Genomic DNA, 57,671 nt, shown 5'->3' with positions numbered 1-57,671 from the left:
TCCCGTTTGTAATACATAATTAAACAGGGCTTTTAGCTGTCTGTCATTAGTGTTCCCTGTAACTAGCAGCGAAACAATTTGGTCGACTAATCCCAACAGATCGCGCTGACGAATATGTTTCTGAATTAACTCCAACAGCGCCATTTTGCGATGTTGCATAATCTCGTCATCCGGCACCACGGTAATATCCACCAACGGAAAAGCCGATGAATATATTTTACGGGCAATCGCAGGCTCGGCAAATTCATCAAGCCAACAGAGTGAATAAGGATAAGGACTTCTGCAACCATGATAAAACAGCATCGGGATCACCAATGGAAGCTCTTTATAGCCCGCATCAAGATGGTTTTGCATTGCCGCAATGGAATAACGCATCATGCGAAAAGCCATTAATTCTTCCGGCTTACTTTGGTGCTCTATCACTACATAAATATAACCCACTCCCTCCTGCGTTTTCACAGACCACAAGAGGTCGGAATAATATTGCCGCAGGTCTTCATCAATAAAACTGTTTGGTTCTAGTTTAAGCGTCGTTAAATCACACAGTTTGCGCAGCGGCGCGGGAAGATGAATATCAATAAAATCCCGCGCGGTGTCTGGATGGCGTAAAAAAGATTTAAATACCGCATCATGCGGCGTGGAAGTTGTCGATATTGTCATGGCGTTCCGTCACCCCTCAAATTTAAGATGACGCGACAATAACCACGATTAACACCCAATGCAGCAGGCAGTTTTTATCTTTGGACAGCGAATTCAGAAGTATTTTTAGCGGACTGCAACTTTTACATTTCAGCGGAAGCTGACTCGCAAATTCCCCATGAAAATACTCCGGCAGCGTTAGCCACCGGAGAGGAAATTATTTCAGCGATCCCTTAAGGAACTGTTGCAGACGAGGGCTTTGCGGGTTGCCAAATAACTGCTCCGGCGCGCCTTCTTCTTCTATTTTCCCCTGATGGAGGAAAATGACGTGAGTAGAAACATGGCGAGCAAAGCCCATTTCGTGAGTCACTACCACCATGGTTTTCCCCTCTTCTGCCAGTTGCTGCATAATACGCAACACTTCGCCTACCAGTTCAGGATCGAGCGCCGAGGTAGGTTCATCAAACAGTAAAACTTCCGGTTCCATCGCCAGCGCCCGCGCGATAGAAACACGCTGTTGCTGACCGCCGGAAAGATGCACCGGATATTTCCCCTGTGCACGTTCGTCTATCCCGACTTTTGCCAGATACTTCACCGCCCGCTCGCGCGCTTCCTGCTTGCTCAGGCCCAACACCTGAATCGGCGCTTCCATGACGTTTTCCAGCACCGTCATATGGCTCCAGAGATTGAAGTGCTGGAATACCATCGTCAGGCGTGTGCGCAGTAAGCGCAGCTGATTTTTATCGGCGACTTTGAGTTGACCGTCTTTGTCGCGCACCAGATTGATCGTCTGGCCATTGACCACGATCGATCCTTCACTCGGTTTTTCGAGGAAGTTAATGCAGCGCAGAAAGGTACTTTTCCCCGATCCCGACGATCCGATGATGCTTATTACATCTCCGGCATTCGCTTGTAGTGAGACCCCTTTCAGCACTTCGTGTTCGCCGTAGCGTTTGTGCAAATCGATAACGTTTAATTTATTTTCGGACATCGTATTCTCAGTGCGTTGAAGAAGGTTTCACATGCTGCAACCAGCGTTTTTCCGCTCTGCGAAAGAGGCTGATCAGGACATAAGAGATGATTAAATAGAGCACCGCGGCAATGCCGAAGGCGGTAAAAGGTTGATACGTGGCGGCGTTAATATCGCGGGCTATTTTCAACAGATCCGGCACCGTGGCAGTAAACGCCAACGCAGTAGAGTGCAGCATCAGGATCACTTCGTTGCTGTATGCCGGTAGAGCAATACGCAGGGCAGAAGGCAAAATAATGCAGCGATACATTTTAAAGGTCGAGAAGCCATAGGCTCTGGCGGCTTCAATTTCCCCATGCGGCACTGAACGGATTGCCCCAGCAAAAATCTCGGTAGTGTAAGCGCAGGTGTTAAGCGTCAGCGCCAGCACGGTACAGTTCAGGCCACTGCGGAAGAAAGCGTTAAGGAATTCGGTTCCCTTAACAATCTCAAGCGTGTACATGCCGGAATAGAACACCAGCAACTGAACATACAGCGGCGTACCGCGAAAAATATAGGTAAATAACCAGATTGGAAACTGGATGTATTTATTACTGGAGACACGACCAATCGCCAGAAACAGCGCCAGGACTCCGCCTATCACTACCGACAAAATAAGCAGCCACAGAGTGATCGCCACACCAGTAAAGCGATAACCGTCGGTCCACAGCAGCGGTTTCCAGTATTCATGTAAGATTTCGATCACAGGTCAGCCCTCTTCACACCCACGGAGTAGCGGCGCTCAAGGAACAGCAGCACACCATTGGAAACAGTGGTGAAAACCAGGTAAATCACGCCACAGACGATGGCGAAATAGAACGGTTCCCAGGTACTTTTGCCTGCCAGTTGGGTGGCTTTGACCACATCTTCCAGGCCGAGTAACGAAACCAGTGCGGTAGATTTGAGGATCACCTGCCAGTTGTTGCCAATGCCTGGCAGGGCGTAACGCATCATCGCCGGAAACATGATCCGCCGAAACACTTGCCCACGAGTAAAACCGAACGCCGTCGCCGCCTCTATATGTCCTTTCGGCACTGCCATAAAAGCACCACGGAACGTTTCGGTAAAATAAGCACCGTAGATAAAACCGAGAGTGATAATACCAGCGACCATCGGATCGATATCAATCTGCCCGACGCCCATCGCCTCCGTCACCGTGTTTAGCGCAATCTGCAAACCGTAGAAAATCAGCAGCATCAACACTAAGTCCGGCACGCCACGAATCAGCGTGGTGTACCCTTCGAAAATCAGCCCCGAAAGCCGATTTTGCGAGAGCTTACCGCCAGCGCCAATTAAACCGATGATTACAGCGAGCACTACAGAGCTGATAGCCAGCTCCAGCGTGACGAGCGCACCCTGTAAAATAACACCTGAAAACCCATACAACATGCTGCCTGTCCTGTCGTGTGTGGTGAATTACCGCCTCTTGTCTCCCTCCGGTTACCCGAAGGGAGCGGGCTTTCTTTCACCGATGGCGATTAACCGCCATAAACATCAAAATCGAAGTACTTTTTCGCTAATTTCTCGTAAGTACCGTCAGCGCGCATTTCGGCAAAGGCTTTGTTCAGTGCCTCGCGCAGTTCGTTATCTTCTTTACGCAGGCCCATGCCGGTCCCTACGCCAAACAGTTTTTCATCTTTAACAGACGGGCCACCGAATTTGTAATCTTTACCGACGGGTTGTTTGAGGAAACCTTCACTGGCAGCGACCTCATCCTGGAACGCGGCATCAATACGTCCGGCAGTCAGGTCAGAATAAATGTTGTCCTGCCCCTGATACGAGACGATTTCAATGCCTTTTGGTGCCCAGTGTTCGTTACCGAACGTCTCCTGAGTGGTGCCCTGCAATACGCCTACCCGTTTGCCTTTCAGCGACTCGACTGTCGGCTGAATGTCAGAATTTTTCGCCACCACCAAACGAGAATCGGCAGCGTACAGTTTGTCGGTGAAGGCTATTTCTTGCTGACGTTTTTCCGTAATGGAAAGCGATGACATGATGGCGTCAATCTTCTTCGCTTTTAAGGACGGGATTAACGCATCCAGCGGATTTTCGACAAACGTACATTGCGTATTGATGCGTTTGCATAATTCCTTTGCCAGATCGATATCGAAGCCAACCAGTTCGCCTTGTGAATTTTTTGATTCAAATGGCGCATAGGTCGGGTCGGTACCGATGCGGATGTTTTGCGGAATCGCAGCAAATGCCGCAGTTGCGCTGGAGAAGGCCAGAACCAGAGAGAGCGATAGCACCAGTTTTTTCATAATGTCCTCAACTGACAGTCTTTTTATAGGGAATATTTACAGGTTTGTTACACTTATCGTGCCATAAAATTGACCATCAAGGCAAAATATCCCGCCCCGTTAGACGTATTATTTTTCATTAAAAATGCTTAAGTATGCATTTCAATGCACCACGATAGTGCAACAAACCTGGCGTGCACCATGATGATCATTCCATCAGGTACAGCTTCCCAGCGACGTATCAGTCACCGTAGACATTAAAGTCGAAATACTTTTTCGCCATCTTGTCGTAGGTGCCGTCCTGACGCAGCTCGCCAAGCGCCTTATTGAAAGCAGCCGTCAGTTCAGCATCATCTTTACGTAGCCCTACACCGGTGCCATCACCGAAGTATTTTTTGTCTTTTACTGATGAGCCAGCAAAGGCGAAGTCTTTACCAGCAGGTTGCTTGAGGAATCCTTCGCTGGCAGCAACTTCATCCTGCAGTGCAGCATCCAGACGTCCTGCAGCCAGATCGGAATAGACCAAATCCTGGTTGGCATAGGCCACCACATCCACACCTTTGCTACGCCAGGTCTCGTTAGCGTAAGCTTCCTGGGTTGATCCCTGCAGCACACCAACATGTTTACCTTTCAGTGAATCCAGCGTTGGCTGAATCGGCGAACCTTTGGCGGCAATCAAACGAGAATCTGCGGCGTACAACTTGTCGGAGAAAGCAATCTCCTGCTGACGTTTATCGGTAATGGAGAGCGACGAAATAATGGCGTCGATTTTTTTCGCTTTCAGTGAGGGGATCAGCGCGTCAAAGTCACTGGCAACCCAGGTACATTTCACCTGCATCCGTTTGCACATCTCGTTACCGAGATCGATATCAAAGCCAACAAAATCACCTTTAGCATCTTTCGACGAGAACGGCGCATAGGTGGTATCAGTTCCGATACGTACCGTCTCCGGTAGCGCCGCATAGCTGGAAGCCGCTGCGGAGAGACCGACTAACAAAGACAGAGCGAGAATCGACTTCTTCATACATAACCCTCAAGTGAAAATGGCTTTTTATGTTGTGTATTGTGTTGTGTGTTTGCAGGCTCTTTCATGCAGGTCTTATGCCATCTTGACGACAACAGTAACATTCAACGTTAAATATGTTAATAAGACGTTGCATTATTGTCCTAAAGTTGAAGATAGCAGGTATAGCGGTTGAATCGCAGCGTTTCGATTGAATGGCAGAAACAAAATGTCGAGGATTTGATCGCGGTTGCAAAATTGCCCTGAAACAGGGCAACAGCGGAGTTATGCGCCCTGCCAGCGGGCAAAGAGATCTTCAGGAAGGGTTATCGCAAACTGGTCAAGAACACGATTAACCGTCTGATTTATCACATCATCAAGGGATTGCGGGCGATGATAAAACGCCGGAACGGGAGGCATAATCACCGCACCGATTTCTGCTGCCTGAGTCATTAAACGCAGATGACCTAAGTGCAATGGTGTTTCACGCACGCAGAGCACCAACGGGCGACGCTCTTTCAGCACCACATCTGCCGCACGGGTCAGTAAGCCATCAGTATAGCTATGGACAATGCCGGAAAGGGTTTTGATTGAACAGGGTAAAATCACCATCCCCAGCGTCTGGAAAGAACCGGAAGAGATGCTGGCGGCAATATCGCGCGCATCGTGCGTGACATCGGCTAACGCCTGCACTTCGCGCAGGGAAAAATCCGTTTCGAGGGATAAGGTCTGGCGCGCCGCCTGGCTCATCACCAGATGCGTTTCGATATCTGTGACATCGCGCAGAACCTGTAATAAGCGCACGCCATAAATCGCACCGCTGGCACCGCTGATGCCCACAATAAGTCGTTTCATAAATAGTTGCCCTGTCAGACTTGCAGGCAGACTTTGCAGGATTTCGGCGGGAGTTGCAAGTCAGGGTGCCAGACCGGCACCCTGAGCGAAGGCATCATCCTTCGTTATGCATTTCGAGATTTTCCACTTCGTTCTGGCGCTGCACCGCTTTGGCGTCGTCATTACGTAAAGTATCGAGGAAATCGAGGTAGCCCTGATCAACGTCTTTGGTGACGTATACGCCGTTGAACACCGAGCATTCAAACTGCTGAATGTCCGGGTTCTCAGCGCGAACGGCTTCGATTAGATCGTTCAGATCCTGGAAAATCAAACCGTCAGCACCAATGATCTGGCGAATTTCATCCACTTCACGACCGTGAGCGATCAGCTCCGTGGCGCTTGGCATATCAATCCCGTAAACGTTCGGGAAGCGAATTTCCGGTGCCGCCGAGGCGAGGTACACTTTCTTCGCGCCAGCTTCGCGTGCCATCTCGATAATCTGCTCAGAAGTGGTGCCACGGACGATGGAGTCGTCGACCAGCAGGACGTTTTTATCGCGGAACTCGGCGCGGTTGGCATTCAGTTTACGGCGCACGGACTTACGACGCAGCTGCTGGCCCGGCATGATGAAGGTGCGGCCAACATAGCGGTTTTTAACGAAGCCCTGGCGGTACGGTTTGCCCAGAATACGCGCAATTTCCAGCGCGATATCACACGAGGTTTCCGGGATCGGGATCACCACGTCGATATCCAGATCTTCCCACTCGCGGGCAATTTTCTCGCCCAGTTTCGTGCCCATATTCACACGCGCGCTGTAAACGGAAATTTTGTCGATGAACGAGTCCGGACGGGCAAAGTATACATACTCAAACAGGCACGGATTGCTGACCGGATTGTCAGCACACTGACGGGTAAACAACTGCCCTTCTTCAGTGATGTAAATCGCTTCGCCCGGCGCGACGTCACGCAGGAAATCAAAGCCCAGCGTATCGAGCGCTACGCTTTCGGAAGCGACCATATATTCTGTACGGTTCTCGTCAATATCACGTTTTCCCAGTACCAGCGGACGAATCCCGTTTGGATCGCGGAAAGCAACCATACCGTGGCCGATAATCATCGCCACACAGGCATATGCGCCGCGGATTAAGCGGTTTGTGGCAGCAATGGCAGCGAAAATATTGTCGGCTTCCAGCGGGTAGTGGCGGAAGTTGTCCAGCTCGCTGGCGAAGATATTAAGCAGAATTTCCGAGTCGGAAGTGGTGTTGATGTGGCGGCGTTTTTCTTCAAACAGTTTTTTACGCAACTCGTGAGCGTTGGTCAGATTGCCGTTGTGGGCAAGCGTAATGCCATACGGGGAGTTAACGTAAAACGGCTGCGCTTCAGAGGCGCTGGAGCTGCCAGCCGTAGGGTAACGCACATGACCAATGCCCATATTGCCCTGCAAACGCTGCATATGGCGAGCTTCAAATACATCGCTCACCAGCCCGTTCGCTTTACGCAAACGGAAGCAGTTATTGGCATCTATGGTGATGATGCCGGCGGCATCCTGACCGCGATGCTGAAGCACCGTTAAGGCATCATAAATCGACTGGTTAACCGGCATAACACCGGCGATACCGACAATACCGCACATACGTCTTTTTCCTCGTTAAGCCACATCTCAGAGCACTTACGCTCTGGGCAAGAAACTTGACGAGCTTTGCAGATAATCAAAAAACCATCTGATGATAAAACTGAACTGCGGGATCAGCTGTGATTTGCTCCAGTCTTCGCTTTTCGACACCCCGGTAAAGGAGTCGAGAAAGAAGAGAATGGCAGCAACAATCAACACACCGCGCAACGCACCGAAACAGACGCCCAGCACCCGATCGGTGCCTGACAACCCCGTTTTCTCCACCAGCTGGCCTATCACGAAGTTCACGATAGCACCAACGATCAGGGTAGCGATAAACAGTACCGCGATGGCAATCCCATTTCGAACCAGTTCGTCTTCAAAGCCCGTAAACCAGACTGACAGGTAAGTGTAGTAATGACTGGCAACAAAGAAAGCACAACCCCATGTCACCAGCGATAACGCTTCACGAACAAAGCCGCGGATCAGGCTAACCAGAGAGGAAAAAGCAATCACCGCGATTATGGCGTAATCAATCCAGACCATATGTGTCCCACGATTTTACGCCCTGTCATCCTGTTCGGGGCGCATTCTAACAGAAAAAGAAAACGTTTGCGTAGGGATTTCCTTCCCGCGCATCAATAAAAATGGCGCTGAAAAAATATTCAACGCCATCGACTTTTTATGCCTTTGCGGCATCGTGCAATGCGTGTCGGATGCGGCGTAAACGCCTTATCCGACCTACGGTTCTACCCCTGCGTAGGCCTGATAAGACGCACCAGCGTCGCATCAGGCAACGGCTGTCGGATGCGGCGTGAACGCCTTATCCGACCTACGGTTCTACCCCTGCGTAGGCCTGATAAGACGCACCAGCGTCGCATCAGGCAACGGCTGTCGGATGCGGCGTGAATGCCTTATCCGACCTACGGTTCTACCCCTGCGTAGGCCTGATAAGACGCACCAGCGTCGCATCAGGCAACGGCTGTCGAATGCGGCGTGAACGCCTTATCCGACCTACGGTTCTACCCCTGCGTAGGCCTGATAAGACGCGCCAGCGTCGCATCAGGCAAGACCGTATTAATTCGGCGTATAGCCCATTACCACGCCACTTAAGCCAGAAAGTTGCTTCAACTCACCCAGCGAACCTTTCAGCTTATCTTTCGAGGCATCCGGCCCAACCAGAATACGGGTAATTTTACCCTGCACTGGCGTGGATGGCGACGTATAAACCCGATAACCGGCACCGCGCAGCTTACCGACAATTTCATTCACTTTATCGGCATTTTTCAGCGCACCCAGTTGCACAACATAGGCTTTACCCGTCGGTGCAGCTTTTTCTTCCACGACCGGCTTCGGTTCTGGCTTCGGCGCAGGTGGTGCTTCAACCTTTGGTTTAGGCGGCTCCACCGGTTTCGGCTTCGGTGGGGCGACCGGTGCAGGTTCCGGTTCAAACTCGGTGTTATTGGCTGCAATAGTGGCCGGATCGAGCGACGGTGCTGCGGCATCACCTGCCCGCACCTCTTCCGCTGCGCCTTCCGGCGGCTGCGTCGGCAACGCCTGGGTGGCGGCTGGCATCATATCAGGCTCATCACGATCGCCCGCTTTCGGCACCAGCGGGATAGCCGCGAACTCATCCTGATAATGTTTTTTCTGCCCGTCCAGCAGCCCTGGAAGTACAATCACCCCCAGCGCCACCAGCACGATCGTGCCCACTAACCGATTCTGAAACTTACTTGCCACCGCTTCTCCTCGCGTCAATCACTTCCATGACATGTGCGACCGTGTGGAAAGAACCACACACCAGCACGGTGTCTTCCGCTTTAGCGTCCGCCATTGCGGCATCCCATGCCTGCGCAACGCTATCAAATGATTTGCCGTTACCCAAATGCTCAAGCAGTTGTTCTGCCGTGGCACCGCGCGGCCCTTCCAGTGGCGCACAATACCAGTCATCAACCACGCTTTTCAACCAGGCCAGAGTTCCGGCAATATCTTTATCATGTAGCATACCGATAACCGCCAGCACGCGCCCGTTTTTCGGTAGCGCTTTCATACGCCCGGTGAGATATTCCGCCGCATGTGGATTATGCGCGACATCAAAAATAACGCGTGGCGACTCGCTCACAATCTGGAAACGTCCCGGCAAAATTGCGCTGGCAATCCCGTCGCGAATGGCATTTTCACTGACCTCCAGCCCGCTGGCACGCAGTGCCGCCAGCGCCGTTGCGGCATTCGGTTGCGGGACAAGCGGCAACGGCAGGTTTTCCAGCGTGCCGTGAGCATCGCTAAACGCCCAGTCATGATCGGTGACGGAATAGTTCCACTCAACGCCCCGACGTTGTAACAGTGCACCTTTTTCCTGCGCCACATCAGCAATGGTAGAAGGCATTTCAGGCTCACCGACAATTGCCGGTTTTTCGCTGCGGAAGATGCCTGCTTTCTCGCGACCAATACTTTCGCGATCTGGACCCAGCCAGTCGGTATGATCCAGCGCAATACTGGTTACTACCGCGACATCGGCATCGACAATATTGGTTGCGTCCAGACGACCGCCCAGCCCTACTTCCAGAATCACCACGTCAAGTTGTGCCTGCTTGAACAGCCACAACGCCGACAGCGTACCGTACTCGAAATAGGTCAGGGAAATATCACCGCGTGCCGATTCAATCTCCGCAAAAGAGGCGGTGTGGGCCGATTCCGGCAATTCCTGGCCCTGCACACGTACGCGCTCGGTATAACGCACCAGATGAGGCGAACTGTAGACGCCCACTTTGTACCCTGCCGCCATCAGAATCGACTCCAGCGTACGGCAGGTGGTGCCTTTGCCATTCGTACCCGCAACGGTAAACACAAATGGCGCTGGTTTCAGAACGTCAAGACGCGCCGCGACCTGGCTCACGCGCTCAAGGCCGAGATCGATAGTTTTACTGTGCAGGTTTTCCAGATAAGAAAGCCACGAAGCCAGAGGCGACGCGGCTTGAGGAGTGCGTTTGATAATCATGGTATCCGCTGATTCGTTACGGTGAGAATAGCAAAAGGGCAGAGCCAGTGGCCCTGCCCTTATCAGTTATCAGGCCTCAGGTTCCTGATCCGGTACCGGGGGTACCACTACGCCTTCACGCGGCGCTTCAGGATTCGGCGCTGGCAGATTCATCAACTTCGCCAGAATGCTCGCCAGTTTCAGGCGCATTTCCGGACGACGGACGATCATGTCGATGGCGCCTTTCTCGATCAGGAATTCACTGCGCTGGAATCCTGGCGGCAGTTTTTCGCGAACGGTCTGTTCGATAACACGCGGACCGGCAAAGCCAATTAACGCTTTCGGTTCAGCGATGTTGAGATCGCCCAGCATGGCGAAACTTGCAGAAACACCGCCCATCGTCGGGTCGGTCAGCACGGAGATGTACGGCAAGCCGCGCTCCTGCATTTTTGCCAGTGCCGCAGAGGTTTTCGCCATCTGCATCAGCGACATCAGTGCTTCCTGCATACGTGCGCCACCAGAGGCGGAGAAGCAGATCAGCGGGCAGTTATCTTCCAGCGCCTGCTCAACGGCACGCACGAAACGTGCACCCACAACAGACCCCATTGAACCGCCCATAAAGGCGAACTCGAATGCCGCAGCGACAACCGGCATTCCATACAGAGTGCCTTTCATCACCACCAGCGCATCTTTTTCGCCGGTTTCTTTCTGCGCAGAAGCCAGACGGTCTTTATACTTCTTGGAGTCACGAAACTTCAGCACATCTTTCGGCTCAAGCTCGCTACCCAGCTCCACAAGGCTTCCTTCATCTAACAGGCTATGCAGGCGATTACGCGCTGTCATACGCATGTGATGGTCACACTTCGGACAGACCTCAAGATTACGTTCCAGCTCAGCGCGGTATAAAACCTGACCGCAGCTATCACACTTAGTCCACACCCCTTCAGGAATGCTCGCCTTGCGGGTGGGAGTAATGTTGCTTTTAATTCGTTCAATCCAGCTCATTAGGGACCTTTCTGTCTGAACCTGGTTCGATGCCAGTTTTATCTTTGGGGACGCATAATGCCATTTTTGCCCCCAACAGACCATGAATGTTGCACATTAAAACATAACAGCCCGAAACTTTGGATAAAAAAGTGGTCGAACCGCGGAGTTACTTTTTATTTTGCGGCGCGTGCCGCAGCGCGTTTGTGACGAATAAATTCGAAAACCCCAGGCAATATTGAAACAAAAATAATGCCAACAATCATCAGCTTAAGGTTGCTCTGAATGAAGGGGAGCGTGCCGAAGAAATAACCCGCGTAGGTAAAAATCAGTACCCACAACAGTGCGCCGATCACGTTATAAGCGGCGAAATGACGGTACGACATGTGGCCCATTCCCGCAACAAACGGCGCGAACGTTCTGACGATCGGTACAAAACGGGCGAGAATAATCGTTTTGCCGCCATGTCTCTCGTAAAACTGATGAGTCTTATCAAGATAACTGCGACGAAAGATTTTCGAATCCGGGTTACTGAACAGTTTGTCACCAAATAACCGTCCAATGGTATAGTTCACTGCATCACCGACAATAGCGGCAATCAACATAAGCACCACCATCATATGGACATTGAGATCGTTAGTTTCCAGCGACGCCAATGCACCAGCAACAAACAGCAGCGAATCACCAGGCAGGAATGGCGTTACCACCAGCCCCGTTTCGCAGAACAGAATCAAAAACAGAATGGCATAAACCCAGACGCCGTACTCCGCGACCAGCTCTGCCAGATGCACGTCAATGTGCAGGATAAAATCGATGAGGAAATAAATCAGGTCCATATTTGCCTATGCCTTGTACTCGTCATCTTTCAGGCTGTAACTACGTTGGCTACAGCCTGAAATGTTACGAGCGTTATTCTCGTTAGTCCGCCAGAAATAGCGGGCCCATTGGCGGTTTTGGAAGATCATACCGGTCAGGGTAATCCACCGCGACCAGATACAGCCCTTCCGCTTTTGCCGTTGCTGCCGCCAGCGTTCTGTCCTTTGCCGCCAGCAACTCTGCTATCCAGCTCTCCGGCTGGTTGTGGGCACCGACTTCCATCAGGCTGCCGACAATATTCCTGACCATATGATGTACAAAGGCATTCGCTTTGATATCTACCACCACATAAGGACCGTGACGCGTGACATTAATATGCATAACGTTGCGCCACGGGGTTCGGGACTGGCACTGCACCGCACGGAACGAGGTGAAATCATTCTCGCCCAGCAAGCATTGCGCAGCCCGATGCATCCGTTCAGCGTCCAGCGGTTCGTAAAAATGGGTTACCCCTTTACTCAGTACCGCCGGGCGCAGCCGATGATTGTAGATGATGTAGCGATAACGGCGAGCCGTGGCGCTAAATCGGGCATGAAAATCATCAGGTACAGCTTTAACCCAACGCACGGCGATGTCACCAGGTAAATTCGCATTTACGCCCAACGTCCACGCAGCGTCTTTGCGCTGCGCGGTAGTTTCGAAATGCACCACCTGCCCGGTACCGTGTACACCGGCGTCAGTACGCCCGGCGCAGAAGACGGTGATGGGTTCGTTCGCCACCTGAGAGAGCGCCTTTTCCAGCTTCTCCTGCACACTGCGGACTTCATTCTGCCGTTGCCAGCCGTAATACCTACTGCCGTCGTACTCAATGCCCAGCGCAATTTTATAAACTGGCGGTTGTTGCTGGTCGGACATTAGTACAGATACTCCTGCACCAGTTTCTCGGCGATTTTTACTGCCATCAGCGCGCCGCCAAAGCGAACGTTATCGGCCACCGACCAGAACTGGACTTGCTCCGGCATACCGTAGTCATTACGCACGCAGCCAACAGAAAGATGCGGCGTACCAGAAGCATCACCTACCTGAGTTGGGAATTCGTTCTCTTCAGAGAGCACAATATCTTCGCCTTGAGCAAACGCATCACGCGCTTCTTCTGCCGCCAGCGGACGCAGTGCTTCAAAGTTGACCATCTGGGCATGACCGTAGAATACCGGTGCCTGGACGACGCTTGCCGAAATCATCAGTCCTTCGTCCTGCAGGATTTTGCGTACTTCGTCAACGATACGACGTTCTTCACGCACGCTACCTTCGCTATCCGGCAGTAACGGCAGCATGTTGAACGCCAGCTGACGCCCGAAGAAATCTTCTTCGTCAATCGGAATGCCGTTGAGCAATTTAGCACTCTGCCCCGCTAACGCATCGACCGCTTTTTTGCCCTGGGCGGAGGCTGAAATCAGGCTGGTAACGCTGATACGTGATAAACCGCCCTGATCGATTAACGGTTTCAGTGCCGCCAGCAGCTGGCTGGTCAGACTGTCCGGTACGGCGATGACATTCCGGTTGCGGTAATCGGTCAGTACAAACGGGTTTACTTCCGGCACCACCAGCGGTACGTCGGGTTCGAGAGCAAACAATCCGCTGCTGTCGATCACCAGGCAACCTGAGTTGGTCGCTTCTTCAACCCAGGCTGCGGTAGCTTCTTTGCCTGCGACAAAAAATGCCAGCTGCGCCTGCGTCCAGTCGAATTCAGCAGCATCCTGCACGGTGATTGTCTTACCACCAAAGCGCAGTTGTTCGCCTGCGCTTTCGTTACGTGCCAGTGCATAAATTTCCCCAACCGGGAACTGACGTTCAGCCAGCGTTTCAAGCAGGGCTTCGCCCACAGCGCCAGTTGCGCCCAGGACGGCAATGTTCCAGCCTTCAGACATGGTGGTTTACTCCAGAAATAGCAAAGCTCCCTGCCAATGTTACAGCAGAGAGCATGAAGAAGAGATTAACGTGCCGGATGATGAACGGCGTTAAAACCCAGTTTACACAGCAATGATGCCGCACTGGCGTCATCACAAATTACATACAGAGATGACCATTCACGGCGCTCAAGATAGTTTTTGCGCAGTTTATCGAACTCACCCGGTATCCCGGCGACTTTACGCAGCGGTGCGTCATCGCGGCGCACATCATACACCAAATGCACCAGCCTTTTCAGCGTCGGTTGATCGAGCGGGCCATGCAGCGTAATGCGACCAAACTCTGGCGCGGGCAGTAATGTATCCAGCGCAACGTGCTGTTCATGCCCAATAAACTTGCTATAGGCTTCAAACACTTGCGTAGTACCGCGTGCTTTACCTTCCAGGGTATAGCCTGCAATATGCGGCGTGCCGATATCCACTTTTGTCAGCAATTCCACATTTAGTTCCGGCTCGCCTTCCCAGACATCCAGCACCACGCTTAACTTCTGGCCTTCATTCAGGCAGGTCAGCAGCGCGGTATTATCGACGACTGCGCCACGGCAGGCGTTAATCAGAATCGCTCCGGGCTTCAGGTTACGGATCAGTTTTTCATCCGCCAGATGCAGCGTTTTGTACGGCCCGTCTTTGAAGAGTGGCGTATGGAAAGTCAGAATATCCGCATGCTGAACTAATTCATCCAGCGAGCGGAAATCACCCTCATCCCCACGGTCGGCGCGAGGCGGATCGCAAAGTAAGGTTTTAATCCCTAACGCTTCCAGTCGTGCCTGTAAACGTCGACCAACGTTACCAACGCCTACGATCCCCACGGTACGCTCGTGCAGTGAAAATCCATCGCGTTCGGCAAGCATCAGCAGGGAGGAGAAAACATATTCCACCACCGCAATCGCATTACAGCCAGGTGCAGCGGAAAAACCAATTCCCGCCTGCTTCAACCATGCTTCATCGACATGGTCGGTCCCCGCAGTGGCAGTGCCAACAAATTTAATGGGTTTTCCTGCCAGCAAAGATTCATTCACTTTCGTGACCGAACGCACCATCAGCGCATCCGCGTCTGCCAGTTGAGCGACGGGGATTGGACGCCCGGGAACCGCGGTCACCTCACCCAAACGGCTAAATAAGTCGCGGGCATAAGGCATATTTTCATCAACAAGGATTTTCACGTTTGTGTTACCTGTATGAGACGAGAGTTAACCGGACAAGTGTGCCATAATCTCGCGGCCAGGCATACTTGCGAAGATTTCAGGTATAAGGATACGTAATGATACAACCTATTTCCGGCCCTCCTCCTGGGCAACCACCAGGTCAGGGAGATAACCTGCCGTCTGGCGCGGGCAATCAGCCTTTATCCAGTCAGCAACGTACTTCGCTGGAAAGCTTAATGACGAAAGTGACCTCACTGACGCAACAGCAAAGAGCAGAACTGTGGGCGGGTATCAGGCACGATATTGGTCTGTCGGGAGATTCACCGCTGCTTTCGCGTCACTTCCCTGCCGCTGAGCATAATCTGGCGCAACGTCTGCTGGCCGCGCAAAAAAGCCATTCTGCCCGCCAGCTTTTAGCTCAATTAGGGGAGTATTTACGTCTGGGGAATAATCGTCAGGCGGTCACGGATTATATCCGTCATAACTTTGGTCAGACGCCGCTGAATCAGCTCTCACCGGAGCAATTAAAAACCATTCTCACCCTGTTGCAGGAAGGGAAGATGGTTATTCCGCAACCGCAGCAGCGCGAGGCGACCGATCGTCCTCTATTACCGGCGGAGCACAATGCGCTCAAACAGCTGGTGACCAAACTTGCGGCGGCAACGGGGGAACCCAGCAAACAGATCTGGCAATCGATGCTGGAACTTTCCGGGGTGAAAGATGGTGAGTTAATTCCAGCGAAACTGTTTAACCATCTGGTGACCTGGCTGCAGGCGCGTCAGACGCTAAGCCAGCAAAATACGCCGACGCTGGAATCACTACAGATGACGCTAAAACAACCTTTAGATGCCAGTGAACTGGCGGCGTTATCGGCATATATCCAGCAAAAATATGGCCTTTCTGCGCAATCATCGCTTTCTTCTGCCCAGGCCGAGGATATTCTTAATCAGCTTTATCAACGGCGGGTTAAAGGGATTGATCCGCGTGATATGCAACCGCTGCTTAATCCTTTTCCACCGATGATGGACACGTTGCAAAATATGGCAACGCGTCCCGCGCTGTGGATACTGTTAATCGCGATTATCCTGATGCTGGTCTGGCTGGTTCGTTAACCCCGACGAAATGACAGTATCGTGACAATAATTCCCAGCACCGCAGAGATCGCCCCGGCAAGAAATACCGAAGAGTAACCAAACGTGGTCGCCAGCATTCCCGCCAGCGGCCCGGAGACGCCGAGGGCGATATCCTGAAACGCGGCGTAACCGCCCAGTGCGGTGCCGCGAACTTGTGAGGGGACACGTTTAACCACCTCCACGCCCAGCGCAGGAAAGATAAGCGAACATCCGGCTCCGGTTAACGCCGCGCCCGCTAATGCGACCCATGCACCAGGGGCTTGCCAGAGCAGCAACAAGCCCACCGTTTCTACAAGCAGAGAGACGATCGCCACTTTCACGCCGCCAAAACGGTCCGGCATCCAGCCAAACATGACGCGCATCACGACAAATGCGCCGCCAAACGCGGTAAGAGTAAAGCCCGCCATCGCCCATCCTTTGCTGGCAAAGTAGAGCGAAACGAAAGTCCCGATAACCGCAAAACCAACGCCTTGTAGTGCCAGACCTAACCCTGGTTTCCAGATAAGCCCAACAACGCTCCACAGCGATGGACGTTCTCCCGCCAGGGCCGGTACTTTGCGCACTGTGCCGTTACAGGCCCACGCCAGTAAGGGTAATACCATTGTGGTGATCGCCAGTGCGGCAAAACCGTAATGGCTATGAATCAACAGGCCAAGCGGAGCACCAACAGCGAGGGCACCGTAAATCGCCATTCCATTCCATGACATCACTTTGCCAGAGTGTTTTGGCCCTACGATGCCTAACCCCCAGGTCAGAGCGCCTGTCAGTAACTGGCTTTCACCAAAGCCAAGAATCAAACGCCCGATGACCAACAGGGCAAATTTGAACGGTGCGGAGACAGGCAAAATCGCCGCCAGCAGCAACGCGCCGCCCGCCAGACCACAAGCTAACATCCCCTGAAGCGCCGAACGTTTTGCGCCATATTGATCGGCCAGTCGCCCGGCATAGCCACGCGTCAGCACCGTAGCCAGAAACTGAATCCCGACGGCAATGCCGACCATGGTATTGCCATAGCCCAGTTCATGATGAACAAACAGCGGGATAACCGGCAACGGCAACCCTACGGTCATGTAGGTGAGAAAAACCGCAAAAGCGATGCGGAAGAGCGAAAAATTGGCAGAAGATCGTGTTTCGGTTTGGCTTACAGCAGTCATGCATTACTCCAGAATGCAGCGCAAGGCGAGGAGTATCCCCGTCTCATCTCTCTGGTTTCAGGGTTACGGTGCGTTGGCAGGAATTAACGCGTACGTCTTTTCAGAAGGAAATCGACAAAGCGGGAAGTTTGCCTGGTACAGGCGGCGATTGTCAATGATGTGAAAAAGGGAACCATCAGGTTCCCTTTGGCGTTAGTGCCGGAGGCCGCATTGGCGCGTAACGTCGGATGCGACGCTGGCGCGTAATGTCGGATGCGACGCTGGCGCGTCTTATCCGACCTACTCCGACTACTCCGACCTACTGCGAATTAATCTTTCAGCTTGCGCATTACCAGCGTGGCGTTGGTGCCGCCGAAGCCGAAACTGTTAGACATAACAGTGGTCAGTTCGCGATCGGTCGTTTCGGTCACGATGTTCAGACCCGCAGCCTGCTCGTCCAGCTCTTCAATGTTGATGCTCGGGGCGATAAAGCCGTGTTCCAGCATCAGCAGAGAGTAGATAGCTTCCTGTACGCCAGCAGCGCCCAGAGAGTGACCGGTCATGGCTTTGGTTGCAGAAATCGCCGGGCTCTTATCGCCGAACACTTCACGGATAGCTGCCAGCTCTTTCACGTCGCCAACCGGAGTCGAAGTACCGTGGGAGTTCAGGTAATCGATTGGGGTATCAACGCCATGCATCGCCATCTTCATGCAGCGTACTGCGCCTTCGCCAGACGGAGCAACCATGTCTGCGCCATCAGACGTTGCGCCGTAGCCAACGATTTCAGCATAGATATGAGCACCACGCGCCAGCGCGTGTTCCAGCTCTTCAACCACCACCATACCGCCGCCGCCAGCGATAACGAAACCGTCACGGTGAGCATCGTAAGTACGGGAGGCTTTTTCCGGGGTGTCGTTGTATTTAGTAGACAGCGCACCCATTGCGTCGAATTCGCAAGCCATTTCCCAGCACAGCTCTTCGCCGCCGCCAGCAAACACGATGTCCTGTTTGCCCAGTTGGATCTGCTCTACTGCGTTACCGATACAGTGTGCGGAAGTCGCACACGCGGAGCTGATGGAGTAGTTAACGCCATGAATTTTAAACGGCGTGGCGAGACAGGCAGAAACGCCGGATGCCATCGCTTTGGTGACCACATATGGGCCAACCGCTTTCAGGCCGCGCGGACCGCGCATTGCGTCAGCGCCGAACACCTGGAAACGCGGGGAGCCGCCGCCGGAACCTGCAATCAGGCCAACGCGCGGGTTATTCTGGTAAGCTTCCGGAGAAAGGCCCGCATCTGCGATTGCCTGCTCCATAGAAAGGAATGCATAAATGGATGCGTCGCTCATAAAGCGCACAACTTTGCGGTCAATGAGGCCAGTGGTATCCAGTTTTACGTTGCCCCAGACGTGGCTACGCATGCCGGAATCCTTCAGCTCCTGAGAGAAAGTGATCCCTGAACGTCCTTCACGCAGAGATGCCAGGACTTCCTGCTGGTTATTACCGATGCTGGAAACAATGCCCAGGCCAGTAATCACTGCACGTTTCATTCAATACCTCTGTAAGTCGCACATAGAGTAAGTTTCGAATGCACAATAGCGTACACTTGTACGCCGAACAAGTCCGATCAGCCAATTAATAGAGAAATTTGCGCAGCCTTACACACATCGCTAAGATCGAGCCACCGCCTGTAAGACGAGTAACTTACGTGAAACACTACTCCATACAACCTGCCAACCTCGAATTTAATGCTGAGGGTACACCTGTTTCCCGAGATTTTGACGATGTCTATTTTTCCAACGATAACGGGCTGGAAGAGACGCGTTATGTTTTTCTGGGAGGTAACCAATTAGAGGCACGCTTTCCTGAACATCCACATCCTCTGTTTGTGGTAGCAGAGAGCGGCTTCGGCACCGGATTAAACTTCCTGACGCTATGGCAGGCATTTGATCAGTTTCGCGAAGCGCATCCGCAAGCGCAATTACAACGCTTACATTTCATTAGTTTTGAGAAATTTCCCCTCACCCGTGCGGATTTAGCCTTAGCGCATCAACACTGGCCGGAACTGGCTCCGTGGGCAGAACAACTTCAGGCGCAGTGGCCAATGCCCTTGCCCGGTTGCCATCGTTTATTACTCGATGAAGGCCGCGTGACGCTGGATTTATGGTTTGGCGATATTAATGAACTGACCAGCCAACTGGACGATTCGCTAAATCAAAAAGTAGATGCCTGGTTTCTGGACGGCTTTGCGCCAGCGAAAAACCCGGATATGTGGACGCAAAATCTGTTTAACGCCATGGCAAGGTTGGCGCGTCCAGGCGGCACGCTGGCGACATTTACGTCTGCCGGTTTTGTCCGCCGCGGTTTGCAGGACGCCGGATTCACGATGCAAAAACGTAAGGGCTTTGGGCGCAAACGGGAAATGCTTTGTGGGGTGATGGAACAGACATTACCACTCCCCTGCTCCACGCCGTGGTTTAATCGTACGGGCAGCAGCAAACGGGAAGTAGCGATTATCGGCGGTGGTATTGCCAGCGCGTTGTTGTCGCTGGCGTTATTACGGCGCGGCTGGCAAGTAACGCTTTATTGCGCGGATGAAGCCCCCGCGCTGGGTGCTTCCGGCAATCGCCAGGGGGCGTTGTATCCGTTATTAAGCAAACACGATGAGGCGCTAAACCGCTTTTTCTCTAATGCGTTTACTTTTACTCGTCGGTTTTACGACCAATTACCCGTTAAATTTGATCATGACTGGTGCGGCGTCACGCAGTTAGGCTGGGATGAGAAAAGCCAGCATAAAATCGCACAGATGCTGTCAATGGATTTACCCGAAGAACTGGCTGTAGCCGTTGAGGCAAATGCGGTTGAACAAATTACGGGCGTTGCGACAAATTGCAGCGGCATTACTTATCCGCAAGGTGGTTGGCTGTGCCCAGCAGAACTGACCCGTAATGTGCTGGAACTGGCGCAACAGCAGGGTTTGCAGATTTATTATCAATATCAGTTACAGGATTTATCCCGTAAGGATGACTGTTGGTTGTTGAATTTTGCAGGAGATCAGCAAGCAACACACAGCGTAGTGGTACTGGCGAACGGGCATCAAATCAGCCGTTTCAGCCAAACATCATCTCTGCCAGTATATTCGGTTGCCGGTCAGGTCAGCCATATTCCGACGACACCGGAACTGGCAAAACTGAAGCAGGTGCTGTGCTATGACGGTTATCTCACGCCACAAAATCCGGCGAATCAGCACCATTGTATTGGTGCCAGTTATCATCGCGGCAGCGAAGATACGGCGTACAGTGAGGACGATCAGCAGCAGAATCGCCAGCGGTTGATTGATTGTTTCCCGCAGGCACAGTGGGCAAAAGAGGTTGATATCAGTGAGAAAGAGGCGCGCTGCGGTGTGCGTTGTGCCACCCGCGATCATCTGCCAATGGTAGGTAATGTTCCCGATTATGAGGCAACACTCGTGGAATATGCGTCGCTGGCGGAGCAGAAAGATAAGGCGGTAAGCGCGCCGGTTTATGACGATCTCTTTATGCTTGCTGCTTTAGGTTCGCGTGGTTTGTGTTCTGCCCCACTGTGCTCCGAGATTCTGGCGGCACAGATGAGTGAAGAACCGATTCCGATGGATGCCAGTACGCTGGCGGCGTTAAATCCGAATCGGTTATGGGTGCGGAAATTGTTGAAGGGTAAAGCAGTTAAGGCTGGGTAACCAGCTTTGGCATTGTTTGTCGGATGCGGCGTGAACGCCTTATCCGACCTACGTGTGACGTGTAGGCCTGATAAGACGCGATAAGCGTCGCATCAGGCATGGTGCTCCAGACGCCGCAACTTACTGCTGTGACGCCTGCTGAAACAGGTTTTCCCACATATCGGTCACCAGCGCCTGGTCACGCGGCGACAATTCACCAGCACCAATGGCTTTTTCCAGACTCTGGCTAACGGTCGTATGCACCGCCTGAGCGGAGTGGTCATCACCACTTTCCAGTTCTGCGATGGCTAATGTCAGGTGGCCACGCAAATACCCACTGGCAAACAACTCATCATCACTGGCATGGTCAACCATACCGTCGATTAATGCCAGAATGCGTGATTCAAACTCCGCGATCATCTTCTTTCCTCATTGTAAAACGTGGCGCTGGCTTCAGTTGAGCGCTTCCGGCCACGGGAACTGTTCCGCCGTAAGTTCCGGCGTGTGATAATAATTTTGTAGTGCTTTAATGAAACGTGCCGGGCGTTCCGGAATGCCATTTGTTAGATAATCCATCACCTGCGCATGTACTCGCCGTTGAAACACCACGCGGTCCGGTTCGAAGTCGCCTTCCAGATTGTCGCAACTGACGTTAAACGGATATCCCGCCGCCACGCAGAACAACCAGTCAAGCGCCTGCGGCTTCACTTCAACATCTTCAAACTGGCTTTGCGTTTGGGCATCGCGACCGTCCGGGCAATACCAGTAGCCGAAATCAACCTGCTCGCGGCGCGCTTTCCCGGCAATACACCAGTGCGAAATCTCATGAATTGCGCTGGCATAAAAGCCGTGGGCAAAGACGATTCGGTTATACGGTACTTCCGCATCAGCGGGAAGATAGATCGGTTCGTCGTCGCCTTTAATTAGACAGGTATTAAATTCATCGGCAAAGCAGCTATTAAAAATTTCAATTAACTGCTCATAGTGGTGTGTACTGTTCATTAGTTCATCCCCAACCAGTGGAGGATCTCCTGTCCGTGGCTATCATAAAGTAATTTGGCACTCATCACCGCCGAGACGATAACGATCATCGGGCGGATCAGCTTTTGTCCTTTGCTCAACACCAGTCTTGAACCCATGCGCGCGCCGAGGAACTGCCCCACCAGCATCACAAAGCCTGTCGCCCAAATAACTTTGCCGCCGAGAATAAACAGCAGCAAACCGCCGATGTTTGACGTTGCGTTGAGCAATTTGGCGTGAGCCGTGGCTTTGGCGAGGTTAAATCCGCACAGCGTAACGAAGGCCAGCGCGTAAAACGACCCGGCAGCCGGGCCAAAGAATCCATCATAAAAACCGACGCAGCCACCGGCAATTAACGCGAAGGGTAAACCGTACATCCGGCGCTGGCGGTCTTCTTCACCCAGCTTTGGCATCAGCAAGAAATAGAGGCCGATACAAATCACCAGAATGGGCAAAATCTGCCGTAAGACATCAGCCTGAACGTATTGCACCAGCAGTGCGCCGCTCATTGAGCCGATAAAGGTCATGGCGATATTGAGTTTCTGATCGCTTAAACTAACCACTTTGCGGCGAATAAAGTAGATAGTGGCGGAAATAGAGCCGCCGCAGGCTTGCAGTTTATTGGTTGCCAGCGCATTAGCGGGAGACATCCCCGCTGCCATCAATGCCGGAATGGTGAGTAACCCACCGCCACCGGCAATCGAGTCGATAAATCCCGCCAGCATGGCGACAAAAAAGAGAACTCCCAGCAACAGCGGGGAAACCATAAACAGGCTATTAAACGTTTCCATTAGATCACGTGCTCATCCAGTAGCGCCTGGCAGGAAGGCGGCAACGGAGGCGGTGTCTTCTTCTCAGGCTTTGTTGTTCCCGGTTTTGGAGGTTCAAACCAGCTTTGCAGTTCTGCCCCGCAACCATCGCCTGGTGGCGGTAAAGGTTGATCTTCACACTCCAGACTATCGGCAGGGCAACGTAATCGTACATGCATATGCGCGCGATGCTGGAACCAGGGTCGCACTTTGCGCAACCAGTCGCGATCGGTGCCCGCATCAAGGCAAAGTTGTTGTTTAATCGCCGGATTAACAAAAATGCGCGTGACGTCTTTGTCCTGGGCGGCGAGTTTGATCAAGCTGAAAATTTCTGGCTTCCACAGCGTGGAGACAACGTGTTTACCGTCGCGGGAAACTAAGTCCAGTGCTTGCGGGCGCAAGAGCTGCGCGGAGGTCCAGCGAGTTTTCGGCAGTTGCAGAAAGATATCGACATCCAGTCCGGTCTGGTGGCTGGCATGACCGCCGTTGAAACGCCCACCAGCGGGCATCCCCATATCGCCAATCAGCACCGTACCCATGCCCAGATTGCTCACCTGGCTACTCAGACGCTGGATAAACATCACCAGGTCCGGGTGACCGAAATAGCGACGCTGATCGGTACGCATGACCTGATAATGTTCGGACTGTATCGGCAGCGTGTCAGCACCGACGATACAGCCATTAGAAAAACTGCCTATCGATTGTGCGCTACCCGGCACAGGTTGGGTTATTTTTTGCCACGGCGTCGCTGCCAGGCTAGCGCTACTGGCAAGCAGAGCCAGCAGCGCAATCGCGGTTTTGTTCATTTTTTACCAGCGTGGAATATCAGTCTTCACATCGGCATTTTGCGCCCGCTGCCGTAACAGGTGATCCATTAAAACGATCGCCAGCATCGCTTCAGCGATCGGCACTGCACGGATCCCGACACAGGGATCGTGACGGCCTTTGGTGATCATCTCAACTTCTTCGCCAAAGCGGTTAATAGTGCGCCCCGGCACGGTAATGCTGGAGGTCGGTTTCAGCGCCATATGAGCAATGATTTGCTGCCCGCTGCTGATACCGCCGAGAATGCCGCCCGCATGGTTGCTCTGGAAACCGTCTTTGGTGATTTCGTCGCGGTTCTGGCTGCCGCGCAGCGCCACTACGTCAAAACCGTCGCCAATTTCCACGCCTTTCACCGCGTTGATGCTCATCAGCGCATGGGCGATGTCGGCATCCAGGCGGTCAAAGACCGGCTCGCCAAGTCCGGCGGGGACACCACTGGCAACAACGGTGACTTTCGCGCCGATGGAGTCGCCCTCTTTTTTCAGCGCGCGCATCAGTTCATCTAACGCGTCGATTTTGTCGGGGTCCGGGCAGAAGAACGGATTTTGTTCAACCAGCGACCAGTCTTTGATTTCCAGCGGAATGTCGCCCATCTGGGTCAAGCAGCCGCGGATTTCAATACCAAATTTCTCGGCGAGATATTTTTTGGCAATCGCCCCTGCCGCCACGCGCATGGCGGTTTCGCGGGCGGAAGAACGTCCACCGCCGCGATAATCGCGCAGACCGTATTTTTGTTCGTAGGTGTAATCAGCATGGCCTGGGCGGAAAACGTCTTTAATTGCGCTGTAATCCTGAGAGCGCTGGTCAGTGTTTTCGATCAACAAGCCAATGCTGGTGCCGGTAGTAACGCCTTCAAAAACACCGGAGAGAATTTTGACCTGATCCGGCTCGCGGCGCTGGGTGGTATAGCGCGATGTCCCAGGGCGACGACGGTCGAGGTCATGTTGCAGGTCCGCTTCCGTCAGCGGAATGCCTGGCGGAACACCATCGACGATGCAGCCGAGCGCCAGCCCATGCGATTCGCCGAAGGTGGTTACGCGAAAGAGTTGTCCAATTGTGTTTCCAGCCATCACGGCTCCGTTATTGTTGTGTTTGCGTGTTTACTTAATCTTTATAAATCGCGAAATATTCACGGGCCGCCAGCAGCTGCTCTTTGGTGAGCATAAACACACCATCGCCGCCGTTATCAAACTCCAGCCAGGTGAACGGAACATCCGGATATTGTTCCATAAGATGTACCATGCTGTTGCCGACTTCACAAATCAACACGCCATCATCAGCAAGGTAATCTGCCGCGTTTCCAAGAATGCGACGTGTCAGTTTAAGGCCGTCGGTGCCAGATGCCAGGCCCAGTTCCGGCTCGTGACGGTATTCGTTTGGCAGGTCGGACATATCTTCCGCGTCGACATACGGCGGGTTAGTGACAATCAGATCGTATTGCACTTTCGGCAAATCACGGAACAGATCGGAACGAATCGGAATGACGTTGTGGATCAGACCGTGTTCTTCGATGTTCTGTTCGGCAACCGCCAGCGCGTCGGGAGAGATATCTACCGCGTCGACTTCCGCTTCCGGGAAGGCATAAGCACAGGCAATGGCGATGCAGCCGCTACCGGTACACATATCTAAAATATGCTGCGGTTGCTTGCTGATGAGTCCGGCAAATTTATTGTTGATCAGTTCACCAATCGGCGAGCGCGGTACCAGCACGCGTTCATCGACGTAAAATTCATGACCGCAGAACCAGGCTTTGTTGGTCAGGTAAGCCACCGGAATGCGCTCGTTGACGCGGCGGATCACGCGTTCAACAATACGGTGTTTTTCGCTGGAGGTCAGACGCGCGGTGCGCATATCTTCCGGGATATCCAGCGGCAGGTAGAGCGATGGTAACACCAGCTGTACGGCTTCATCCCACGGGTTATCGGTGCCGTGACCGTACCAGATATTTGCCGCGCTGAAGCGGCTTACCGACCAGCGCAACATGTCCTGAATGGTTTGCAGCTCATTTACTGCTTCATCAACGAAAATTTTATCCACGTATTCCTCCAGGGCATGATCGCAATAATTTCGGCGGCTAGTTTGCCATGAAGATGACGATAAATCAGCATTCACGCGCGGTGAGTGAGGAAAAATACGTTTAAAACGATCGATTGTGCTACGAGTCGGGTAAACTGTAGGAAAATTAGAAATAGAGACAGATAAATGAAAAAGAAAACAACACTTAGCGAGGAGGACCAGGCTCTGTTTCGCCAGTTGATGGCGGGGACTCGCAAGATTAAGCAGGACACGATTGTCCACCGACCACAGCGTAAAAAAGTCAGCGAAGTGCCGGTGAAACGCTTGATCCAGGAGCAGGCTGATGCCAGCCATTATTTCTCCGATGAGTTTCAGCCGTTATTAAATACCGAAGGTCCGGTTAAATATGTTCGCCCGGATGTGAGTCATTTTGAGGCGAAAAAGTTGCGACGCGGTGATTATTCGCCGGAATTGTTTTTGGATTTACACGGTCTGACGCAGCTGCAGGCCAAGCAGGAACTGGGCGCATTGATTGCCGCCTGCCGCCGTGAACATGTGTTTTGTGCCTGTGTGATGCATGGGCATGGTAAGCATATTTTGAAACAGCAAACGCCGCTGTGGCTGGCGCAACATCCACATGTGATGGCATTTCACCAGGCGCCGAAAGAGTACGGTGGTGATGCGGCGTTGCTGGTGTTGATTGAAGTGGAAGAGTGGCTGCCGCCGGAATTGCCGTGAATATTAAGTGCCGGATGTGGCACTGGCACCGAATGCCGGATGCGGCGTGAACGCCTTATCCGGCCTACAAAGTGTGCAAATTCAATAGATTGTGATTCAATTGTAGGCCTGATAAGACGCGACAGCGTCGCATCAGGCATCAGCAATAAAACTTGCAAATTCAATACTTTAAGATTCAATTGTAGGTCTAATAAGACGCGCCAGCGTCACATCAGGCATCAGCGCACAACTGCCGGATGCGGCGTGCTAAAGCATATTCAGCACATACTGGAAGCGACACGTTGAATCAATGGGCTGCAATACGCTGGTATCTACGCGCACCATAATATCATGCAGTTGCCTATCGGTAATCGGATGCGGAACCGGCGTCACCGTCACTTTGGCATCATCGCATCCTGATGCTGTAAAGGTGATCATCTGCGAAACAAAACGGCAATTAGCCCCGCGAGGATCAGTAAAATCGCTACCGTCACACAGCTTCTGACTTTCCATTAAATAGGTCGACAGGGTTGTCTCAATGATTCCCCCTACGGCGTCTGTTGATTTCAGATTTAATGTTTTTTTATGAATAACCATATTCTCATCCCAGGAAACATCATATGACGCCAGTGGGATTGACGGGCAGGAAGAATTATGAGTTTTTGGCCCTGTATATGTTGCCCCTGTTTGTCCCGTATCTTTAGTGGTAATCTGGCTTGATACCAACCACGGGCATCCTTGAACATCGCCCGTTACTGAAACTTTCAAATCAGCCTCATAACAATCCCAACCGTAAGGGCTGGTAGAAGGCACACTGGTAACGCCGGGGCATGTTGAATCCGGTAACTGGTATGTTTTCACTAGATTAATTGTCGGAGCCGGTATACCAGCCGGCCCATTCCAGCTTACAAGAGTCAAATTACCAAGGGTGAGCATCCATGGATCACTGGTCGCATACTCCCCTGTATATACTCCTGTTGAGGTCACCACTTCCAGCATAAATACAGATTTCATGAAAGGGCCTGGGACTCCCATCGGGGTATACATCATAAAATCCTCGGCGTGGGCACCCAGGCTAAATAACAGCAGTGTCAGGAAGCCCAAAAAGCGTCGTATTATTTTCATCTTAAATATACTCAAAAGTGGCGGTCAGGCTGGCGGTGAAGTCACCGGAGGTTACATCACGACCGCTTTTCGCCTGCAACCAAGCATTAAAATTGAGGTTATTCGCGCCGATACTGAGATTGAACGTCGCGCCAGTTGTGTCATTAAGCGGCACCCAAGTTCCGTCAGACTTTTCCATGCCAATCCCTATCCCCTGCGCGTCCGATGCTGGGTCAGGCGCCAGAAATCCTGGCTGTTCGCTGTCTTCCGTCCCGGTCAGGGTGATTTTGACCTGGTAATTCGCCGGACCTTTGCAGTCTTTCAGCTTAAAGACTACCGGCACCCTGGAAGACTGCCCCGCAACCATTAAATCCTGACTGCTGACAGTGGGGAAATGCACTTCCGCCAGCAGTTCGCCATCCACCACCAGGGTGCAGGATTTACTTAACAAATTGCCGTAAAAATGCAGATTGTCCGCCGCCAGCGTGGTTCCGCTGGCGGCGAGCAGCAGGCTTGCCAAGAGCATACTTTCGGTCTTTGTTTTCATTGATAATCCACCCGTAATGTTGCGTACGCTGAAAATGCGCCGTCATTTAATGTGGCGCCGCTCGCTTTTACCGGTACTGCCTCCAGCTTCGGCTTTTGTGTCAAATCCGTGGCGTTGATGGTCAGCGGGGTATTAAGCTGAAAACGTTGCCCGTTCTGCAAAAGCTGAATACCGAATCCCGGAACATCGGTTTCGATGGCCGCGTCGTTGTAGCTGGTTTGTGTGCCCGTCCAGGTGAGCGTCATCTCCCAGGCCTCATTGCGAACGTCGGAGTCACATTTTATGGTGTACGGCACCTCCTGGCGGGCGTAGTTGCCATCAATGCTGTCGATAAGCACATCACGAAACTCCAGCTCGATAGTCTGGCCTTCGTTGATAGTGCAGGCAGGCGGCGACACCAGCGTACCGTGAAAGGTGATATCCGGTGAGGCCAGAGCCCCCCCGCATACACCACAAATCAGCAAAAGTGCGAGTCGTTTCATTGGTAATCCACCACCATGGTCATACTGGCGTTAAATTCCGCTGGCGCGAGCTGTACGCCGTTCTGTTTTACCGGCACCGCCTTGAGCTGCGGCAGAGAGTTAAATGCAAAAGGCGTCCAGTTATTTTCACCAATGGAAAAAAGGGAGTTATCGGCGGCGTTTTCGATACGGATGCCAAACCCGGCAATGCCTGCATCCAGCACAGTTTCACCGTTCACGGTGGTGGTGGTGCCTTTCAGTTGCATCCGCAGATCGTCTGACAGACGCCCCGAACAGTCGAGGGTATAGCCCGCGTTCTGGCGGTAATTGTTGCCATCGATACTGGCGATCAGCACATCGCCAAACTCCACTGCACTACCGGTCACGGTACAGGGCGGCGGCGCATCCACCAGGACTCTGAGTTCCAGGTTGACGGGTTTCGTTTCTGCACTGGCGACATTCCAGGCCAGCAGCGCAATGCCCGACACCGCCAGATAAATTATTTTCATATGGCTCTCCCGGCATCAGCCTTTGCGGCTCTGCTCTGCGTCCACCTGGCAGGTATCGCCACCACATTTAAAATACAGCGGCATCCGTGCGCCATAGTCGTTGACGTAGGTCAGCACCGGGACGCTATCCATTTTGACCTTTAACGGTACGGAGGTTTTTGGCGATATCACCATGGGAGAAAATCCCGCTGCCGGATTGCCGTTTTTCTGCGCGCTGGCGTTACTGATAACCACGAAGTACGGCGTCGGGTTATTGACTGTAAACTCCTGGCCGCTGCGGGTTAAGGTCACCTTATGCTGCCACGGATTTTTCATGCTGACGTTTTCCAGCGCTTTTGGTCGCCAGAACAGCTTGATGCGCGTTTGCAGCGCAATCTGTAACGTGTTGGGTTTGTTCGATTTCGGCGGGATCTCACGCACGTTGAAATAGAACACGCTCTCGCGGTCGGCAGGCAGCTTGTTGATATCCGGCATGCCCTGTACCTTCACCTGACCGTTCATCATGGAATCGATGCGCTGCACCGGCGGCAGTACCGTCAGTGGCGAGCTAATCTTGTTACCCTGTTCATCTTCCATCCAGCTTTGTGCCAGATACGGCATTTTCGGGTCGTTATTGCGCAGCGTGACGCTGATTGATTTATCACTTTCGTTAAAAATCAGGCGTGTACGGTCCGGCGTGACAGAGGCCTGTGCTGACAGGCTGGCGGCAGTTATCAGTAACGCCAGCGTCGTTGCGGCCGTTCTGGCAGAGCAAAATAGATTCGTCATGGATCATTCCTTAATCACGTTGTTAATTGGCGGATACCGATACCGGCGCTTCCGTTGGCATCACCTGCTGGGTCTGCTCCTGGATCACCGGCTTAATTTGATGAGGCATCGAAGGAGATATCGCCCCTGTTTGTTGACATGGTAGTAACAGGCCATTGAACAGATCGGCTGGCAGTGGGTCCGGCAGATGAATATCACAGTGGGCCACACCGCCCCATGAAACGATCATATGCTCGCCAGGTTTGACACCCGCGAGGTAGACGTTGCCGTCATCATCAACCAGACCGACGTTCTGCGCGTTGTCATTTTTCACTTCCGCGCCAAACGGCGGATGACTGCCATCTTGCAGGCGCAATACCGCCATCGCTTTTTGCCCGCTGATAACCGAAAACTTACGGTAGCCAATGGCTCCTTCGGTAAGCGTCGCCTGCACCACGGACTGGGTGGCTTCGGCGTTTTCCGGCAGGTTGTTAAGGTCGATATAGGCCTGATTGCGGTAGTAGTTGTTGACGTCTGCCACCACGGTCTTACCGAACATATTGGTGTAAACCGCCGCGCCATTTCCTTCCACCGGAACACCAGCCACGCCATCGGCATCAATCAGCAGGCGCGTACCGCCCATATTCTGGGTACGGTGGAGCGCGCCACCCTGCGCGGTCAGCGTCGCGCCGCCCTGTAAGGAAATACCTGCCGAGGTGTACTGTCCTTCATGGTAGTTGGCGCTGAGGTCCACCTGCGCCAGCGAGCCATCGTGGCTGTAATAGCCGTCAACGCTGGAGTGTTTGTCACTGGTCCCCACGTTCAGCTGGTAGTGAGTTGCGTCATCGACACGGCTGAAATACCCCACCTGGCTGCTGTCCGAACCGCTGCCGTAGTTGCCGTTATAGCTGATGGTGCTGCTGTCACCCCACGGCATACTGAGCGATATGTACACACCTTTATCGGCCTGGTTATCATACTCGTAGCGGTATCCGGTCATGGAAATGCTCATATTGCGGATACTGCCCAGGTTGAAGTAGTGCGAGAGCATGACGTTGTAGTTGGTCTGTTCGTCGCGATCCCAGTAGGTATGGCGGGTGTAGTTGAGATAAACAGACACACCGGCATCCCTGAAGTTCTGGTTATAGGTTGCGGTGTACATCTCTTTGTCGTTGCCGGTGCGCACCATTTCGCTGTCGCTGGCATCGAGATACTCGCTCATGGTCATGAAGTTCTCTTCCGAGAAGCGGTATCCGGCAAAAGTGACGCGGCTGTTCAGTTCATCGAAGTCTTTGGAATAGCTCACGCGAAACGAGTTACCGTCCAGTGAACCTTTACCGTAGGCGGTCTCTTTATCCAGGCGGGTATGCGAGTGGGTGATATCAAAGGCGACTGCGCCAAAGACAGACAGGTCGCGACCGACGCCAAGCGCCGCCGACTGATAGTGTTCATCTGCCAGCGCCCCGCCGTACAGCGACCAGCCGTTGGCAATCCCCCATGAAGCTTCGCCGCCGGAGAAGAAACCGCCCTCAACATGATGCCCCCACTCCTGCGGGCGGCCCATCATCAGCTTATAGCGCACCTGGCCGGGGCGGGTCAGGAACGGCATCGAGGCGGTGTTGATGTCATATTCCTGCACCTGGCCGTTCTGTTCTTCAATGCGGATGTGCAGTGTACCGGAGACAGAATCGCCAAGATCCTGGATGCGGAACGGCCCCGCCGGAACCTGCGTTTCGTAAATCACGCGGCCCATCTGGCTGACGGTCACTTTCGCGGTGGTGTGCGCCACGCCGGAGATATCCGGCGCATAGCCGCGCAGATTCGGCGGCAACATTTGATCGTCGGTGCTGATACTGCCACCCACGTAGTTAAAGCCGTCGAAAATATCAGAATTAAGGTAGTCTTCGCCAAGGCCAAGTTTGGCTTTTAGCGACGGTAAGGCCCGCCAGGCGTAGTAGCGGCTCCACTCCCAGTTTTTTTGCGTGTCATCACCGTTGATAACATCGTCATCATTGCTTTTGCTGTGCTGGTAGTCAGTCTGCCAGTCGGCTCGCAGACGCCATGCGCCGAGGTTAACCCCAACCGTTCCGTTGCCGCTGATTTCATTGCTGTCATCCCCGCCATTTTCTTCATGTCGTGTCTGGGCGGTAATACTGTAGTCAGCAATTAAACCAGAAATACCGTCATCCCAGCGTGAAGGTGGATCCCAGTTGATGTCGGTATATTCAAGGTAAGCCTGGGGTAATGAAATGACTAACGCTGACTGACTCAGGTCAGCTTTAATATCAATGCCTTCCAGTTGACCGGGTTTCAGGCATTTGCAGTCGTGGATCCATTGCAGGTTTTTTGCCACATCCTCTTTTAAGCCAAACTGCGCGACCAGTTCAGGCGTCAGGCAGGCATAGGTTTTACTGGCATCGTTCTCAGAGGCGTACCAGTAAATATCGTATTCTTCCGCCAGCGGCTGTTTATTTAGTTGAACCTGTAAATTGTATTTACCAGGTTCGACATATCCCTGGCTGGAAAATCGCTTCAGATCGATTTTTGTGTCGCCTTTTAACTCCAGAAAACGGGAATCAAACTGAATTTCATCTTCAGCCCAGGCATTGACATAACACCCTGACATTGCCAGCGCAATGCAGCAGGGAAGCACCCGCAGTCGGAAAAGAGAATGGTCAGGCATACACGTATCCATCCGTAATTATTATAATTTGCGCGAATTCCATTTAAAAACCCCATAGCCCGAAAGCTATGGGGGTATCACTTAGAGATAAGTAATCTGGAAGGTCGTGTTGGCTTCAAAATTACCTAAATCTGGCGCATCAGCAGCGCCCACCAGCCAGGCTTTAAAGTCCAGCGTCTGCTTCGCTTTGCCTTTGTTGGTCGCCGTATCTTTTACGATTTTCTGGTCGATACCCGCGCCGCTTTTGTAAGAGGTCCCCTGAGCGTCACCAATGGCCAGGCTGACATTGTTAAATGCCGCACCGGTATCGGTATTGTAAATGGTGTAGTAATTGCCGCTGTTGGTAGAAGACGCGTTACCCGTGAAGGTAGTGGTCATCGTTGTCTGGGTGTCAAACACACAATCTTGCAGATGGATCTGGAAAGCTTTCGGTGTAGAAGTCCCGTTGTTTTTCAGGATCCCTGAACCAATGTCACCCATATCCACTTCCAGTTTGTGATCATCAGGAACGATGGAGCACGGGGAATCTTCAATGGTGCCGTAAAAACGAGCTGTACCGTTGTTGCCAGCGGCGATTGTTGAAGTAGAAGCGAACGCACCCATTACCATTGTTGCAGCAATAGCTGTTTTTACAAACTTACTCATTATTTGTCCTTAAACCATAAATAATTAAAAATATAAACATTGCAATACATTGATTCAGTCAATAGCAATTATTTATACCCAGCCATTGAATAAGCTATCCGATCTAACTAACAAGAAAATAGGTCGCATAAGAAGATATTCTTTGGTGTGGGCGGATGGTGATATTTTGTCTTTATTGTTTCAAATTATATTTACTTAACAGTGAATTAAGGAGCACTTAACATATAATCAAAAAGGTGAAATTTTGAGAGTTTACTTATAAAAAACAAATAAAATGCTTAGAAAACATCTTTTACATAATTAAAATTTATGGGAAGTGTATACAAAAAAGACGATCTTAGATTAATTTTGAAATTGTATTTTTTGAAGATATAATATTAAAGCATCACAAACAATATTAAATCAAGACACAAAAATATCATTTCTTTTTTACTGTTAATTGTTCCATTAGCTTTATAATTTGTAAGAATATATTACAACTTAGTCTCATTTCATCAGAAATTAATAGGGAAGCAGAGGAAAGAGTGCGATGAAATCATCATCGCAGCATACCAACTCCGTGAAGGGTTTTTAGTGAATTTATACTATTGCAAAAAGACAAATGCCCGATGTACAGCTTACATCGGGCATTTTTTCAAACAAATCAGATAGCTTTCGCCATCTTCAAATTACACGGGCTCATCTGCCAGTTGAATGTGCCGTTTCCGCTTTCATCAAGCGTGACGCTGGCAATGGCCGAGGTGGTAAACATAGGCGGCGTTTCGCCCGGACATAACTCGGCGACCAGATACCCAACTAACGGTAAGTGGGAGATAACCAACACCGAAGCAACACCTTCATTGGTCAACGCCTGCAAATAGGCACTGACCAGACCAACATCGCCGCAGGGCGTTAACTCCGGCAGAACTTCTGCACTGGAAGGCAGGTTCAGACAATCCCCTACTTCCTCCAGTGTTTGCTCGGCTCGCAGGAACGGGCTCACCAGAACGCGTTCGATTTCCACTTTTTGACCTTTCAGCCAGTTCGCCATCAGGCGAGATTCGTCACAACCATTAGTAGTCAGAGGACGAACCGAATCACTGGCGGCATCGAGGGCTGCGTCGCCGTGACGCATGATAAAAACTTGCATATTGCACCGCTTTTGTTAACCAGATTCGCCCGTTTTCTTTCATCTGAAACCAGAGAAAGAAAACGGTGGCCGGCATTGTGCCTTATCCATTCACCGAATGAAACGCTGTTTTTTACCTCAATGGCGTAAGTATAGTCAATATGCGTTTGCATTTTGACCAACACTCCGCCATTCAGCGCGGATTCATATAGCTTTGACCTTCTTATTGCAGTTCAGTTGCAGTTGTTTTCCAAAAACTTTCCCCACGCGCACCCATCTCGACTAAACGCTCGCAAGGGGTAAAACGTGAACCATACTGCGTGGCCAGTCGTTGCATTATTGCAACCACTTCGCCCGCGCCGAGAGAATCGATATAGCGAAACGGTCCACCGAGAAATGGCGGAAAACCAATGCCAAATACCGCACCAATATCCCCGTCACGCACGCTACGGATAACCTGCTCATCAACACAACGTACTGCTTCATTCAGCATCAACATCACACACCGTTCAGCAACCTGCGGTGCGGAGAGTCGCCCCTGCCCTTGTGCGCCAATGAGCGGGTAAATGGCAGGATCGACCTGTTTTTTGCTTTTACGCCCTTTCTGACCATAAAGATAGAAACCCCGACCATTTTTTCTGCCTTTGCGATCGTCGTTCAAAATTGAAGAAACAACATTTGCAGGCGCGCTAAAACGTTCTCCATAAGCGGCTTCCAGTACAGGAATAATTTTAGTCCCGGTGTCGATTCCTACCTCATCCAAAAGTTGGATTGGACCTACCGGAAAACCAAATTTCACTAGCGCGGCATCAATGTGCTCTACCCGTTCACCTTCGGTCAGCATGCGGATAGCTTCATTAATGTAAGGCGCTAAGATGCGATTGACGTAAAACCCGGCTTTGTCACGCACGACAATGGGCGTTTTGCCCTGTTTTTTCGCCAGTTTTACCGTAGTGGCGATGGTTTGCGCTGATGTACCCGCATGAGGAATAATCTCCACCAGCGGCATTTTTTCCACCGGACTGAAGAAATGCAGGCCGATAACTTGCTCAGGTCGCGTGGCGTGAGCGGCGATATCACCAATCGGTAAAGATGACGTATTCGAAGCAAAGATGGTATGAGCGGCGCAATTTTGCTCAACTTCCGCCACCATCTGTTGTTTCAATTCGAGATTTTCAAACACAGCTTCAATAATCAGATCGCGATGGGCAAAGCCGCGATAGTCCGTCGTTCCGGAGATTAATGCCAGCTGTTTGTCACGTTCGCTGGCTTTGAGATGACGACGGCGAACTTTGCCCTCCAGCTGATCCCAACTGTACTTCAGCGCATGATTTATGCCCTGCGGGTTGATATCTTTAATTCTGACCGGAAGCCCCGCTTTACAAGCAGTGACATAAGCAATACCGCCGCCCATCAAGCCACCACCTAAAATTCCCACGCTGTTTAATGGCGCAGGCGGCGCATCACTACCGGGATCTTTCTTCACTTCCGTACTGGCAAAAAAGATACTACGCAAAGCTTGCGATTGTGGCGTCATCGCCAGTTCGCCAAACGCCCGTGCTTCAGCGTCATAGCCACTGCTGGTGCCCTGCGCTAATCCCGTTTCAACAACCTCCAGGATGCGTTCTGTCGCCGGATAATTGCCTTGAGTTTTGTGTTCTGTTTTCTTGCCGACCATTTTGAACAGCAGCGCACGACCTAACGGCCCCGCCAGAATACGCTCGCGTACAGGTAGAGGGCGGGAAGATGGATGATCCTGCTTTGCCAGCTCAACAGCGGCTTCCAGCAGAATGGAGTGCGGAACAACGTCATCCACCAGCCCCAGCTTTAATGCCTGTTTCGCCCGAAGTTGTTTTCCGGTGAGGATCATCTCTAATGCTGTGCTGACGCCTATCAGACGCGGTAAACGCTGGGTGCCGCCTGAACCGGGTAACAATCCAAGTTGTACTTCAGGCAAACCGAGCACCGTTTTAGGATCGTCAGTACAAACGCGACCGTGGCACGCCAGCGCCAACTCCAGCCCACCACCCAGGCAAGCGCCATGAATAGCCGCGATAACCGGAATGGGCAAAGCATGAATCTCCGCCATCAACTGTTGGCCCTGCCGCGCCAGAGCTTCCGCTTCTTGCGCCGTTTTGCAGTTGCCGATCATGTTGATGTCAGCTCCGGCGATAAAGTTGTCTGGTTTCGCGGAAATAAAGACCACGCCGCGCAACTCTTTGTTTTCACGGAGTTGCTTAATAATGGCGCGCACCTGCGAGGCAAACTCCGCCTTCAGGGTATTCATTTTCTCACCCGGTACGTCGATGGTGATGATAGCAATGTTGTCCAGACGAACATTAAGAGTAAACGCTGATGCCATTTCCATTATTCCGCCTCCAGAACCATTGCCGCGCCAAGCCCACCGGCAGCACAGGCGGTAACTAAACCAAATCCACCGCCGCGACGGCGAAGTTCATGCAATGTCTGGGTAATCATCCGCGCGCCGGTCGCCGCGAAGGGATGCCCGTAAGCAATCGAACCGCCAAGCACGTTAAATTTGCTATCGTCCACTTCGCCAGTGGCATGTGCACGCCCCAGTGCTTCACGAGCAAAACGTTCACTACCCAGCAACTGAATATTCGCCAGTGTCTGAGCTGCAAAGGCTTCGTGCATATCGATCAATGTCAGATCGCTCATCGTCAAACCGGCACGCTCCAGCGCCAGCGGTGTTGACCAGGCTGGACCGAGCAACATGTCCTGCCAGACATCAATAGCGGTAAATGCGTAGCTGCGCAGATATCCCAGCGGTACCAGCCCTAATTCTTTCGCCCGGGATTCAGTCATCAGGATCACCGCCGCTGCGCCATCGGTCAGCGGCGTACTGTTCGCCGCCGTTACCGTGCCGTGTTTACGATCAAACGCCGGACGCAGCTTTGCGTAATCAGCAAGCGAGGAATTACCGCGAATATTGTTGTCTTCCGCGAGCAGTTGTTTATAAGGAGGGATAAAGGCAGTCATCACCTCTTCTTTGAGTTTTCCGTCTGACCATGCCTGAGCGGCACGCTGATGCGAACGGTGCGCTAATGCATCTTGCTGTTCTCGGGTGATGCCGTAGGTTTTCGCCATTTGCTCTGCAGTGTCGCCCATCCGCAAGCCGGTAGAATATTCTGCTACCGCAGGTGGTACGGGCATTAAGTCGCGCAAACGCAGGCGAGAGAAGAGTTTCAGACGCTGGCTCATTGTGCGGGCTTTGTTGACATCAACCAGCACGCGCGCCAGTTTTTTACTGACGCCAATTGGCAATACCGAAGAGGAATCTGCCCCACCGGCAATCCCCGCTCGGATAGTCCCCGCCATCAGGCTTTCTGCGACGTTTGCAACCGCCTGGAAACTGGTAGCGCAAGCGCGGCTGACACTGTAAGCATCGGTATGCACATTCATTCCAGTACCGAGAACAATTTCACGCGCAATGTTGGGAGCTTCAGGCATTTGTACGACCTGACCAAAGACCAGTTGTTCAATCACTTCGGCGGGGATCTCGCTGCGTGCCAGCAGTTCGCCTACCACCATCTTCCCTAAATCAACCGCGGAAATGCCATGAAAAGCCGTCGCCTGGCGGGCAAAAGGCGTACGTAAACCGCTAACAATGGCGATACGATCGCCCTGGCGGGTAACCAGCGGTAAAACCTGACCCATAACACTCCCCTGTAAAAAAATAAATAAAGTGGTCTGACCTGATCATAGTCTTAACCATTTTTTTACATTTAGCCAAGCGGAGAAAAGGGAAAGTGGGAGCTATGACACAGAGAGAAAAGAAGAAGAGAAAAGAAAACGCCCCTGCCAGCAATTGACAGGGGCGTACGTACCCGAGAGGAATTAACGCAGACCCAGCTGGAAGATCAGCATTTCAGCTTCGCAGGCAAAAGTGAAATCGATATCCAGGCGCACACCATCAGACTCTTCAGTGAAAGTCGGGGAGATTTTGCACGGTTCGGATTCCACGCTACGGGCTTTCTCAGTCAGCGCCGCCAGCGTTTGTTCTGCTTCTGCGCGGTTTGCAAACACGCGGCTGTAAGACGCGGTGCAGTCGGAGTTGTCCATAATGGTGCCAACATCCATACAGCAGCAAACCGGGGTTTCATCAGCACTACATTTACTCATCGTTGATTTCCTCTGTATGTGCACCCAAGGTGCCAGATAAACGTTGTGGATATTTTACGCTTCCGGAAAGTGCTGCTCCAGTTGTTAATTCTGCAAAATCGGATAAGTGACCGAAATCACACTTAAAAATGATCTAAAACAAAATTCACCCGAATCCATGAGTGCGCCACCTCCAAATTTTGCCAGCTGGATCGCGTTTCTTAGATCATATTTGAAAAAAGATAGAAACATACTTGCAACATTCCAGCTGGTCCGACCTATACTCTCGCCACTGGTCTGATTTCTAAGATGTACCTCAGACCCTACACTTCGCGCTCCTGTTACAGCACGTAACATAGTTTGTATAAAAATAAATCATTGAGGTTATGGTCATGAGCCAGAAAACCCTGTTTACAAAGTCTGCTCTCGCAGTCGCAGTGGCACTTATCTCCACCCAGGCCTGGTCGGCAGGCTTTCAGTTAAACGAATTTTCTTCCTCTGGCCTGGGCCGGGCTTATTCAGGGGAAGGCGCAATTGCCGATGATGCAGGTAACGTCAGCCGTAACCCCGCATTGATTACCATGTTTGACCGCCCGACATTTTCTGCGGGTGCGGTTTATATTGATCCGGATGTAGATATTTCTGGGCGTTCCGATTTAACGGGCCAGCGTGCTGATGCAGATAATATTGCACCAACTGCGTGGGTGCCTAACCTACATTTCGTAGCACCTATTAACGATCAGTTTGGTTGGGGGGCTTCTATTACCTCGAACTATGGTCTGGCCACGGAATTTAATGATAACTACGCTGCTGGAATCTATGGCGGTAAAACCGATCTGCAGACGATCAACCTTAACCTTAGCGGAGCCTACCGCCTTAACAATAGCTGGAGTTTTGGTCTTGGTTTTGATGCTGTATACGCTAAGGCAAAAATTGAGCGTACTGCCGGTTCACTCGGTCCATTGCTTTCCCAACAACTGATAGCGCAAGGCGTGCCACAAAGTTGGACAAACGGCATCAATACACCGGATTCGCAAATTGCTCATCTCAAGGGTGATGAATGGGGATTCGGCTGGAACGCCGGTATTCTTTATGAACTGGATAAAGATAACCGTTGGGGCCTAACCTATCGTTCAGAAGTGAAAATTGACTTTGAAGGAGATTACAAAAGCTCCATCAACCCAAATCTGAACAACATTTTGGGTAGCATGGGTTTACCATATGGCACAATGGGTGCAACCCAAAATGGGTCCTTAACGCTGAATTTACCTGAGATGTGGGAAATTTCTGGCTATAACCGTGTCGCACCACAATGGGCTATCCACTATAGTCTGGCGTATACCAGTTGGAGTCAATTCCAGGAACTGAAAGCGAAAGGAGACTCTGGTCAAACGCTGTTCTATAAAGACGAAGGTTTCCGGGATGCTTACCGTATCGCGTTAGGTACAAGCTACTACCACGATAAAAACTGGACCTTCCGTACGGGTATTGCATTCGATGACAGCCCGGTTCCGGCAGATAAACGTTCTATCTCTATCCCAGATCAGGATCGTCTGTGGTTAAGTGCAGGTGCGACTTATGCATTTAATGAAGATGCATCCATTGACGTTGGTGCATCTTATATGCACGGTCAGAATGTGAAGTTTACTGAAGGTGAAGGGCCAGCAGCATATACCTTTAAATCTGAAGGTAAAGCCTGGCTGTTCGGTACTAACTTTAACTACGCGTTCTGATAACGCGTTCGCCTGGATAAAGTCACCTGCTATGCAGGTGACTTTAACTCCCCCACTTCACCGAAAGTAGTTTCCTCATTGCTTGCCTCCTGAGTTTTGCAAACAGCCTGATGGCAGCTTGCCCTTTCAAATCAGTAAGTGGTATCCACAGACAAACCTGAAGGGAAACGCATATTTTCAGGCGTTCTGCTCGTCCTTCTCAAAGAGTTTACTTTTCTGAATTTCCAGGATACTCAACCCCCTGGCTATTGTGCGCTCATACACTCAAATTAAAGATAGGCTCTAAATAAATGAGCGTTTTTTGATAGTCTATTTCATTAGGTAATATATATTTGTAACAAATCAATCAAAATGGAATAAAATCATGCTACCATCTATTTCAATCAACAATACCAGTGCAGCTTACCCAGAATCCATCAATGAAAATAACAATGATGAAGTTAATGGATTAGTACAAGAGTTCAAAAACCTTTTTAATGGTAAGGAAGGAATAAGCACCTGTATTAAACATCTGCTTGAGCTTATAAAAAACGCCATACGAGTAAACGACAATCCTGATAGATTTAATATTAATAATTCCTCAGTTACTTATATTAATATTGGTTCCAATGATTCAGACTATATTACTATTGGTATCGATAACCAAGAACCAATAAAATTACTTGCGAGCTATAAAGACAAAGAACTCGCCCGTACTATCATTAATGACAACATAGTTGAGAAGACTCATGATGATATAAATAATGCTGAATTTACTGATGGTGGTATTGATGATCGTAGTGATATTGGCATTGACTCCAATGATACAGACGATATTGATATTGATAATCAAGAACCAATAAAATCACCCGCGAACGATGAAAACAAAAAAGTCGGCCAAACCATCATCAATGAAAACATAGTAGAGAATACTCATGATATCAATAACAAGAAAATGATCTTCAGCGCAATAAAAGAAATATATGATGAAGATCCAAGTTTTATCTTCGATAAAATATCACATAAACTCAGACATACGGTAACGGAATTCGATGAGAGCGGGAAAAGCGAACCAACGGGCTTATTTACCTGGTACGGTAAAGATAAAAAAGGCGACTCTCTCGCTATTGTAATTAAAAATAAAAATGGAAATGATTACTTATCTCTCGGTTACTACGATCAGGATGGCTACCACATTCAAAAAGGATTTCGTATTGATGGTGATAATCTCACCCAATATTGTAGTAAAAAAGCCAGGAGTGCTTCTGCGTGGTTTGAACACAGTAAAGCAATCATTGCAGAATCATTTGCAACAGGTTCCGATCATCAAGTTGTAAACGAACTCAAAGGGGAAAGACTGAGAGAACTTAACGAAGCTTTTAATCCTTCAAATCTAGCAAGAGGATATGAATATTAAGAGGATGATAGAAAATATACACTTGAGAATACAAAAGAAATAGTTTCTACTTTATTCGGTAACGAAGTTAACGTTGACCATTCTCAAAAAATATATAAGCACTTTAAGGAACTCGAAGGTAACATTGAAAAAGGCTTCAAGATCGCCAGACGAAATATCAAAATGAAATTAATCAACTATATGCGCTAGGTGTTAATTTTGATGATATTTAAATTATTTTTCCAGTTTTTTGATTTTTCAACAGCTGAATATCGGAAATAGTCAGTGACGAACATCAGTATTTTTACATAATTACGTCCGGGTCATTGTCGGTTTATCTCCTTTTACTTGTGATAATTGAGGGATAACAACAAAAAAGGTGAGTATTGCGACTCACCTTTTTTATTTGTTTCTTATTCAGAATCGATATCTTTTAAATCATCCTGAATCGCTTGCGCGTTCGGATTTTCCTGCGGTTTGAGTTCGCCGCCATTAGCGATGAAATCATGACGCTGGAAGTACGCTTCGCGCACCATAATATAAGGATCGGACGACTGACGCAGCAGACCGTCAGAATCCAACAACTGCGCACGAGTTTCTATCCCTTCAAGCGTCCATTTACCCACAGACATCGGCCAGGTCAGCCAGGAAAGAACCGGGTAAAGACCATCCGCCATATCACCACCGTCATCACGCAGCGTGAAGCTACCGTAGAACGGTAACTGGACGTAAGGCCCATAACCCACGCCATAATGACCAAGCGTACTACCGAAGCGGTGAGGTTCAGTCCGTTGCAGTTTCGGGTTCGCCATCCCTGCAACATCAATAAAGCCGCCCATCCCCAAAATGGTGTTCAGGAAAAAGCGGGTAAAGTGGACCATCCCCTGATAAGGGTCGCCCTGCAAGAAGTAGTTAACCATCACCGCAGGTTCTTCAAGGTTGCCGGTAAAGTTGCTCAAACCGTTACGCGCCGGTTGTGGAACATAATCACGCCAGGCAACAGCGACCGGTCGAACAATATACGGGTCTAATACATTGAAGTTGAAGTTGTACATGGTGCGGTTGAACCCTTCTAACGGGTCAGAACGCCCTTGCTGATCTGTACCGGAACTCGCACACCCCACCAGAAGCGTAGTTCCCAGAGCAAGCGCCGACAGGCGAAGCTTCATAAATGTCTCCCTGTTTTTTTATGGCTTATGCAGTTTGCCATCCATGACGGAACGATACCGTATCCGCCTGTTTAGGTGTGGGCGATTGTAACAGCACGTCAACTGATGTCCAGACGCCCTGATTTGCTGATTTGATCATAGCCTGGTAATCGCCGCCCTGTAGGCTACTTGATTCTATAGAAACAGAAAAAGGCAAACGCGGCCTTTTCTACATTTTCAGAGTAACTCCCGCCAGTTGCGAGCGAAAAAGCCGCTACGCTTTAGCTATACGTGCTAATTCAAGAGAAGAGACCATGGACAACGACAAAATTGATCAACACAGCGACGAAATTGAAGTTGAGAGCGAAGAAAAAGAGAGTGGCAAAAAAATAGAAATAGATGAAGATCGACTCCCCTCCCGGGCGATGGCAATTCATGAGCATATCCGCCAGGATGGTGAAAAAGAGCTGGAACGCGACGCAATGGCACTACTGTGGTCAGCCATTGCGGCGGGTCTGTCGATGGGCGCTTCATTACTGGCAAAAGGGATATTTCATGTCGAACTGGAAGGTGTGCCGGGCAGCTTCTTGCTGGAGAATCTCGGTTATACCTTTGGTTTTATTATCGTCATTATGGCCCGCCAGCAATTATTTACCGAAAACACCGTGACTGCGGTACTACCCGTCATGCAAAAACCGACAATGAGCAACGTTGGCTTACTTATGCGGTTATGGGGCGTCGTGCTGCTGGGTAATATTCTCGGGACAGGTATTGCTGCGTGGGCATTTGAATATATGCCTATTTTCAATGAAGAAACTCGCGATGCATTTGTCAAAATCGGCATGGATGTGATGAAGAACACCCCCAGCGAGATGTTTGCCAACGCGATCATTTCCGGCTGGCTGATCGCCACTATGGTATGGATGTTTCCTGCAGCGGGTGCGGCAAAGATTGTGGTGATTATATTGATGACCTGGCTTATTGCCCTGGGTGACACCACTCACATCGTTGTCGGTTCTGTTGAAATCCTCTATCTGGTGTTTAACGGTACGCTGCACTGGAGCGATTTCATCTGGCCCTTCGCACTACCTACTTTAGCGGGGAACATCTGCGGCGGCACCTTTATCTTCGCGTTAATGAGTCATGCACAGATCCGTAACGACATGAGCAACAAGCGCAAAGCAGAAGCACGCCAAAAAGCAGAACGTGCGGAAAACATTAAGAAAAATGATAAAAACCCGGCATAAATGGCGAGGGTTTAAGCAATCGCACGGCAGCGTACTTACCCCGCAGTCCATTAGCGGGTATACTCATGCCGCATTGTCCTCTTAGTTAAATGGATATAACGAGCCCCTCCTAAGGGCTAATTGCAGGTTCGATTCCTGCAGGGGACACCAGATACCCTTCAAACGAAATCTACCTTCACCCCGTAAAAGATAGGTTTGGCAGCACACTTACCTTATATCTACTCATTTTTACTGCAACAGGTTGAAATCTCAGCACTGTCAGAAAGCGCTGATGACTAAACAGCCCTGGGCCGGGCGATGTAACCATCACACAGAATCCTGATCGCGAAATATGGCGTGACTCGATACTTCACTCCGCAATGCATTCCTTGATGAATTCGCAGGCCCGTGATACACGGGACAGGTCGCTGAATGACGACAATGTCCTGGAAATCAGCGAACCGTGTATCCGGAGTACATTTGAGCGACTGTACCAGAACATGAATGAGGTGTTTGGATTAGGCGATTATTAGCAGGGCTAAGCATTTTACTATTATTATTTTCCGGTTGAGGGATATGGAGATATCGACAACAACCGGAAAAAGTTTACGTCTATATTGCTGAAGGTACAGGCGTTTCCATAACTATTTGCTCGCGTTTTTTACTCAGGAAGAAAATGCCAAATAGCAACATCAGGCAGACAATACCCGAAATTGCGAAGAAAACTGTCTGGTAGCCTGCCTGGTCAAAGAGTATCCCAGTCGGCGTTGAAAGCAGCACAATCCCAAGCGAACTGGCAATTTGAAAACCAATCAGAAAGATCGTCGACGACAGGCGCTTATCAAAGTTTGCCACGCTGTATTTGAAGACGGATATGACACAAAGTGGAACCTCAATGGCATGTAACAGCTTCACTAATGAAATAATCCAGGGGTTAACGAACAGCGCGCAGGAAAGGATACGCAACGCCATAATCACAACACCGATAAGTAATGCATTTTTTGGCCCTACCCGATTCACAAAGAAAGGAATAATCGCCATGCACAGCGCTTCGAGTACCACCTGGAATGAGTTGAGATAACCATACAGGCGCGTTCCTACATCGTGTGATTCGAATAAACCTGCATAAAAGACAGGAAAAAGTTGTTGATCAAAAATGTTATAGAAAGACCACGTCCCCACAATAAATATGACGAAAACCCAGAAGTTTCGATCCTTGAAAACTGCGATAAAATCCTCTTTTTTTACCCCTCCCGCATCCGCCGCTACGCACTGGTGATCCTTATCTTTAAAACACATGTTGATCATCATAAATACAGCGCCAAATAGCGAGACCAACCAGAAGTTGATATGGGGACTGATACTAAAGAATATGCCGGCAAAGAACGCGCCAATAGCATAGCCAAAAGATCCCCAGGCGCGCGCTGTTCCATATTCGAAATGAAAATTTCGCGCCATTTTTTCGGTGAAGCTGTCAAGCAAACCGCATCCCGCCAGATACCCCAGGCCAAAAAAGAGCGCACCCAGAATTAGACCTACAGAAAAATTGCTTTGCAGTAACGGTTCATAAACGTAAATCATAAACGGTCCGGTCAAGACCAGGATGAAACTCATACACCAGATGAGCGGTTTCTTCAGACCGAGTTTATCCTGAACGATGCCGTAGAACATCATAAATAGAATGCTGGTAAACTGGTTGACCGAATAAAGTGTACCTAATTCCGTCCCTGTCAACCCTAGATGTCCTTTCAGCCAAATAGCGTATAACGACCACCACAGCGACCAGGAAATAAAAAAGAGAAATGAGTAACTGGATGCAAAACGATAGTACGCATTTCTGAATGGAATATTCAGTGCCATAATTACCTGCCTGTCGTTAAAAAATTCACGTCCTATTTAGAGATAAGAGCGACTTCGCCGTTTACTTCTCACTATTCCAGTTCTTGTCGACATGGCAGCGCTGTCATTGCCCCTTTCGCCGTTACTGCAAGCGCTCCGCAACGTTGAGCGAGATCGATAATTCGTCGCATTTCTCTCTCATCTGTAGATAATCCCGTAGAGGACAGACCTGTGAGTAACCCGGCAACGAACGCATCTCCCGCCCCCGTGCTATCGACACAATTCACAGACATTCCAGCAAAATGGTGAACTTGTCCTCGATAACAGACCACCACCCCTTCTGCACCTTTAGTCACCAACAGCATGGCGATCTCATACTCTTTTGCCATGGCGCATATATCCCGATCGTTCTGTGTTTTTCCACTGATTAGTCGCCATTCTTCTTCCGAGAGCTTGACGACATCCGCCAGTTGTAGCGCCTGCCGCAAACACAAGCGGAGCAAATGCTCGTCTTGCCATAGATCTTCACGAATATTGGGATCGAAGCTGACAAAACCTCCGGCATGCCGGATCGCCGTCATCGCAGTAAATGCGCTGGTACGCGAAGGCTCGGCAGACAACGCAATTGAACAGAGATGTAACCATTCGCCATGTCGCCAGCAGGGCAAGTCTGTCGTCTCTAAAAAAAGATCGGCACTGGGGCGGACCATAAACGTAAATGAACGTTCCCCTTGATCGTTCAGATCGACAAGCACCGTGGATGTCCGGTGCCATTCATCTTGCTTCAGATACGTGATATCGACTCCCTCAGTTAGCAGCGTTCTTTGCATTAATGCACCAAAAGGATCATCACCGACCCGACCTATAAACCCACTTATTCCGCCTAATCTGGCGATTCCCACCGCAACGTTAGCTGGCGCGCCGCCAGGACAAGGCAGTAGGCGCCCGTCTGATTCTGGCAAGAGATCTACTACCGCATCCCCTAAAACCCATACTTTGGCTGACATTTTTTTCCCTTAAATTCATCTGACTTACGCATAGTGATAAACCTCTTTTTCGCAAAATCGTCATGGATTTACTAAAACATGCATATTCGATCACAAAATGTCATAGTTAACGTTAACATTTGTGATATTCATCGCATTTATGAAAGTAAGGGACTTTATTTTTATAAAAGTTAACGTTAACAATTCACCAAATTTGCTTAACCAGGATGATTAAAATGACGCAATCTCGATTGCATGCAGCGCAAAACGCACTAGCAAAACTTCATGAGCACCGGGGTAACACTTTCTATCCCCATTTTCACCTCGCGCCTCCTGCCGGGTGGATGAACGATCCAAACGGCCTGATCTGGTTTAACGATCGTTATCACGCGTTTTATCAACATCACCCGATGAGCGAACACTGGGGGCCAATGCACTGGGGACATGCTACCAGCGACGATATGATCCACTGGCAGCATGAGCCTATTGCGCTAGCGCCAGGAGACGAGAATGACAAAGACGGGTGTTTTTCAGGTAGTGCTGTCGATGACAATGGTGTCCTCTCACTTATCTACACCGGACACGTCTGGCTCGATGGTGCAGGTAATGACGATGCAATTCGCGAAGTACAATGTCTGGCTACCAGTCGGGATGGTATTCATTTCGAGAAACAGGGTGTGATCCTCACTCCACCAGAAGGAATCATGCACTTCCGCGATCCTAAAGTGTGGCGTGAAGCCGACTCATGGTGGATGGTAGTCGGGGCGAAAGACCCAGGCAACACGGGGCAGATCCTGCTTTATCGCGGCAGTTCATTACGTGAATGGACTTTCGATCGCGTACTGGCCCACGCTGATGCGGGTGAAAGCTATATGTGGGAATGTCCGGACTTTTTCAGCCTTGGCGATCAGCATTATCTGATGTTTTCCCCGCAGGGAATGAATGCCGAGGGATACAGTTATCGAAATCGCTTTCAAAGTGGCGTAATACCCGGAATGTGGTCGCCAGGACGACTTTTTGCACAATCCGGGCATTTTACTGAACTTGATAACGGGCATGACTTTTATGCACCACAAAGCTTTTTAGCGAAGGATGGTCGGCGTATTGTTATCGGCTGGATGGATATGTGGGAATCGCCAATGCCCTCAAAACGTGAAGGCTGGGCAGGCTGCATGACGCTGGCGCGTGAGCTATCAGAGAGCAATGGCAAACTCCTACAACGCCCGGTACACGAAGCTGAGTCGTTACGCCAGCAGCATCAATCTATCTCTCCCCGCACAATCAGCAATAAATATGTTTTGCAGGAAAACGCGCAAGCAGTTGAGATTCAGTTGCAGTGGGCGCTGAAGAACAGTGATGCCGAACATTACGGATTACAGCTCGGCACTGGAATGCGGCTGTATATTGATAACCAATCTGAGCGACTTGTTTTGTGGCGGTATTACCCACACGAGAATTTAGACGGCTACCGTAGTATTCTCCTCCCGCAGGGTGAGACGCTCGCCCTAAGGATATTTATCGATACATCATCCGTGGAAGTATTTATTAACGACGGGGAAGCGGTGATGAGTAGTCGAATCTATCCGCAGCCAGAAGAACGGGAACTGTCGCTTTATGCCTCCCACGGAGTGGCTGTGGTGCAACATGGAGCACTCTGGCAACTGGGTTAGCATAATATCAGGTGGAACAACGGATCAACAGCGGGCAAGGGATCCGCGTCACACTTCCCCCTTCACGACCTTCAATAATATGCAATGCAGCTTCCCGCCCGATAATGTCATGTGGAAGCTGAATTGTGGTCAGCGGCGGTAAAAACAGATGCCCGACGCCAACCAGATTATCAAAGCCCATTACGGCGACATCCTGCGGGATACGTACCCCCTTCGCCAGGAGAACCTGATAAGCCACAAAGGCTGCGCGATCGTTACCACATATCAGAACATCAAAATCTGGTTTGCCCGATTTGAAGTGGTCATTGAGTAAACTTGCGAGATCGGTGTAGTGATCATCACCTGTTGCCATGTGAAATTGTTTCACCTCAGCCAGATCTCGTCCAGCATCACGCCAGGCCTGCTCAAATCCCTGCCGACGATACCCTGTTGCCAACGCACTTTCCGGTAGCCAGAAGCATAACGGTTGACGATAGCCCGCCGCGAGCAAATGCTGTGTTGATTCATATTGTGCAGTGTAATCATCAGGGATATAACTGGGTAACGCTGGGTCATCCGCCACACAGTTCGCCAATACAATATTTTCACCATACAGAGACTCAGGCAGCGTGATATGTCGCAGCCCCATTGTAGTATAGATAATGCCATCCGGACGGTGAGCAAGCAGCTGACGTGCCGCGCGGGCAGCGTCATCTTCAGAAAAAATATTGATTAAAAAACTATTCCAGCCGAACTCGCTGGCGGTTTGCTCAATGGCAAGCAGAATATCAACAGAGAAAGGAGTGGTAGCAGTGTCCTGCGCCAGCACGGCGAGAGTCGACGGCTTACGTCCTTGAGCGCGCATCTTACGGGCGGAAAGATCAGGAACATAATTCAGGGTCTGGATTGCCTGCAATACGCGGTCACGCGTTGCAGGACGCACAGATTCTGCATTATGCATCACCCGGGAGACTGTCATCATCGACACTCCCGCCAGGCGTGCGACATCCTTTAATGAAGCCATACCCAAGCCGTTTGTCGTAAAACGGGCACTGTAGCAGAAACAGACGTCACTGGCGAGATCCAACGCCCTATCACCTGACACGGCAATACAATAAAAAATAACAATAATTCCCGGCCAATTGTCCCCAATTCCGCCTCTGTTCTCGCCAACGAGTAACCATATAGGCAAGTAAGAAAAACATGCCAACTGGCATCGCCAACCTGGAGAAGAAAATATAAATATGGATCATTGTGCTGCCGCTGTATCCCGACATCAGCCCGGAAATTATTGCGATTGCTATCGGTTCAGGCGCAATTGGCTGCACGATCGTTACGGACTCGCTTTTCTGGCTGGTGAAGCAATATTGCGGCGCTACGCTCAATGAAACATTTAAATACTATACGACAGCGACATTTATCGCTTCAGTCGTCGCTCTGGCGGGCACATTCCTGCTGTCATTTATCATCTAAGCGCAAAGAGACGTACTATGGAAAACGCTAAAATGAACTCGCTCATCGCCCAGTATCCGTTGGTAAAGGATCTGGTTGCTCTTAAAGAAACCACCTGGTTTAATCCTGGCACGACCTCATTGGCTGAAGGTTTACCTTATGTTGGCCTGACCGAACAGGATGTTCAGGACGCCCATGCGCGCTTATCCCGTTTTGCACCCTATCTGGCAAAAGCATTTCCTGAAACTGCTGCTACTGGGGGGATTATTGAATCAGAACTGGTTGCCATTCCGGCTATGCAAAAACGGCTGGAAAAGGAATATCAACAACCGATCAGCGGGCAACTGTTACTGAAAAAAGATAGCCATTTGCCCATTTCCGGCTCCATAAAAGCACGCGGCGGGATTTATGAAGTTCTGGCACACGCAGAAAAACTGGCTCTGGAAGCGGGGTTGCTGACGCTTGATGATGACTACAGCAAACTGCTTTCTCCGGAGTTTAAACAGTTCTTTAGCCAATACAGCATTGCTGTGGGCTCAACCGGAAATCTGGGGTTATCAATCGGCATTATGAGCGCCCGCATTGGCTTTAAGGTGACAGTGCATATGTCTGCTGATGCCCGGGCATGGAAAAAAGCGAAACTGCGCAGCCATGGCGTTACGGTCGTGGAATATGAGCAAGATTATGGTGTTGCCGTCGAGGAAGGACGTAAAGCAGCGCAGTCTGACCCGAACTGTTTCTTTATTGATGACGAAAATTCCCGCACGTTGTTCCTTGGGTATTCCGTCGCTGGCCAGCGTCTTAAAGCGCAATTTGCCCAGCAAGGCCGTATCGTCGATGCTGATAACCCTCTGTTTGTCTATCTGCCGTGTGGTGTTGGCGGTGGTCCTGGTGGCGTCGCATTCGGACTTAAACTGGCGTTTGGCGATCATGTTCACTGCTTTTTTGCCGAACCAACGCACTCCCCTTGTATGCTGTTAGGCATCCATACAGGATTACACGATCAGATTTCTGTTCAGGATATTGGTATCGACAACCTTACCGCAGCGGATGGCCTTGCAGTTGGTCGCGCATCAGGCTTTGTCGGGCGGGCAATGGAGCGTCTGCTGGATGGCTTCTATACCCTTAGCGATCAAACCATGTATGACATGCTTGGCTGGCTGGCGCAGGAAGAAGGTATTCGTCTTGAACCTTCGGCACTGGCGGGTATGACCGGACCTCAGCGCGTGTGTGCATCAGTAAGTTACCAACAGATGCACGGTTTCAGCGCAGAACAACTGCGTAATACCACTCATCTGGTGTGGGCGACGGGAGGTGGAATGGTGCCGGAAGAAGAGATGAATCAATATCTGGCAAAAGGCCGTTAATAACGTTTCAACGCAGCATCGCAATCCTTTCCCTGGGTGAGCGATGCTGCCGATGGCGCAGACTTAAGATCCCCGGTCTTACCCGCTATAACCCCCTGCTTTTACCATCACCCAACGCCTTTCGCTGTAAACGGCGGTTTCGCAAACCACACCAAAACCGTAAGTAAGATAAAAGCAATAGCCGCCATACGGAAAATCTCATTTGCAGAAATAGAAAGTGACTGCTGGGTTATTTCATTATTAATTTCATTAAGAACTCCTGAAAGCGAACCATAGTATTTATCCATAATTTGTGACGATGAATTAAACACGGGGTTAAATTGATCGATGGTTGCTGTCAACTGACTATGGTGTAACGATTCGCGTCGTCCCCACAGCGTCATTGTCAACGACGTACCAACTGATCCTGACAAGGTACGAAAAAAATTACTCATACTCGAGGCATTGGCAAATTTATTATCTGGCAACCCTGAAAACGAAATCGTTGTTAAGGGTAAAAAGAAACAGGCAACGGCGAATCCCTGGAAAAACTGTGGCAAAATGATGCCTGTAAAATCAATCGTTGGCATAAATGTCACAGAACGCCAGTAATAGCAAACCGCATACATCAAAAAACTAAATGTCACTAACAACCGCATGTCTATTTTGTTGCCATAACGTCCTATCAAAGGTGAAATTAATAGTGGCATGATGCCGATGGGCGCATAAGCAAGTCCGGCCCATATCGCATTATACCCCATCGTTTCCTGGAGTAACTGCGGCATAAGGACGATCGCTCCAGAGTAAAATAAATACGCGCATGTGATACTCACTATACCAATGGTGAAATTACGGGACTTAAACAAACTGAGATCAAGAATCGGGTTCTCTGAGGTCGACTCCCAAATAACTAAAGAGATCAGAGAAATAACTGATACTACTGTTAATATTATTATTGTACTCGAGTTGAACCAATCCAGATCGCGCCCTTTATCAAGCATAATTTGCAAGCCACCAACACCGAGCACTAACAGGGTCAGTCCTGGTAGATTCATTTTGACCGGTGAAGTCTCAGTTTCTCTTCCTTTAAGTAAGGTTAAGCATAATGTCAGGACGATAATCCCCATAGGGACATTGATTAAAAATATCCAACCCCAGCTAAAGTTATCACAAATATAGCCGCCCAATATCGGCCCACATATCGGAGCGATAATCACGGTCATTGACCATAATGCCAGAGCAAATGTCCTTTTTTCTGGTGGATAATTCCTTAATAATAAACTCTGTGACAGTGGAATTAACGGCCCCGCCATTAACCCCTGAACGACTCTAAAAAATATCAGAACATCAAGATTGGTCGATAAACTACACATTAAGGAAGACAGCGAAAAAAAAGTGACTGAAAGTAAAAATAACCTTAATTCGCCTATTCTTTGTGCCAGCCTGCCGGTAACAGGGATCGCAATGGCATTTGCTACGCCAAACGAGGTGATAACCCAGGTGCCTTCGTCTGTTGACGCTCCCAGAAAGCCAGATATTGTCGGTATTGCGACGTTAGAAATAGTGGAATCCAACATTTGCATAAACGTCGCTAATGACAATGCAATAGTGACGCACCATAACGTCCCACCGGTTAATGGTGCCGGAGTTGATTTAGTGATTGCCATTAAAGTTGTCCATTATGCGAAATAATGTTGCTAATTTCTTTTTCTATCGGACTGGTATCGATAACTAAAGCCTTACTGGTATAAGCAGGCATGGAGGTCACGGTTGAAGCCAGATCAGGCATCTCAGCAATGTCTTCGTCCTTCGTATCAATAGTTGCAGTCATCGATAAACCAATGCGCAAGGGGTGTTCCATGAGTTCTTTTGGATCAAGAGAAACTTCAACCGGTACACGCTGAACGATTTTGATCCAGTTCCCTGTCGCATTTTGTGCAGGTAATAAGGAGAACGCATTGCCGGTTCCCATATTGATCCCTGTCACCCGACCATGAAACACAACATTTTCACCATAAAGATCGCTGATAATATTGACCGATTGACCAATCCGTACATCCGTGAGTTGTGTTTCTTTAAAGTTGGCATTAACCCACATTTGACGTGCCGGTACGACAGCCATTAACGATTGTCCGGGGCTCACTGTTTCGCCGACCTGAACACTTCTCTGGGCAATATAGCCGGTAACCGGACTCTTAATATCCGTACGTTTAAGCGCCAACCAGGCTTCTTTGGTTGCATCCGCCGCTTCCACGACTTGTGGCTGACGGTTTAATGGTGTGTTCATTACTAAAGCTTTATTCGCTTTATAAGCCTGGATAGCGGCATTCAATGCCGCTTTGCTACTTATTAACGTATCTTTGGTATGCTCCAGCGTTTCTTTTGAAATAACCCCCTGCTTCGCTAAAGGCACACGACGGTTATAATCTTCTAAAGATTGTTGATACTGAATACGTGCTGAAGCGACTTCGGCACTGTATTGTTTATCCTGTAAGTACAGTTTATTCGTTTGCCGAACAATATTTGCCAGATTATTTTTAGCTTTATTGAGTGCGATAGTGGCATCAGTTTTATCCAGTGAAACTAAAATGTCACCTTGTCGAACGTAGTTCGTATCTTTATGATTAACGACAGTGACACTACCTGAGACTTGTGCAGAAATTGGATCTGCATTCCCCGTGACATAGGCGTCATCTGTACTAATCATGTCTTCTAATTCCATTGACCAATAGGCATAGGCACCTGAAAACGCAATAAATAAAACTACCGCCAATAAAGAAAAGTATTTTCTTCTGTTAGAATGTTTTTTATTTGAATTAATCTGTTCCACTTTTATCTCTCATTTCGCATAGATGAAATTTATGAATTGAATGAAAAGAGTATTCATTCTTCATATCAAACACAGTGCATGTGTTGCACATTATCCCAGGAACGTTGGAGGCCTAATTTAAATGAGGTGCAAAAAAAACAACAGAGGACTAAACCGTGGCTTTTGCAATACAATTCTTACGCCTGTAGGATTAGTGAGAAGACTTATAGTGCTAATGTGAAACTATAAATCATCGGTACAATCCCTGATTTTATTGTTGACATTTCATATATGCCGACTATTTATATGGTATACTTGTCGAATTATCTTAAAGGAAGCTCAAATTTTCTTATTTTTATTGAGAAAATGAGATGATGCCTTATGTCTGTATTACTACAGGGAGAAGGGAGATGCTTCATTGCAAAGGGAATAATCTATGAACGCAATAATTATTGATGACCATCCTCTTGCTATCGCAGCAATTCGTAATTTATTGATCAAAAACGATATTGAAATCTTAGCAGAGTTGACTGAAGGCGGAAGTGCCGTTCAGCGGGTGGAAACACTTAAGCCTGATATCGTCATCATTGATGTCGATATCCCCGGAGTTAACGGTATCCAGGTGTTAGAAACGCTGAGGAAGCGCCAATATAGCGGAATTATTATTATCGTCTCCGCTAAAAATGACCATTTTTACGGGAAACATTGTGCTGATGCTGGCGCTAATGGTTTCGTGAGTAAAAAAGAAGGCATGAACAATATCATTGCGGCTATTGAAGCTGCAAAAAATGGCTACTGCTATTTCCCCTTCTCTCTCAACCGGTTTGTTGGAAGTTTAACGTCCGACCAGCAAAAACTCGACTCCTTATCGAAACAAGAAATTAGTGTCATGCGCTATATTCTTGATGGCAAGGATAATAATGACATTGCTGAAAAAATGTTCATCAGCAACAAAACTGTCAGCACTTATAAAAGTCGCCTGATGGAAAAATTAGAATGTAAATCACTGATGGATCTTTACACATTCGCACAACGTAACAAAATCGGCTAACCACATGAAGTTTTTACCCTATATTTTTCTTCTCTGTTGTGGTCTTTGGTCGACCATAAGTTTCGCAGACGAAGATTACATCGAATATCGTGGCATCAGTAGTAACAACCGTGTCACACTTGATCCACTACGTCTGAGCAACAAGGAATTACGTTGGTTAGCGAGCAAAAAAAATCTTGTGATTGCAGTACACAAGTCCCAAACGGCTACGTTGTTGCATACCGATTCGCAGCAACGGGTGCGTGGTATTAATGCTGATTATTTAAATCTTTTAAAAAGAGCGTTAAATATCAAATTAACACTCCGGGAATACGCCGATCATCAAAAAGCAATGGACGCGCTGGAAGAAGGTGAAGTCGATATAGTGTTATCACATTTAGTTGCTTCGCCGCCTCTTAATGATGACATTGCTGCAACCAAACCACTGATAATTACCTTTCCGGCGCTGGTCACCACCCTTCACGATTCAATGCGACCGCTTACCTCATCAAAACCAGTAAATATTGCTCGAGTAGCAAATTATCCCCCTGACGAGGTAATTCATCAATCATTTCCAAAAGCAACAATTATCTCTTTTACAAATTTATATCAGGCATTAGCATCCGTCTCAGCCGGACAGAATGATTACTTTATTGGTAGTAACATCATTACCAGCAGTATGATTTCCCGCTATTTCACTCACTCCTTAAATGTAGTGAAATATTATAACTCACCGCGTCAATATAATTTTTTCTTGACCAGAAAAGAATCTGTCGTTCTTAATGAAGTACTCAATCGATTTGTTGATGCTTTGACAAATGAAGTTCGCTATGAAGTATCACAAAATTGGCTTGATACAGGAAACCTGGCCTTTCTGAACAAACCATTAGAACTCACTGAACATGAAAAACAATGGATTAAGCAGCATCCCGATTTAAAGGTGCTGGAAAATCCTTACTCCCCTCCCTATTCTATGACGGATGAAAATGGCTCGGTTCGGGGCGTTATGGGGGATATTCTTAATATTATTACTTTGCAAACAGGTTTAAATTTTTCTCCGATCACCGTTTCACACAATATCCATGCTGGAACACAGCTGAATCCCGGCGGATGGGATATATTACCCGGTGCTATTTATAGTGAAGATAGAGAAAATAATGTTTTATTTGCTGAAGCCTTCATAACAACGCCTTACGTTTTTGTCATGCAAAAAGCGCCTGACAGTGAACAAACATTAAAAAAAGGAATGAAAGTTGCCATTCCATATTATTATGAGCTTCATTCGCAATTAAAAGAGATGTATCCGGAGGTAGAGTGGATAAAAGTCGATAACGCCAGCGCTGCATTTCACAAGGTCAAGGAAGGCGAACTTGATGCTCTGGTCGCGACACAGTTAAATTCGCGTTACATGATCGACCATTACTATCCTAATGAACTGTATCATTTTCTTATTCCCGGCGTTCCGAATGCATCGCTTTCGTTCGCTTTTCCTCGCGGAGAACCGGAACTTAAGGATATTATTAATAAAGCACTGAATGCAATCCCCCCAAGCGAAGTTCTGCGCCTGACCGAAAAATGGATTAAAATGCCCAATGTGACCATTGACACATGGGACCTCTATAGCGAGCAATTTTATATTGTTACGACATTATCCGTTTTATTAGTTGGCAGTAGCCTTTTATGGGGATTCTACCTGTTACGCTCAGTTCGTCGTCGTAAAGTCATTCAGGGTGATTTAGAAAACCAAATATCATTCCGGAAAGCGCTCTCGGACTCCTTACCGAATCCAACTTATGTTGTAAACTGGCAAGGTAATGTCATTAGTCACAATAGTGCATTTGAACATTATTTCACTGCTGATTACTACAAAAATGCAATGTTGCCATTAGAAAACAGTGAATCACCCTTTAAAGATGTTTTTTCTAATGCGCATGAAGTCACAGCAGAAACGAAAGAAAATCGAACAATATACACACAGGTATTTGAAATTGATAATGGCATCGAGAAAAGATGCATTAATCACTGGCATACATTATGCAATCTGCCAGCCAGCGATCATGCTGTTTATATTTGTGGTTGGCAAGATATTACCGAGACGCGTGATTTAATTCATGCACTCGAAGTAGAGAGAAATAAAGCGATCAATGCAACTGTCGCAAAAAGTCAGTTTCTGGCAACAATGAGTCACGAAATAAGAACACCAATAAGCTCCATTATGGGCTTCCTGGAACTTCTGTCGGGTTCTGGTCTTAGCAAGGAGCAACGGGTGGAGGCGATTTCACTTGCCTACGCCACCGGACAATCACTCCTCGGCTTAATTGGTGAAATCCTTGATGTCGACAAAATTGAATCGGGTAACTATCAACTTCAACCACAATGGGTCGATATCCCTACTTTAGTCCAGAACACTTGTCACTCTTTCGGTGCGATTGCTGCAAGCAAATCGATCGCATTAAGTTGCAGCAGTACGTTTCCTGAACATTACCTGGTTAAGATCGACCCTCAGGCGTTTAAGCAGGTCTTATCAAATTTACTGAGTAATGCTCTCAAATTTACCACCGAGGGGGCAGTAAAAATTA

General features: G+C 49.7%; 52 protein-coding genes, 1 tRNA gene and 1 pseudogene (2 of these 54 only partly in view). 13 read left to right on the top strand and 41 right to left on the bottom strand.

The window, feature by feature from the left end:
* The 16 genes from rpnB to pdxB all read right to left on the bottom strand — a co-directional run.
* Positions 1-660, bottom strand: partial view of a recombination-promoting nuclease RpnB gene (gene rpnB / locus ACJHW7_RS05295; RefSeq protein WP_000156145.1) — the 5' portion only. It extends 231 nt beyond the left edge of the window; 660 of the gene's 891 nt are visible here — the first part of the coding sequence; the start codon lies at positions 658-660; its stop codon lies off the left edge, out of view.
* Between the two features lie 196 nt (positions 661-856).
* Complete coding sequence (hisP, locus tag ACJHW7_RS05290) at positions 857-1,630, bottom strand: histidine ABC transporter ATP-binding protein HisP (RefSeq protein WP_001293612.1); 774 nt, start codon at positions 1,628-1,630, stop codon at positions 857-859.
* A 7-nt stretch (positions 1,631-1,637) separates the two neighbouring features.
* Positions 1,638-2,354, bottom strand: a complete 717-nt coding sequence (locus ACJHW7_RS05285) for an ABC transporter permease (protein WP_000569958.1) — start codon at positions 2,352-2,354, stop codon at positions 1,638-1,640.
* Complete coding sequence (gene hisQ, locus ACJHW7_RS05280; protein ID WP_000965518.1) at positions 2,351-3,037, bottom strand: histidine ABC transporter permease HisQ; 687 nt, start codon at positions 3,035-3,037, stop codon at positions 2,351-2,353. The genes ACJHW7_RS05285 and hisQ overlap by 4 nt, the downstream gene beginning before the upstream one ends.
* A gap of 89 nt (positions 3,038-3,126) precedes the next feature.
* Entirely contained in the window at positions 3,127-3,909 is a 783-nt protein-coding gene (hisJ, locus tag ACJHW7_RS05275; protein ID WP_000737621.1) for a histidine ABC transporter substrate-binding protein HisJ, read from the bottom strand.
* Between the two features lie 220 nt (positions 3,910-4,129).
* Positions 4,130-4,912: a lysine/arginine/ornithine ABC transporter substrate-binding protein ArgT gene (argT, locus tag ACJHW7_RS05270; RefSeq protein WP_000748261.1), complete on the bottom strand. Its 783-nt coding sequence runs from the start codon at positions 4,910-4,912 to the stop codon at positions 4,130-4,132.
* A 264-nt stretch (positions 4,913-5,176) separates the two neighbouring features.
* Positions 5,177-5,746, bottom strand: coding sequence for a flavin prenyltransferase UbiX (ubiX, locus tag ACJHW7_RS05265; RefSeq protein WP_000825700.1), 570 nt, complete (start codon positions 5,744-5,746; stop codon positions 5,177-5,179).
* 94 nt (positions 5,747-5,840) lie between these two features.
* The gene (gene purF, locus ACJHW7_RS05260) at positions 5,841-7,358 is read right to left on the bottom strand and encodes an amidophosphoribosyltransferase (RefSeq protein WP_000334221.1); all 1,518 of its coding nucleotides are present in this window, start codon (positions 7,356-7,358) and stop codon (positions 5,841-5,843) included.
* Positions 7,359-7,394: 36 nt separating this feature from the next.
* Complete coding sequence (gene cvpA / locus ACJHW7_RS05255) at positions 7,395-7,883, bottom strand: colicin V production protein (protein ID WP_000262113.1); 489 nt, start codon at positions 7,881-7,883, stop codon at positions 7,395-7,397.
* A gap of 531 nt (positions 7,884-8,414) precedes the next feature.
* Complete coding sequence (gene dedD / locus ACJHW7_RS05250) at positions 8,415-9,077, bottom strand: cell division protein DedD (RefSeq protein WP_000146992.1); 663 nt, start codon at positions 9,075-9,077, stop codon at positions 8,415-8,417.
* Entirely contained in the window at positions 9,067-10,335 is a 1,269-nt protein-coding gene (gene folC / locus ACJHW7_RS05245; RefSeq protein ID WP_021557014.1) for a bifunctional tetrahydrofolate synthase/dihydrofolate synthase, read from the bottom strand. Before folC ends, dedD begins: the two co-directional genes overlap by 11 nt.
* Before the next feature lie 69 nt (positions 10,336-10,404).
* Complete coding sequence (gene accD / locus ACJHW7_RS05240) at positions 10,405-11,319, bottom strand: acetyl-CoA carboxylase, carboxyltransferase subunit beta (protein WP_000118404.1); 915 nt, start codon at positions 11,317-11,319, stop codon at positions 10,405-10,407.
* A gap of 155 nt (positions 11,320-11,474) precedes the next feature.
* On the bottom strand, positions 11,475-12,134 hold the full coding sequence (locus tag ACJHW7_RS05235) for a DedA family protein (RefSeq protein ID WP_000364331.1): 660 nt from the start codon (positions 12,132-12,134) through the stop codon (positions 11,475-11,477).
* Between the two features lie 82 nt (positions 12,135-12,216).
* Complete coding sequence (gene truA / locus ACJHW7_RS05230) at positions 12,217-13,029, bottom strand: tRNA pseudouridine(38-40) synthase TruA (protein WP_001283598.1); 813 nt, start codon at positions 13,027-13,029, stop codon at positions 12,217-12,219.
* Positions 13,029-14,042 carry an aspartate-semialdehyde dehydrogenase gene (locus ACJHW7_RS05225; protein WP_001289165.1) on the bottom strand — a complete coding sequence of 338 codons (1,014 nt, stop codon included), beginning with the start codon at positions 14,040-14,042 and terminating at the stop codon, positions 13,029-13,031. The genes truA and ACJHW7_RS05225 overlap by 1 nt, the downstream gene beginning before the upstream one ends.
* A 65-nt stretch (positions 14,043-14,107) precedes the next feature.
* Complete coding sequence (gene pdxB / locus ACJHW7_RS05220; protein WP_001613522.1) at positions 14,108-15,244, bottom strand: 4-phosphoerythronate dehydrogenase PdxB; 1,137 nt, start codon at positions 15,242-15,244, stop codon at positions 14,108-14,110.
* 98 nt (positions 15,245-15,342) lie between these two features.
* On the opposite strand from pdxB, the gene flk reads away from it, so the two are divergent.
* Positions 15,343-16,338, top strand: coding sequence for a flagella biosynthesis regulator Flk (gene flk, locus ACJHW7_RS05215; RefSeq protein ID WP_021557015.1), 996 nt, complete (start codon positions 15,343-15,345; stop codon positions 16,336-16,338).
* On the opposite strand, the gene ACJHW7_RS05210 is transcribed toward flk, so the two are convergent.
* Both ACJHW7_RS05210 and fabB read right to left on the bottom strand, forming a co-directional pair.
* On the bottom strand, positions 16,335-17,513 hold the full coding sequence (locus ACJHW7_RS05210; RefSeq protein ID WP_000127774.1) for an arabinose transporter: 1,179 nt from the start codon (positions 17,511-17,513) through the stop codon (positions 16,335-16,337). The two genes, flk and ACJHW7_RS05210, sit on opposite strands and share 4 nt — an antisense overlap.
* Before the next feature lie 308 nt (positions 17,514-17,821).
* On the bottom strand, positions 17,822-19,042 hold the full coding sequence (gene fabB / locus ACJHW7_RS05205) for a beta-ketoacyl-ACP synthase I (RefSeq protein WP_000817178.1): 1,221 nt from the start codon (positions 19,040-19,042) through the stop codon (positions 17,822-17,824).
* A 158-nt stretch (positions 19,043-19,200) separates the two neighbouring features.
* Between fabB and mnmC the strand changes: the two genes are divergently transcribed.
* Positions 19,201-21,207, top strand: coding sequence for a bifunctional tRNA (5-methylaminomethyl-2-thiouridine)(34)-methyltransferase MnmD/FAD-dependent 5-carboxymethylaminomethyl-2-thiouridine(34) oxidoreductase MnmC (gene mnmC / locus ACJHW7_RS05200; RefSeq protein ID WP_021557016.1), 2,007 nt, complete (start codon positions 19,201-19,203; stop codon positions 21,205-21,207).
* Positions 21,208-21,327: 120 nt separating this feature from the next.
* Here mnmC and ACJHW7_RS05195 read toward each other — a convergent pair whose 3' ends face one another.
* Genes ACJHW7_RS05195 through prmB form a run of 6 tightly spaced genes read right to left on the bottom strand, consistent with a single transcriptional unit; the run spans position 21,328 to position 25,877 of the window.
* Positions 21,328-21,606, bottom strand: coding sequence for a YfcL family protein (locus ACJHW7_RS05195; protein ID WP_000559764.1), 279 nt, complete (start codon positions 21,604-21,606; stop codon positions 21,328-21,330).
* 33 nt (positions 21,607-21,639) lie between these two features.
* Positions 21,640-22,188: an elongation factor P hydroxylase gene (gene epmC, locus ACJHW7_RS05190; RefSeq protein WP_001613525.1), complete on the bottom strand. Its 549-nt coding sequence runs from the start codon at positions 22,186-22,188 to the stop codon at positions 21,640-21,642.
* A complete protein-coding gene (locus tag ACJHW7_RS05185) occupies positions 22,188-22,997 on the bottom strand; it encodes a sulfite exporter TauE/SafE family protein (protein ID WP_000447356.1) in 810 nt (269 codons plus the stop codon). The genes epmC and ACJHW7_RS05185 overlap by 1 nt, the downstream gene beginning before the upstream one ends.
* Positions 22,997-23,821: a penicillin-insensitive murein endopeptidase gene (gene mepA / locus ACJHW7_RS05180; protein ID WP_001043821.1), complete on the bottom strand. Its 825-nt coding sequence runs from the start codon at positions 23,819-23,821 to the stop codon at positions 22,997-22,999. Before mepA ends, ACJHW7_RS05185 begins: the two co-directional genes overlap by 1 nt.
* A 3-nt stretch (positions 23,822-23,824) precedes the next feature.
* On the bottom strand, positions 23,825-24,910 hold the full coding sequence (aroC, locus tag ACJHW7_RS05175) for a chorismate synthase (protein ID WP_000918470.1): 1,086 nt from the start codon (positions 24,908-24,910) through the stop codon (positions 23,825-23,827).
* 34 nt (positions 24,911-24,944) lie between these two features.
* Positions 24,945-25,877, bottom strand: coding sequence for a 50S ribosomal protein L3 N(5)-glutamine methyltransferase (gene prmB / locus ACJHW7_RS05170; protein ID WP_001295704.1), 933 nt, complete (start codon positions 25,875-25,877; stop codon positions 24,945-24,947).
* Positions 25,878-26,042: 165 nt separating this feature from the next.
* Here prmB and smrB point away from each other — a divergent pair, with 165 nt between their 5' ends.
* Complete coding sequence (gene smrB / locus ACJHW7_RS05165; protein WP_000730816.1) at positions 26,043-26,594, top strand: endonuclease SmrB; 552 nt, start codon at positions 26,043-26,045, stop codon at positions 26,592-26,594.
* A gap of 246 nt (positions 26,595-26,840) precedes the next feature.
* Here smrB and ACJHW7_RS05160 read toward each other — a convergent pair whose 3' ends face one another.
* The 11 genes from ACJHW7_RS05160 to ACJHW7_RS05110 form a co-directional block, all read right to left on the bottom strand.
* Entirely contained in the window at positions 26,841-27,698 is an 858-nt protein-coding gene (locus ACJHW7_RS05160) for a StfH/YfcO family fimbrial adhesin (protein WP_021557017.1), read from the bottom strand.
* Position 27,699: 1 nt separating this feature from the next.
* The gene (locus ACJHW7_RS05155) at positions 27,700-28,224 is read right to left on the bottom strand and encodes a fimbrial protein (protein ID WP_021557018.1); all 525 of its coding nucleotides are present in this window, start codon (positions 28,222-28,224) and stop codon (positions 27,700-27,702) included.
* Positions 28,221-28,706, bottom strand: coding sequence for a fimbrial protein (locus ACJHW7_RS05150; RefSeq protein ID WP_021557019.1), 486 nt, complete (start codon positions 28,704-28,706; stop codon positions 28,221-28,223). Before ACJHW7_RS05150 ends, ACJHW7_RS05155 begins: the two co-directional genes overlap by 4 nt.
* Positions 28,703-29,194, bottom strand: coding sequence for a fimbrial protein (locus tag ACJHW7_RS05145; protein WP_021557020.1), 492 nt, complete (start codon positions 29,192-29,194; stop codon positions 28,703-28,705). The genes ACJHW7_RS05150 and ACJHW7_RS05145 overlap by 4 nt, the downstream gene beginning before the upstream one ends.
* Before the next feature lie 15 nt (positions 29,195-29,209).
* The gene (locus ACJHW7_RS05140) at positions 29,210-29,962 is read right to left on the bottom strand and encodes a fimbria/pilus periplasmic chaperone (protein ID WP_021557021.1); all 753 of its coding nucleotides are present in this window, start codon (positions 29,960-29,962) and stop codon (positions 29,210-29,212) included.
* A 22-nt stretch (positions 29,963-29,984) separates the two neighbouring features.
* Complete coding sequence (locus ACJHW7_RS05135) at positions 29,985-32,624, bottom strand: fimbrial biogenesis outer membrane usher protein (protein ID WP_021557022.1); 2,640 nt, start codon at positions 32,622-32,624, stop codon at positions 29,985-29,987.
* Positions 32,625-32,705: 81 nt separating this feature from the next.
* Positions 32,706-33,269 (bottom strand): fimbrial protein, encoded by a 564-nt coding sequence (locus ACJHW7_RS05130; protein ID WP_001613534.1) that lies wholly within the window; start codon positions 33,267-33,269, stop codon positions 32,706-32,708.
* A 643-nt stretch (positions 33,270-33,912) separates the two neighbouring features.
* Entirely contained in the window at positions 33,913-34,398 is a 486-nt protein-coding gene (gene sixA / locus ACJHW7_RS05125; protein ID WP_001195819.1) for a phosphohistidine phosphatase SixA, read from the bottom strand.
* Positions 34,399-34,600: 202 nt separating this feature from the next.
* Entirely contained in the window at positions 34,601-36,745 is a 2,145-nt protein-coding gene (gene fadJ, locus ACJHW7_RS05120; protein WP_021557023.1) for a fatty acid oxidation complex subunit alpha FadJ, read from the bottom strand.
* Positions 36,745-38,055 carry an acetyl-CoA C-acyltransferase FadI gene (fadI, locus tag ACJHW7_RS05115; protein WP_000531988.1) on the bottom strand — a complete coding sequence of 437 codons (1,311 nt, stop codon included), beginning with the start codon at positions 38,053-38,055 and terminating at the stop codon, positions 36,745-36,747. The genes fadJ and fadI overlap by 1 nt, the downstream gene beginning before the upstream one ends.
* A 180-nt stretch (positions 38,056-38,235) precedes the next feature.
* Positions 38,236-38,520, bottom strand: a complete 285-nt coding sequence (locus ACJHW7_RS05110; protein WP_000030901.1) for a YfcZ/YiiS family protein — start codon at positions 38,518-38,520, stop codon at positions 38,236-38,238.
* Between the two features lie 371 nt (positions 38,521-38,891).
* On the opposite strand from ACJHW7_RS05110, the gene fadL reads away from it, so the two are divergent.
* Complete coding sequence (gene fadL, locus ACJHW7_RS05105) at positions 38,892-40,232, top strand: long-chain fatty acid transporter FadL (RefSeq protein WP_021557024.1); 1,341 nt, start codon at positions 38,892-38,894, stop codon at positions 40,230-40,232.
* A gap of 364 nt (positions 40,233-40,596) precedes the next feature.
* Positions 40,597-41,628, top strand: a complete 1,032-nt coding sequence (locus ACJHW7_RS05100) for a hypothetical protein (RefSeq protein WP_001367658.1) — start codon at positions 40,597-40,599, stop codon at positions 41,626-41,628.
* A gap of 392 nt (positions 41,629-42,020) precedes the next feature.
* Here the strand turns inward: ACJHW7_RS05100 and mlaA are convergent, their stop codons facing one another.
* Positions 42,021-42,776: a phospholipid-binding lipoprotein MlaA gene (gene mlaA / locus ACJHW7_RS05095; RefSeq protein WP_000776768.1), complete on the bottom strand. Its 756-nt coding sequence runs from the start codon at positions 42,774-42,776 to the stop codon at positions 42,021-42,023.
* Between the two features lie 293 nt (positions 42,777-43,069).
* On the opposite strand from mlaA, the gene ACJHW7_RS05090 reads away from it, so the two are divergent.
* From ACJHW7_RS05090 to ACJHW7_RS05080, 3 genes are all read left to right on the top strand, one after another.
* On the top strand, positions 43,070-44,002 hold the full coding sequence (locus tag ACJHW7_RS05090; RefSeq protein ID WP_000368149.1) for a formate/nitrite transporter family protein: 933 nt from the start codon (positions 43,070-43,072) through the stop codon (positions 44,000-44,002).
* A gap of 75 nt (positions 44,003-44,077) precedes the next feature.
* Positions 44,078-44,152 (top strand) — tRNA-Arg (locus ACJHW7_RS05085).
* Between the two features lie 179 nt (positions 44,153-44,331).
* Positions 44,332-44,514, top strand: a complete 183-nt coding sequence (locus ACJHW7_RS05080) for a DUF4942 domain-containing protein (RefSeq protein ID WP_224433087.1) — start codon at positions 44,332-44,334, stop codon at positions 44,512-44,514.
* Between the two features lie 79 nt (positions 44,515-44,593).
* Here ACJHW7_RS05080 and ACJHW7_RS05075 read toward each other — a convergent pair whose 3' ends face one another.
* Together ACJHW7_RS05075 and ACJHW7_RS05070 are read right to left on the bottom strand one after the other, a co-directional pair.
* Positions 44,594-45,841: an oligosaccharide MFS transporter gene (locus tag ACJHW7_RS05075; protein ID WP_040234847.1), complete on the bottom strand. Its 1,248-nt coding sequence runs from the start codon at positions 45,839-45,841 to the stop codon at positions 44,594-44,596.
* A gap of 71 nt (positions 45,842-45,912) precedes the next feature.
* Positions 45,913-46,827: an aminoimidazole riboside kinase gene (locus ACJHW7_RS05070; protein WP_033815387.1), complete on the bottom strand. Its 915-nt coding sequence runs from the start codon at positions 46,825-46,827 to the stop codon at positions 45,913-45,915.
* 215 nt (positions 46,828-47,042) lie between these two features.
* On the opposite strand from ACJHW7_RS05070, the gene cscA reads away from it, so the two are divergent.
* Positions 47,043-48,476 (top strand): sucrose-6-phosphate hydrolase, encoded by a 1,434-nt coding sequence (gene cscA, locus ACJHW7_RS05065; RefSeq protein WP_040234848.1) that lies wholly within the window; start codon positions 47,043-47,045, stop codon positions 48,474-48,476.
* Between the two features lie 7 nt (positions 48,477-48,483).
* Here the strand turns inward: cscA and ACJHW7_RS05060 are convergent, their stop codons facing one another.
* Positions 48,484-49,479, bottom strand: a complete 996-nt coding sequence (locus tag ACJHW7_RS05060) for a LacI family DNA-binding transcriptional regulator (RefSeq protein ID WP_001301925.1) — start codon at positions 49,477-49,479, stop codon at positions 48,484-48,486.
* Positions 49,480-49,709: 230 nt separating this feature from the next.
* Here ACJHW7_RS05060 and ACJHW7_RS05055 point away from each other — a divergent pair.
* A pseudogene (locus ACJHW7_RS05055) lies at positions 49,710-49,928 on the top strand (D-serine transporter DsdX); the annotation flags it as partial.
* Positions 49,929-49,945: 17 nt separating this feature from the next.
* The gene (gene dsdA, locus ACJHW7_RS05050; RefSeq protein ID WP_040234849.1) at positions 49,946-51,274 is read left to right on the top strand and encodes a D-serine ammonia-lyase; all 1,329 of its coding nucleotides are present in this window, start codon (positions 49,946-49,948) and stop codon (positions 51,272-51,274) included.
* Between the two features lie 107 nt (positions 51,275-51,381).
* On the opposite strand, the gene emrY is transcribed toward dsdA, so the two are convergent.
* Both emrY and emrK read right to left on the bottom strand, forming a co-directional pair.
* Positions 51,382-52,920: a multidrug efflux MFS transporter permease subunit EmrY gene (emrY, locus tag ACJHW7_RS05045; RefSeq protein WP_001018714.1), complete on the bottom strand. Its 1,539-nt coding sequence runs from the start codon at positions 52,918-52,920 to the stop codon at positions 51,382-51,384.
* Positions 52,920-54,083, bottom strand: coding sequence for a multidrug efflux MFS transporter periplasmic adaptor subunit EmrK (gene emrK, locus ACJHW7_RS05040; protein WP_040234850.1), 1,164 nt, complete (start codon positions 54,081-54,083; stop codon positions 52,920-52,922). Before emrK ends, emrY begins: the two co-directional genes overlap by 1 nt.
* A gap of 415 nt (positions 54,084-54,498) precedes the next feature.
* Here emrK and evgA point away from each other — a divergent pair, with 415 nt between their 5' ends.
* Complete coding sequence (gene evgA, locus ACJHW7_RS05035; RefSeq protein WP_000991370.1) at positions 54,499-55,113, top strand: acid-sensing system DNA-binding response regulator EvgA; 615 nt, start codon at positions 54,499-54,501, stop codon at positions 55,111-55,113.
* Positions 55,114-55,117: 4 nt separating this feature from the next.
* Positions 55,118-57,671, top strand: partial view of an acid-sensing system histidine kinase EvgS gene (gene evgS / locus ACJHW7_RS05030; RefSeq protein ID WP_071843980.1) — the 5' portion only. 1,040 nt of this gene lie beyond the right edge of the window; the window shows 2,554 of its 3,594 coding nt (coding positions 1-2,554); the start codon lies at positions 55,118-55,120; its stop codon lies beyond the right edge, outside the window.

Source organism: Escherichia sp. WS1152 (assembly GCF_046487665.1).
Taxonomy (GTDB): Bacteria; Pseudomonadota; Gammaproteobacteria; order Enterobacterales; family Enterobacteriaceae; genus Escherichia; species Escherichia coli.
The sequence above is the reverse complement of the archived record's forward strand: the minus strand, read 5'-3'. Positions and strand labels throughout refer to the sequence as shown.

Coding starts and splice junctions, on each gene's coding strand:
- hisP (WP_001293612.1), bottom strand. CDS start 1,630: ATGTCCGAAAATAAATTAAACGTTATCGATTTGCACAAACGCTACGGC.
- hisQ (WP_000965518.1), bottom strand. CDS start 3,037: ATGTTGTATGGGTTTTCAGGTGTTATTTTACAGGGTGCGCTCGTCACG.
- hisJ (WP_000737621.1), bottom strand. CDS start 3,909: ATGAAAAAACTGGTGCTATCGCTCTCTCTGGTTCTGGCCTTCTCCAGC.
- argT (WP_000748261.1), bottom strand. CDS start 4,912: ATGAAGAAGTCGATTCTCGCTCTGTCTTTGTTAGTCGGTCTCTCCGCA.
- ubiX (WP_000825700.1), bottom strand. CDS start 5,746: ATGAAACGACTTATTGTGGGCATCAGCGGTGCCAGCGGTGCGATTTAT.
- purF (WP_000334221.1), bottom strand. CDS start 7,358: ATGTGCGGTATTGTCGGTATCGCCGGTGTTATGCCGGTTAACCAGTCG.
- cvpA (WP_000262113.1), bottom strand. CDS start 7,883: ATGGTCTGGATTGATTACGCCATAATCGCGGTGATTGCTTTTTCCTCT.
- folC (WP_021557014.1), bottom strand. CDS start 10,335: ATGATTATCAAACGCACTCCTCAAGCCGCGTCGCCTCTGGCTTCGTGG.
- accD (WP_000118404.1), bottom strand. CDS start 11,319: ATGAGCTGGATTGAACGAATTAAAAGCAACATTACTCCCACCCGCAAG.
- ACJHW7_RS05235 (WP_000364331.1), bottom strand. CDS start 12,134: ATGGACCTGATTTATTTCCTCATCGATTTTATCCTGCACATTGACGTG.
- truA (WP_001283598.1), bottom strand. CDS start 13,029: ATGTCCGACCAGCAACAACCGCCAGTTTATAAAATTGCGCTGGGCATT.
- ACJHW7_RS05225 (WP_001289165.1), bottom strand. CDS start 14,042: ATGTCTGAAGGCTGGAACATTGCCGTCCTGGGCGCAACTGGCGCTGTG.
- flk (WP_021557015.1), top strand. CDS start 15,343: ATGATACAACCTATTTCCGGCCCTCCTCCTGGGCAACCACCAGGTCAG.
- ACJHW7_RS05210 (WP_000127774.1), bottom strand. CDS start 17,513: ATGACTGCTGTAAGCCAAACCGAAACACGATCTTCTGCCAATTTTTCG.
- fabB (WP_000817178.1), bottom strand. CDS start 19,042: ATGAAACGTGCAGTGATTACTGGCCTGGGCATTGTTTCCAGCATCGGT.
- ACJHW7_RS05195 (WP_000559764.1), bottom strand. CDS start 21,606: ATGATCGCGGAGTTTGAATCACGCATTCTGGCATTAATCGACGGTATG.
- epmC (WP_001613525.1), bottom strand. CDS start 22,188: ATGAACAGTACACACCACTATGAGCAGTTAATTGAAATTTTTAATAGC.
- ACJHW7_RS05185 (WP_000447356.1), bottom strand. CDS start 22,997: ATGGAAACGTTTAATAGCCTGTTTATGGTTTCCCCGCTGTTGCTGGGA.
- mepA (WP_001043821.1), bottom strand. CDS start 23,821: ATGAACAAAACCGCGATTGCGCTGCTGGCTCTGCTTGCCAGTAGCGCT.
- aroC (WP_000918470.1), bottom strand. CDS start 24,910: ATGGCTGGAAACACAATTGGACAACTCTTTCGCGTAACCACCTTCGGC.
- smrB (WP_000730816.1), top strand. CDS start 26,043: ATGAAAAAGAAAACAACACTTAGCGAGGAGGACCAGGCTCTGTTTCGC.
- ACJHW7_RS05160 (WP_021557017.1), bottom strand. CDS start 27,698: ATGAAAATAATACGACGCTTTTTGGGCTTCCTGACACTGCTGTTATTT.
- ACJHW7_RS05155 (WP_021557018.1), bottom strand. CDS start 28,224: ATGAAAACAAAGACCGAAAGTATGCTCTTGGCAAGCCTGCTGCTCGCC.
- ACJHW7_RS05150 (WP_021557019.1), bottom strand. CDS start 28,706: ATGAAACGACTCGCACTTTTGCTGATTTGTGGTGTATGCGGGGGGGCT.
- ACJHW7_RS05145 (WP_021557020.1), bottom strand. CDS start 29,194: ATGAAAATAATTTATCTGGCGGTGTCGGGCATTGCGCTGCTGGCCTGG.
- ACJHW7_RS05140 (WP_021557021.1), bottom strand. CDS start 29,962: ATGACGAATCTATTTTGCTCTGCCAGAACGGCCGCAACGACGCTGGCG.
- ACJHW7_RS05135 (WP_021557022.1), bottom strand. CDS start 32,624: ATGCCTGACCATTCTCTTTTCCGACTGCGGGTGCTTCCCTGCTGCATT.
- ACJHW7_RS05130 (WP_001613534.1), bottom strand. CDS start 33,269: ATGAGTAAGTTTGTAAAAACAGCTATTGCTGCAACAATGGTAATGGGT.
- sixA (WP_001195819.1), bottom strand. CDS start 34,398: ATGCAAGTTTTTATCATGCGTCACGGCGACGCAGCCCTCGATGCCGCC.
- fadJ (WP_021557023.1), bottom strand. CDS start 36,745: ATGGAAATGGCATCAGCGTTTACTCTTAATGTTCGTCTGGACAACATT.
- fadI (WP_000531988.1), bottom strand. CDS start 38,055: ATGGGTCAGGTTTTACCGCTGGTTACCCGCCAGGGCGATCGTATCGCC.
- ACJHW7_RS05110 (WP_000030901.1), bottom strand. CDS start 38,520: ATGAGTAAATGTAGTGCTGATGAAACCCCGGTTTGCTGCTGTATGGAT.
- fadL (WP_021557024.1), top strand. CDS start 38,892: ATGAGCCAGAAAACCCTGTTTACAAAGTCTGCTCTCGCAGTCGCAGTG.
- ACJHW7_RS05100 (WP_001367658.1), top strand. CDS start 40,597: ATGCTACCATCTATTTCAATCAACAATACCAGTGCAGCTTACCCAGAA.
- mlaA (WP_000776768.1), bottom strand. CDS start 42,776: ATGAAGCTTCGCCTGTCGGCGCTTGCTCTGGGAACTACGCTTCTGGTG.
- ACJHW7_RS05090 (WP_000368149.1), top strand. CDS start 43,070: ATGGACAACGACAAAATTGATCAACACAGCGACGAAATTGAAGTTGAG.
- ACJHW7_RS05075 (WP_040234847.1), bottom strand. CDS start 45,841: ATGGCACTGAATATTCCATTCAGAAATGCGTACTATCGTTTTGCATCC.
- ACJHW7_RS05070 (WP_033815387.1), bottom strand. CDS start 46,827: ATGTCAGCCAAAGTATGGGTTTTAGGGGATGCGGTAGTAGATCTCTTG.
- cscA (WP_040234848.1), top strand. CDS start 47,043: ATGACGCAATCTCGATTGCATGCAGCGCAAAACGCACTAGCAAAACTT.
- ACJHW7_RS05060 (WP_001301925.1), bottom strand. CDS start 49,479: ATGGCTTCATTAAAGGATGTCGCACGCCTGGCGGGAGTGTCGATGATG.
- dsdA (WP_040234849.1), top strand. CDS start 49,946: ATGGAAAACGCTAAAATGAACTCGCTCATCGCCCAGTATCCGTTGGTA.
- emrY (WP_001018714.1), bottom strand. CDS start 52,920: ATGGCAATCACTAAATCAACTCCGGCACCATTAACCGGTGGGACGTTA.
- evgA (WP_000991370.1), top strand. CDS start 54,499: ATGAACGCAATAATTATTGATGACCATCCTCTTGCTATCGCAGCAATT.